The sequence below is a fragment of the Acinetobacter sp. ANC 4216 genome, assembly GCF_004331195.1.
Classification (GTDB): Bacteria; Pseudomonadota; Gammaproteobacteria; order Pseudomonadales; family Moraxellaceae; genus Acinetobacter; species Acinetobacter kookii.
The window spans coordinates 1-57,671 of record NZ_SJOC01000013.1 but is presented as its reverse complement, the minus strand read 5'-3'; the positions used below and the strand labels follow the sequence as shown (position 1 = coordinate 57,671).

Genomic DNA, 57,671 nt, shown 5'->3' with positions numbered 1-57,671 from the left:
GGTAAGGAAGAATTCTTTACTTCACTGATTAAAGAATTAGAGTGTTCAAAAGCGCCAATATAATAGGCTAATTTTTGTTTTGGTTTTCCATTGTGTTTAAAACTAAATTTAACCTTATAATCACTTTTTCCATATAAAAGTAAATTTTTATGATTTTCAGTTAAAAATTTGAATGGTACATCAACGGGGATTCCTTTTTCTTTACAAAACTTTAATAATAAATTGTTATAATAGTTTGAAAGAGATCCAGTTTTCCAGCATAAAAAAGGTTTTTCAGATATAGTCAGTTCATCATCTATAAGTTTATTTTTCTCTATTTCTATTTCATAGCCCAAACCATTACATTGTTTGCAAATATTATAGGGAGAATTTATTTTTAAATAGTGATATTCGGGAATTAAATTTTTATCATTATTGCTTAATAAGTTTGGAAATCTAAGATAACTATAAATTGTTGACTTAGGGTTAACATTAAAATTATTTTGATTAATTGATATAGATGGTATTATTCCAGAATATGATTCTAATATATAATCTCCTTGTTCAGGAAATCCATTTTCAAGTGAATCAAATTCATCTTTACACAAGCTATAAAGAGTAGAAAAAGCTAAAGAGCTTTTACCTGCACCTGATCTTCCATAAATTGCAGTTATTTTGTTTTTTTCGATATTAATGTCAATATTTTTTAAATTATGTGTAGTAATACCTTGGATTTCAATATAGTTCATATTAGCTTTCTCCACACCATTCGCAATTTGGATCTTTTTCTATTTCTCTAATAGTAAAATTATTTTTCTCAATACTAAATTCAATACGCCGGTTTGATTGCTGTAAATATTCATATTTTTTAATTAATACTTTAAAAGCATCTAAAGCCGCTAGACTGGATGCAAGACCTGAAAGTGGTGGATAAGATCCTAATTTTCTTCCTTCGCGATGTAATTTTTTTACACCTTTTAAATCAATAAGATTTTTTTCATATAATGCTTTTTCAAAACATTTAAAACATGCTGTTAAATTTGGAATTATTGTTTGTCCAATTAGTGTGAGATGAAGATTGTAACCACCGCCTACTATATGTGGAATATTATTCTCCATTGCATATTTAGCAATTAATTTACTTGTATAATCGACACTTGGTTGATCAGCACAATTAATAATTAAATTTATATCATCATCTAAACTATTCAATTTGAAAAAATCATCATTCAATAAACAATGAATGGTTTTTATTTCAATATTGTTATTTATTTCTTTTAGATGTTCAGCTAAAACATCTGCTTTTTTTTCACCAATATTTTTTTCAAAATAATGCTGTCTATGTAAGTTACTTATATCAACCACATCGGAATCAACAAAAATAAATTTTCCTACCTGTACTTTTGCTAGATAGGTAGCAATATAACTTCCTACTGCTCCCACACCAATTATCATAACTTTAGATTTTTTTAAATTTTCTATAGCATTAATAACCTCACTGGTAGAATGAAAATAATCTTCTAGTATGTTTATTAATCTATAATTATCTTTAGTTAAACTAAGGGGGTAGGGTAGGTCTTGTTCAATTAGAATAAATTCTTTTTTTAGAAAATTACTTAGTGTTTGTAATTGATCTAGATCAATAAAATTCATTTTATTACAAATATCTTGAAGAGAATTACTACCATTAAAACTTTGTAATAATTCCAGAATTTTATTGCTGTCAATTTTTAAAACTAGGCTTTCTCTTATATTAGCTCTAAAAAACTCTACAGAGTTTGCTTTGGGGATCACACCTACACTTTGTCGAAATCTAAGATTATTTGTTGCAGACATTACATTCCTCCTGACGCGACAATACAAATTCGGTCATAACTCCATGGTTTGGTAAATATTCATATCTAATCGGCGTATGATCGAAAGAAGAATCTTCGCATAGGAATTGTAGTATTTTTATGCAACTAAGATTTGCCGAAAAACCACTCATCATAATAAGTCCTCCGGCTCCACCTACTGTATAGTTATTCTTAGAATCAAGTTGAGTGTCTTCCAAAATCACATCTGAAGCATTTATATAGCTATAAGTGGGTTTCCAGCCTTCCAATGCTTTAGTAAAAGTCTGTTGTGAACAATCTATACATGGGGTAAATGGTGGGTTGATTAGTTCGCCAGAACTCATAAGATGGGCATCAAAGCCCCCAGCAACATATAGAGGTATTTTAAAATGGTGTAAATACCTACCGACTTTTAATGATGTATGTCCGATATATGGTTCATCACAGCTATTAATAACTAGATCTACTTTATTATCAATCCATTTTGATAAATCGGTATTTGGTAGTAATTTTTCATTAAACGTTTTGATACTTATTCTATGATTAATCTTTGTTAAATATTCTGATAAAGCTTGAACTTTTGAGTGACCAATATTTTCTTTTGTCGCAAATAAGTGAAGATCAATATTACTCTTTGTGATTTTTTTAAAATCTACTAATGTTAAGCACTGTACTCCAGCTCTTACTAAAATTTCAGCAATTGTCGATCCAATTGCACCACAACCGAGCAATACGATATTTTTTGAAGCCAAAAGTTTTTGAGTTTCTGCTCCTCTGCGATCAAGAATCATATCATCAAAGTAATTAATTTGACGATCATAACGCTGATCAATATCAATATTTAAAGTTGTATCTACTAGTAAATGTTCATTTGATAAATAAGTTATTAGTTTTTCTGCATCCTCATTAGAAAACTCGCCAAGTTTATTAAGGATTTCAATTACAGATTTTTTACCATCCAATAGCGCTAAAAATTCGGCCACATTCTTTTTAGTAATTATTTCGATTCTTTGTCTAGTTGTCATCTTATGAAAGGTGACGATTACTTTTTCATCTTGCTCTAAATCCTTAATGTAAACATCGACAGTATCTTGGATTTTTAAAAACTTATTTAACATTGAAGCTACTCTTAAAATAAAAGTAGAACCTAAATATTTCTATTGAGGTTCTACTTTTTGATAACGTACGATTAGTACTGAAGAATACCTTCATTAACTTCTAAGTATTGTTCCCAAGCATTGAGCGATGAGTTAGAGTCATCAGTAATACGTGTACAAGTACGTGTGCAACAATCACTTACCCCACCAGAACATGTTTTTGTATATTCTCTGCTAGCATGAATATCAGGACGAACAACTTCAAAACTTAGATCTAATTTATTGGACATTTTTTTACCTATAAGATAATTTTTTAAGCGAAATAAATATATGAAAAATTTCTTAAAATTTCAATAGATACGACCATAATGATGAAAAAAGAACTCCCATTAAGATTAAATATTAATCAATCAAAGTTGAGGGCGAGAACTATTTTTATGACTAACGTCTAAAAGGCTTAGTTTGCTGTCGCATTTTGAAAATTTATTAGAGGTGGGTAAATTAGGGTGAAAATCTACAACATATAATTTCTAACAAACAGATTTCATTGAGAATTTTGGTTCAGTTAAACTGTCACCACTTCAAAGTTGCATTAATTACTTATTCTCAAAAAATCATTATTAACCTGAGAAAAATGTGAAAAATCCCGCTTTTAATATTAGTATAAGGTGAAGGGGAAACAACTTAAAAAGTAATATCAAACAAGAGAAATATGAATGTTAAACTTTAATAAACCATCATGGGTAGATGAACTCATGTATAACAATTTATTAGATGGTAAGAGTATTTTTGAAATTGAAAAATTCATACAGAAAAAAGAATTAAACTCTAATTTTGATAATTGGTACCATATTTGGTGTTCATATACAGGTATAGCATTACATGCTTTACCTCGATATCTTTATGATAAAGCTCAAACATTGGATCACTTCTTCAAATTACAAAATATGATGGGGTTGGAGAGTGAATTAGCAGAATTAACGCAAAAAAGTATTGAGCGCCTTCAAGATAAAAAAAATAAATTAATACGCACTCCAAATCCTGAAGAAAAATTTAGGAATGATAATTTTATTGAAATGTTGGAAAATTTGCAGATAGAGGTCGAGCAAACTTTAATTGGATTAGAACATTCAAATAATCCATTACAAAAACTGCATGGCCCCCTGGGACATTTTTTTCAATACATTTCTATGCAGCATAGTGAAATACTTAAAGCTGGTGTAGGTCTGAGAAAGGTAGATTCATATGTTGTAAAGCAAGTTACTCATCTACTCTCAGTGCATCATGATCGTGTAATGAAAGAACGTGGATTAGATTTAAACGTCCATAAACAGTTCTTGGAGGCACTTAATGACGCAATTAAAGAGGCTTTAAATTTTGAGTATAAACGCTTATCACTGATGTTAAGAGTTGCGGAACAAGCATCGCAAATTAATTCATTAACACTTGATTTAAAGTACAAGATAGATGCTTATCAGCAGGGTTTGAATAAAAGTAAAAAACAGAAGGTAGATGATAAAAAGATTAATAAATTAAATAAAGAAATTGAGAACTACCAGCATAAGTATCAAAAAGCCCTTAAAACGAATCAAGAAAGCAAAATGGAAGTAATCTTGTCAGTGATTGCACAAATTCAAAAGCAAATTGATGATGAGAAAAACAAAGGAAATGAATCATCAAATCCTCTTGTATTGCAAAAGTTGAAAGAAGATTGTGATAATTCAAAACAGATACTTGCTAAGTACGAACCAATCTCAAATTTAATCAATCGATTCGGCCTTCATAGTTCAAAATATGATATTTCTTTAGATCTCTGGTTGGGTATAGATATTTATACACTGGAAGCTATTAAGCATTTGATGGTGCAAGCGACGGTAATATTAAATGGTGGGGAAACCTCATCTGAAGATTTTAATAATTTAATCTACAACTCAAAGAGAGAGAATTTTTTACAACACATTCGTTACTGTCTTAAAAGTTTAGAACAAAGTCTCAGCTTGTATAAATTTAATCATGATAATTTTGCAACTCTGATGGTGTCATGCAATATCATCACGCCTAAGCCCAACCCAATCGATAACAAGGCAAGTGGTGTATGTGTCATGTTGAAAGATTTCACAAATTCATACCTCATCATGCATCAACAAAAACAACCCTTAGATGATATGGTAAATATCGTCAAACGCTTACAAGCTGTCTTAAATCGTTGCCAAGATTATCTCGATGTGGCGCAAAGGATACCAAAATTCACCCTACTACCTCTAACCGGTCAATATAGTGAATGTTTTGATGCCTCAAACGTTAAAGTAGACCCACTTGAGCCAATGTTGCAACAAGTTGATGAATCTATCGTAGAAGATCAATTGTATCCCTATTTAGTCGATACATTAGATCGGTTGGAGCGAGATGAGCTACTACCCGTAGATGAAGTAGCTCAACTTAAAGCTGATCTAGACCATAATCAACTTAAGCAGTTTGAACAGATCATTGATTTTGATATTGATGAGTTTAAAAACTCTGTCGAAAATAGTATTCGCACAGTACGGCGCTTTAAAACACAAGGTAATGATTTACCACCTGATTACTATATCAATTTAATTAGTAGTTTTGGCTTTGAAATTAAGAAAATTGAGGGAGATAAGACCCCCAATGTGCATAAACTTTATCGTTATTTAGATGAAGCTGATAAATTAGATCTCGTAACCCTGATACAACGGTTATTCAGTCTAAATAATAGTTATGCAGGTATTCACTATAAATTAGCATTAAGCATATCCTCGACACAGCAAAATTACTTTCAATTAAAACAGGACATGTTTGCCTGGAGCTTGAAGATTGCTCATCAATATTTCTACGGTCGATATACTGAGAATGCGAGTATAAGCAAAAGATATGCGGCTGAATTTTTGATTGATTTTGATACCTACCTAAATGATATTTTATCAAAGCTTGAGAACTACAACATATGCTTAGATCTAGTTAATACCTTCTACAAAGCACTCAGCTGGCATGTGATGAACTTTAGTAATTATGGGGGCATCACAATATTCAATGGTTTGAATTTTGAATATGTTTCCGAGCGTGGCATGTTGATTCATAGACGCGATGTTCGTTCGGTTGCGAGTCTTGGTTGGAGCAAGGATGTAGCACATGTCCATATGCTAGTAGGAGAATTTGAAACCTCATTTTTCCTCAATCACATAGATCTACGCCTAAAACCTTTAGTACCTAAATTATCCAGCACAGCTGAATATGTAAAACGTATTTCAGAATTATCAACCGATCTACTCGAAATGCGCCGATTATTAGTTAAAAACTTTAAAGCTGAAGAGTCAATTATAGAGTTAGATTTAGAGTTAACCGCGTCCGAACGGATGGTGTTAAAAAGCAAAAATGGAAAAATGTATGCTCTATGGCAATGGGAAACTTTGGGTGATGGTCTAGGTCGAATTTGCTTACATCATGATACCGATTATATCCATAAACAGGCAATTAAAGTATCTCGCATGGATGCGCAATATACCCGGGTATTACGTGTTAATCGTGATGGGTGCCTATCCCCGATCCATGCACCATGGTTAGATGCTAAAGAATTAGATTTGGTTGGCGTTAATTCGGCAATGGATTTTAATTTGTACATTCTTGAAAAATTCCATGAGTTGTTCTTTAACTGTTATACAGAGATAGCTCAAAAGGTAAAAAAACGCCTGAATCAAGCGACAGCAGATAATGAAAACAATGTTATCTATGATACCTACGATTTGGAGGTGATTCAGATTCAGGGTTCATTACAGCATTTAGCTTCTGAGGATTCTGAGACGGTTGGTTCAGTTGATGGGAAACCAGCAGAAGAAAAATACTATTTCAATAAAAGCTTAAAGTCCTCTACGTTCTTTAAAATATTGAAAGATAAATTTGATGTCGTTATTACTCAAGGTAAAGGTAGTGAGATTAATGTCAGCCGTTTAGCTCATGGTGGTAGAGTTCGAAGACTTAAACATCATGGCAAGATCGTTGAGTATAATGCAGGCCTAATTCGTAGCGTACTTAAACGACTGAATATCCCATTGCAAGAATGGGTGCAAGCTTGTAATTGAATTTTGATATCCTAGATTCAAAGAAAATTAGATATTTGACAAGGCTTTTTAGGAATAAAATGCAGATGACTACAAAATGTAGTCATCTGCATGCATCACTTATATAGCTATAATGAGCGCCGAATTTTCAAAGTCGGAATAAACACATAATGGCTATGTTCCTCACCTCGATAATTGGCCGATTCATAAAATTTTTTATCTGCTTGATAATAGTCCACAATTTGCATGCCTACACAGGTCACTTCACGCACTTGCTGATCCATTTTATACAAACGCTGAGAGGTACTATTTGAAAATGCACCAATCACACCTTCAGTGCTTATGATTTCAAAGCGTTCAAAACTTTGATCACGTTTATATTTAGCTTGAATATTCACCTGATGACGCACATCAAAATATTGATTTTTGGCAATATCTAACAAGCGTTTACGTCCTGCTTCTTGCACAATACTTCGATGAGACAAATAAATATCTGCTAAGCCAAATTGTTCAAAATAGTTGATTTCATCAATTACAGGGGCTGATTCAAATTGCAATGGTGTGACATGCTTTAAATGCTGGCGCACGTTAACATCATAACGATATTGCCAACGCAGATCTTGCGGTTGAATAAGCGTTAAACTTTGTTTGGCACGAGTGAGAGCTACATACATTGCCCGAATCTGACTTTCGGAATCTTCTTGTCCCATGGCTTTCCATTGATCATAAATATAAACATGCTCATATTCACAACCTTTGGAAGAATGATAAGTACTTAAAATTACGCGATCCGTACGTTTTTGCTCAGGTGCAGAACGCAAAATCTCTAACATTTGCTGGCAACTTAAATCACGATAACCTGATACACGCTGTTTGAGCATAATCCAACTTAAATCTTGTTGATTCCATTGTCTGTCCTTGAGCCAATTGTCAAGATATTCAACAGCATCCCCCTCAATAATGTCTAATGCAGGGAGATTTTCAAGTTCAGCAAATAAATGTTTGGCCAAAAAGCTATCTGCTAAGTCTAGGCTATCGTTTTTATTTAATAATTGGAAACGAATACCGGCTTCAGTCAGTACATGTTGTACCACTAACAGCTCATTCCACTGACGGGCTAAAATGGCAAAATTCGACCATTGCGCTGGTTTATCCGCAGTGGCTTTTTGCTTTCGCACTTCAAACTGAAGCTTTAAATCTTCTGCCAACCATTGAATGGCATCTAAACCATGTTGTTGCTGATATTGTCCAAAGCGAATATTTCCCGTAGCACAATTATTGGCACGAATAGCATGTTCAGGACCTTTTAAACGCTGGTGTGCAGGCAAGCTGTTTTGAATATATTGATTGGCTAACTCTATGACATCTTCTGGACTACGATAGTTATCTAGGAGGTAAAACACATTGCTATCTGGAATTTCATAATCTTTTTTAAAGTCTTGAATATATTTAATATTAGCGCCTCTAAAACCATAGAGGTTTTGATCATCATCTCCCACAGCCACCAAAAAGCCTTGTTGGCTAATGTCTGTTTGATCATCTTCTGCAATTTGCATCCCTGCCAAATGCGAAATTAATTGATATTGCACATCATCAATATCTTGGAATTCATCCACCAAAATATATTGAAAATATTGAGGAGTATCATTTAAATACTCAACTGCCTGCTCTAACAGCCATTGGTATTTATAATTCGGATCACTGTTATGAGGTGCTTGATTTTCATGAATATTGGTCAAATGACGTGCTAAACCATGAAAGGTAAAAATATTGATATTAAAGGCATAATCCAAACCAATTAAGCGAGTTAAACGTTCACGAATTTCAAAGACTGCTTGACGGTTATAGGCCAAAATAAGGATTTTTTCAGGATCAATATTACGGAGCATTACCAAGTTGGCTACACGATGCACAATAATCGTGGTTTTACCCGAGCCCGGCCCGGCCAAGACCAACATGGCACGGCGTTCATCATCTGCAATAATGTGATGCTGAGTATCATTTAAAAATTCTGGAAAAATCAACGTCTCATAATTGACTAAATGCGCCTGTTTGGCTTGATCAGGATCATCTAAATAACGCTGACAGACATTTTTTAAATCTAAATTGAAATAATCATTGAGCATTGGTTTTCGTTGCGTCGGTGGCTGATGTAGCCATGCATTCATTAAATGCAAACGGCGGTTACGATCTTGATAATGTTCTTCTAAATAACGATAGGCAACATTCGAATATAAACGGCCTGTTGTTTTCTGACCTTCAGGTAAATCAATAAAGAAAATCTTTTGTGTTTCATCATCTAAACGACTAACGTTGAGCCAACCAAAACGTTGCATCATTTCAAGATGTTCTAAAAAGACATCCACTTCCAGATCATGCTGCTCCAAGAAGTCATCGACATTGAGTTGATGGCTTTTTTGAATATCTTCAGGTAAGTGTTCTTGCACCAAATTTAAACTGTGATTCACATCTGCCAAGATTTGCTTAGAAATGCTTAACCAATCCTGCCAAGTATGTTCTTTGTTCCTTGATTCAACTCTTAAACTGTGTTTGTTCTCTTTTAGGTAAACCAGCTTAAAGACTTTAAATAAATAGAAGACTTCACGGGCTTTCACTCGGTGTCCACGCTGGCTAAACCATGTATCTAACTGACGTAAATCAGTTCGTGTCACATCTTCAGGCGGATAGGCCTCCCAGCATTCTTGAATCGCTTCTAATGCTTGATATTTTTCCCTCACTTTACGCTGTGTATAAGCAAAACGATAGGTAAAACGAATCCGCACTTCACATGTCCAACGTGCACAACCTAATTTCACTAATTGACGCATACCATTAAGCAATTGCCGTACACTCATTCCTAGTGCAACTGAAACTTCAGGTAAATAAAGTTGTACTTGTTGTGTTTGATTCAAAAGTAATGGAGCTAAACGTTGATATAAATCTGCCGCCCGTGTGCTACTGGTTTTAGGAGCTCCTAACAATTGCACCCCTAACAAAGCAGGTAATTGATCTTTTTCAAGCAACAAACCATATCGCTCTAAGGCAAGTAAGAGCACACGAATTTGTGTCACTAATTCTTCATTATCAAAAGATAAATACGGCTTTAACTCTTCTGAACTAAACCAACGTTCTTCAGGTGGTCGCTTTAAAGTCGGTAAAATGACCTGTTGCCAACAATCTGCTAATACTTTATGTCCACCTAATTCACTAGCAATATTTTTCCGTACCAAACTATCTAGATCTTGTTTACTCCAAAATAAAACTGCATACCCATGTTCACCTTGTTTACGGGCAGCACGGCCAATTTCTTGCAAATATGATTCTAAATTATTGGGCGGACTATAATGAATGACTGTATGAATGTTTGCTCGATCAATTCCCATGCCAAAGGCATTCGTGCAAATCACCACATCTAATTGATGCTGTTTAAATTTTTCTAGAACCTCTTTTTTTTGAATACTAGTTAGTCGAGAGTGATAGGCAGCAGTTAAAAAGCCTTGATTTGCTAAGTCTTCAGCAAATATTTCGGTTTTATCTCGATTTCGTACATAAATCAGTACTACTGGATGTGTTGTCTCTAATTCCTCCATTTCCACTACATATCCTGCTTTACGCTGTGGAAAAATTTGTTTTAATATTTTGACAATTTCAACTAAACGGCTATCTTGTTCCAATTCACGAATTTCAATGTCTATTTCATCACGCCATACATTTTGGGTAGGCTCCATCATGACGGTTTCTAATGGTGCCTGTAACAAAGATTGTAAAGGTGTCACAACTTCACGTTCAATTTCTTGTAGTACCCGTTGGGATGCTGTGGCCGTTACTAACATGAGTTGTGGGCGTGTACCTTCTGTAACATTAGCATAGCATTTTGCAATAGATTGCCCAATGCGCATAAAATCAGGGCGAAAATCGGTGCCCCATTGGCTAAAGGTATGAGCTTCATCCACCACCCATAGTGCAGGCCGACGACGCTGTAATAAAGCCTGAATACTGTGGGTACGTAAGCGTTCTGGACTGATATAAAGCAAATCAATACTGCCCAACCATATTTCTTCTAAGATACGTTTTTGTTCCTCAGCATTTTGTCCCGAAATTAAACAAGCTGCTCTCGTGCCCCAAGGATCAATATTTTGTAGACCCAACACCTGATCTTCCATGAGGGCTTTTAATGGTGAAATCACCACAGTTAATTCACGTCGATATTTACTCAGTACAAAAGCAGGTAATTGAAAAGTCAAACTTTTGCCACCACCTGTTGGTAACAACCCCATAGGTACAGTTTCACCTTTCGCCAAGGTGTTAATAATTTTTTCTTGCCCTTGTCGTAGGGAATAACCAAAAATCTCTTGGCTTTCAGTGTTAAAATCAATGTGCTGGAACTGTTTGTTTTCCCAGAAAAAATTCTCAGCTTTAAGAAAGCTTTTACCATATTCTGAAATATCCATCAGCCATGCAGGACGACGGCAGCTTGCCTCATCTAAATGGAGTATCCAATGCGCAAATGCTATTGCACCAATCCAGCTTGCTTCTTCATTTGTTGTAATTTTTTCAATATAATCAATTAATTTATTTACATTGCCATGTTGAGCCAGTACTTCATAAGCCAAATAATGTTCGGAAGTGTTTGGATTTGGTAAAAAGTTCCATTGCGGTTTTTTTTGTTGAATCCATTTCACAATTTGCGGATGGGTCTGGGTCTTCCATGCCTCATGAAGATCTAAATACAGTTGATAGCTTTCTAATGCATCATAACAAGGTTCATTCGTAGTACTGTTTACCTTATAAATTTTAAGTAATGCATGTGATGGACGATGAGGAAAAAGTAAACTCGACAACACCAAAGTATCAATGGCCTTATGCTTTTTAATATATTCTAGAGTTGCATATGCCCCTGTATATATTGCCAACCATGGCAAATCAAATTGTAGAATATTATGACCACCAACATATTTTGCTTCGTGCAAAATATTAACAACAGTTTTTAAATCAGCTTCTTGAAATTGAGTTGAATAATATTCACCTTCTATAATCCCTACCAACCCGCCAATTAAGAAATTTTTACTTACAGGATCAATTTCTAAATCAAACCACACCGTTTGCTGATGAAAAATCTCCGATGCTTTATGTAAATTAATTTCTTTGATTGTATTTAACATTTAATAAAATCTGAGTTCCAATTTCTAACTGAGCATATTAAATGATTTTTAGGAGGTATTTGAATACAAGTCCATCATGTTTTAAGTATGATTTTTTTAAAATATGAAATAAATTAGAAAACAAGTAATACTGAGGCTATCTAATTAAGTTGATATCTCTTTTATATTGATCATATCTTACCATTTTCCAAAAAAAATTATCTAAATCCAGCATTAGAGGCAGTGCTTATAGAACGTACTCTTCCTGATAGGCCTAAAAGTCCGAAGCAAAAGTACAGTGAATAAAAAGGGCCTTAGAACGCTTTTTAAAGAATATTTTTACAATTATTGTTGTGTAATACCAGCTTCTGATAGCATCCAGCTTTCATATTCTGTATGCCATTTTCTAAGTAAATCGATTGGTCGCACAGTGTAATGCTTCTCTTCGGTACCGCTAGGTTTATGTCCTGCAATCTGGGCAACGATACCACTAGGTAAAGATACCCATTCTGAAAGAGTTTTGAATGAACGCCGTAATCCATGAATTGACAAGTCATCAATTCCTGCATTAGCTGCTGAGGTTTTAAGACTTTTCGTAGGTTCTACTATATAACCAGTGGATGACTTTTCAGAATAAAAAACATATTCATTAAGCTTAGGTAAATTCAGAAGAAGATTTTTGATAAATGGTGTAAGAGGGATAATACGACCTTCATCATCAATTTTATCGACGATCTTCATTGTATTCCATTTTAAGTCTATGTCTTTCCATTTCAAAGTAGCAATCTCATTACGTCTAGCCCCTGTTATTAATGTAGTAAGGAGATATGCAGACATATATTGGTTTGGTAAAGAAAGCACTGATTTGAAGAAAGCTGGTAGTTGTTCTTTCTGTAAACAGTCTTTTTTTGCTTTAGTAGATGCGACAGATTGCTTGACTGCTTTTGAATGAATAGATCTATCTGGTAATAACCCCGTATATAAGCTTTGTTCTTCAGCCCAATTCAGGCAAGCTCGTACCAGACGATATGAAAGTGCAGCTGATGTAGGTCTGGTTTCATTTTCTTTATCTAACCACTCTTTAAGGATAATACTGCTCAATTCACTTAAAGGAAGATCTAAAAGGGCATATATGGGTTGTGGTTTTGATAAAGAACTTTTTTTGCCAAGCTTGATTTCATTTTTCCCAGAGGCTAAGCGAATATGATCCTTATAAGTCCTTTCTCGCCAACGAAATTTATTAGCTGCTAGATAATCTTCCCAAACGTCTTTAAAGAGGAGTTTATTGCGTTTACTTTGTTTGATTTCCTGTTCATTTTTCGCAATGAGTCTTTTTTTTTCAAGTCTCGGATCAATTCCATTGGAACACATGATATCGAGCGCTTTAGCTTTTTGACGTGCTTGATCAATCGTACAGGTTGGAAATGAACCAATACTTATTTTGATGACTTTACCACCTAAACGAGACTGAAATAGGAATGATTTTTTAGAGGAGGTATAAGTTTTCAAGCCTAATCCTTTCACTAATTCATCCCAATAAATTACATAATCCTTTTCAGAAGGGCAGGTGCATTGTGCAAGTCGAGTTGTTGTAAATTTAAATGTTGTAGTTGTCATAAAAAAAAGGTAGCAAATAGGTAGCAGATAGAATCAATTTTAAGGTTTTCTTATCAACTCAAAATAGATTGGTTGTTTTTATAATTCTATGTATATCATTAAATTAAAGCAATATAGGAACTCTAATAAACGCTAATAAATATAGTGAAGTAAGAACTCATAATCCGTTGGTCGACAGTTCAAGTCTGTCTGGGCCCACCATATAAAACAACCCCTTACGTGTACTAATCGTAAGGGGTTTTTGTTTTTAGATAAGCTTTGGGGCACAAATATTCAAAAGCTGAAATTTTCCCAAACCATTCAAATTTAAGATACAACTCGGGCATGCGGTCTGCCTCATTCAATAAATTTATTAAGTACTGCCACACATGCATGGATTTCCTGACTTGAAAAATATTTTGCTGACAATGTATCGCTGATAATTTGACGCAGGACAGGCATCTTGGTTTCTATCAGACTTAGACGATGGTACCCCGACTATTTTTTCATATTGTCCGACCTAAACGCTTTATTGTCTTTAGCAATTCATTTCACCCAAAGGAACTTGTCCTTGAGTTGTTCCAGGGCTTAGCATTTTTCCTGGGTGGAACAGGTGCATGTACTTGTCGATTTGAAACTGTCTGACGGCATTATTATGTATCAAAATCCCATCGATATAGACTGAATCAATATATTCATCTTCAGGGGGGGATGATCGAGTAGGTTAGCAGCAAGCCAAATCGTTATATTTCCTTGATTAATCCAGGCTTGATTGTAAAAAGGCCAATTTCCTGTTTGATAGATTTTAGGGCTGGTTTACTCATGGCCAGATTATAGGCCTGAATAAATCTGTGGTCATGGGTTTATGCAACAAAGCCACTATTGAATAACGTTAGCGAATGTTTGAATATGAAGTTATCTTGGTTAAATAAGTGATGGATCGCCATGATAGATGAAGAAAAGCCCTTGGATTTCGAAGACGATGATGAGCCTCTAGATCTTGAAGATGAAGAGTTTATCAATGATAAGAAAGAGGATGAAATGTACAACACGATTACTAAAGATGGTTCAAGTGTTGATCCGGCAGATGATGGAACACGCCATATTCGTCCTGAAGATGGAGATCCCATCGAAATTGAAGAGTAAAGAATAAGCCCAATTCAGTATTGGGCTTTTTTATTGCCTATCAAAATAGAAGCAAAATAAGCTGCCTCTTGAAAATAATAAAAAGTAGAAATAAATCCTCGGCTTTCTCGGAAAACTATTTTTTTAATAGGGTTATGTCTAACCGTGTAGAGCTTCTCTTTTTGTACAATCGGTCATGATACCGACTCTGGATGTATCTTAAGTGAATGACGTTGAACATAAATAGCCACATACTTTTAAAAACAGCCTTACTTTTTTAAGTCATTAAGGTGAAGTTTATTGTGTAATTTTATTGAAAAATTATGAGTTAAGTTATTTGAATTTTCATAAAAATATGGTAATAAATAAATTGTGATGTTTTTTTAATCACATTGATATTTCGGGATGAAATATATTTTTAAAAAATTTAAATTTTAAAAACAATCAGAAGGGAGTTGGGAAGATGCTTCAATTACTTATGAAATTATTTTGCTTACATGTGTATGAATACGAACACATGGAAGAGATCGGGGAACATCATAAGGAATGCAGAAAGTGTGGAGTGAATAAACCGCTTTAAATGAAACTATGGGACAGTAGTGGCTTCAGGCTCACTTTTTAGTTCTTAGAAAAAATTGAAAAAAAGATTAAACTACCAATTTAAAGCTATTTGAAATTGTAGTCATGAGCATTGATTTTACCGCAGATACTTACATTGTCACTGATCAATTGGCAGACACTTTGGTCTGGTTAAGTCATCATCAGGACTGTTTTGATTCGTTCAGTTATGACACTTTTACTCAGGAGTTGGTGGTTTACCATGCCAATGGAGCAGACGTTATCCGTCGGGGAAATTATTTAAATGCACGGTATGGCCTTTTGCTTACTTCTAGTTAAATAAAAAAGTAAATAAAAAAAAGCCCAAGTGGGCTTTTTTTTAATTTGCTCAGTTTAACTGACCATGGCATCGACGGAGAGTTCTTTGACTGTTGGCTTGGCTTTTTCTGCGATTAAACCTAACTTGCTAAATAACTGTCTGTCCTTGCCTTCACCGGCATTCGGGGTGGTCAAAAGTTTTTCACCAGAGAAAAGCGAGTTGGCACCCGCCATAAAAGCCAGCGCCTGATCAGAATCAGATAAGGATTCACGACCCGCAGACAGGCGGATATAGCTCTTCGGCATAATAATGCGGGCAACTGCAATGGTACGAATCCATTCAGTGACATCCAGTTTTTCCACATCAGCCAGTGGCGTACCTTCAATAGGCACCAACATATTGATGGGTACCGATTCAGGGTGGATCGCTAATGTGGCTAACTCATGTAACAAACCAATACGGTCCTGACTGCTTTCACCCAAGCCGACAATACCGCCACTACAGACTTTCATGCCGGCCTGACGGACAAAGTCCAGTGTATTTAAACGGTCATCAAAGGTACGGGTACTGATCACATTGGAATAATATTCGCGTGAGGTATCCAGATTGTGGTTGTAGTAATCGAGACCGGCATCTTTTAAACGTTCTGCTTGCGACTGATTAAGCATGCCTAAAGTCATGCAGGTTTCCAGACCTAGTGACTTGACTTCTCTTACCATTTCCAGCACATAGGGCATATCGCGTTCATGCGGATTGCGCCACGCGGCTCCCATGCAGAAACGTGATGAGCCAGAAGCAAGCGCTTCTTTGGCTTCCTGAATTACTTTGTCCACGGCAATACGTTTTTCGGCTTCCAGTTTTGAATCGTAATGTGCAGATTGTGAACAATACTTACAGTCTTCCGGACATTTACCTGTTTTGATTGAAAGCAGGGTGCTGACCTGAATGGTATTTGCAGCAAAATGTTCACGATGAATGCGCTGTGCTTCAAAAACCAGATCTAAAAAAGGCCGGTTATATAAATCCTGAATTTCTTCTCGTGTCCAGTCATTACGTACATTCATTAGTGAAATTCCATAATCATCTTCATTATTGCTTTTATCATACATAATTTATGGCAAATCCAAAGGCATAAACGACCAAAAATAAGAATATCTCACGATGGGTTTTTAGAATTTATGCTCATGGTGAGATTGTATATTTAGTAGCAAACTGAACCGATTTAATGTAAATATCACTGCAAAGTTTTTTTATTATTTTTACAAGTTTGTCCTGATCTGGAGTTTATGTTTTTTATTAGGGCAAAACTTTGTCAGTATCTTGAAATTAAAAAACTGGAATGACAGCTGTTAATTCTGGTTCATTATTGAACTGGATTTGGCCCGCTGTTCTTGAATTGCCCAATCAATATGGACTTGCACAATCTCATCATGCTGGTCGCGAGTTTGCTTTAAAGTTTCCATAATTTCACGGGAAAAAGGCGCATTGCCCAAACCAATCGCAATATTACGCATAAAGCTTTGGTAACCGGTACGTCGTAGTGGACTACCTTCGGTATGGGCTAAAAAAGTCTGTTCATCCCAATGCCATAAGTCCAGTAAACTCACCTGATCCAGACCATGTCGCGGATTAAAATCTTCAATTGTGGCTTTCTTGGCAAAACTGTTCCAGGGACAAATCAGCTGGCAATCATCACAGCCGAATACACGGTTGCCAATCCCGCGGCGCAATTCTTCAGGAATGATGCCTTGATATTCAATGGTCAGATAGGCAATACATTTACGTGCATCCAGCATGTAGGGCTCAACAATAGCCTGGGTTGGGCAAATATCAATACACGCTGTACACGAGCCGCAGTGCTTGCTGGTAGGACCATCAAAGGGCAAATCTAGCGAGGTAAATAGCTCGCCCAGGACAAAGAAAGAACCTGATTTTTTATGAATGAGCAGGGTATGTTTTCCGGTCCAGCCCATGCCGGCATTTTCAGCCAAGGATTTTTCAAAGATTGGCGCAGAATCCGCAAAGGGACGGGATTCAAAATCTCCCACCTTTTCCCGGATTTTCGTGGCGAGAGTCTTTAAGCGACCGCGCATGGTTTTATGGTAATCACGGCCACGGGCATAACGTGCAATGATGGCGGCATTCGGTTCATCTGGTACATAACGCGGTTTAGGTGTTTCGACCAGATAATTCATGCGTACACAGATGATGCTTTTGGTTCCCGGCACCAGCAAAGTCGGGTCAGCACGTTTTTCCAGATTTTCTTGCAGAAATTTCATGTCACCGTGGTAGCCACGTTTTAAATATTCCTGAAAACGTGGCAATTCTTCTTGAGCATCCGGTTTGGCAATGACACAATCACTAAAGCCTAATTGCAATGCCTGGGCTTTAATCCACGCCTTCAGCGCTTCAGGATCGGTTTGATCTAAAGGAATTTTTTGTGATGCTGTGGAAGAAGCCATAATGATATAAAAAAGGAAAAACAATGCCTCAGCAAGTTTACCATAGCCCTGTTTATCATAGCCAAAGTATTCAAGCTTGGGAGCAACGCTGGTTTGCCCGGCAAAACAGTTCTTATGGCCTCATGCAGCAAGTGGCCTGGAGCATTGCACGGCGCTTAGTTCCTGTTTTTCAGCAACAGAATATACAAAATATCGCAGTTTGCTGTGGACAGGGCAATAATGCCGGAGATGGATATCTCACGGCTAAATATCTAAAACAATACGGTTTTGATGTCGAGATTTACGCAGCTGAATTGGGTGCATCCAAAGATTTGCACACTGCCTGTCAGGAGGCAGTAGATGCTGAAATCTGCATCTATGCAGGGTTTGCATTTCAAAAAAAATATGACGCTTATATTGATGCACTGTTTGGCATTGGTTTAAACCGTGAGCTGGGTGCAGACTGGCAGCAGATCATTCAAGGAATTAATGCTCAGACAGGCCTGAAAATCGCCATTGATATTCCAAGCGGCTTACACGCCAATAGCGGTCAGCCTTTACCTTGTGCCATTAAGGCAGATTATACCTATACCGCGCTAGGCTTAAAGGCAGGACTTTTTACCGGTCAAGGCAAAGAGTTTGCCGGACAGGTGGAGGTGATTTCACTCATTCCTGCCGATGCCGAATTACAGCCCATCGCCCAGCTTTCGCCAAGGTCTATTTCTTTACCACAGCGTGAGGCTTTTGGTCATAAAGGCAGTTATGGCCATGTGCTGGTGGTGGGTGGTCATGAAAATATGGGCGGCGCAGTGATGATGGCGGCAGAATCGGCCTTTAGTGCGGGTGCAGGCAAAGTCACCATTGTCTGCCATGAAAAGCATCACACCGCAATTTTGGCCCGTGCACCGAATATCATGCTGCGTGATATCAATGCCTTGACCAAAGCCGAGATTCAGCAGCTTTTAGATCATGTTGATGCGGTGAGTTTCGGGATGGGACTTGGCCGTGACAGCTGGTCGGAACAGCAATATTTTAAATGGTTCCCTAAAATCAATGCCGCCGATCATTTACAGGTCGTGCTGGATGCAGATGCACTGTGGTTTCTAGCCGAGCATCCAGAAGCATTAAAATCGGATACTTATGCCACACCACATCCGGGTGAAGCAGCAAAATTGTTAGCTTGCTCGGTCAAAGAAGTTGAAAGCGACCGGATAGCCGCCATTCATCAACTTCAGGAAAAATATGCCGGACAATGGGTACTGAAAGGTTCAGGCAGTCTGATTCTGCAAGATCAGCTGTGGATTTGTACCGCCGGTAATGCGGGTATGGGAACTGGTGGTATGGGGGATGTATTGGCCGGTATGACTGCCAGTTTAAAAGCCCAGTTTGCCGGGAAAATCCAGCTGCATGAAATTGTAAGCTTGCATGCCTTGGCGGGAGACTGGCTGGCAGAGCAAGGCATGCGCGGTTTGCAGGCCCATCATATGAACGCAGCAATTTATCATGTGGTGAATCAGGGAAGTCACAAATGAATCAGGCGATCAAACTCCTTATTCAGGGCAAGGTTCAAGGTGTCGGTTATCGTCGCTGGTTTGAACAGCAGGCCCGGGAATTAGAACTGAAAGGTTATGTGAAAAATTTGCCCACGGGTGAAGTGGAGGCCATGCTTGTCGGTGATGAACTGACTATTCAGAAACTTGTGCAGCGAAGTTGGGCAGGGCCTTATCGGGCAGAAGTTTCCCATATTATTCAAACACCAGTTCAGCCAGATTCGAATCTGAAAGATTTTAAAATATTGTATTCAATGAAAACGCAATCAGAATAATGATCTAAGAGGGAAAGATGGATAAATATCTGGTGGTGGCTATAGTCGTGATCTTATGCATATTCATCGTTATTTATACGCAGCGCGCTGATATGAGTTCAGCGAGCAGGTCATTTAAAGACATTGTGCAAAAAGAATTCAATAAATATAAGGTCATTGAAAAGAATCAGACCATTATGATTTGTGAAATTAACCATCGTAACGAACTGGATGAGCTGGTGTTGATTCGAATTGATCCGAGCCAGAAAAAGAACGTCAGGAACTTTGGACGGAGAATCACTTTTACCTATAGCAAGGAACCCTCAGTTCGGGAAATGCGTCAGGATTTTGCGCCATATCTTTCATGAATTGACTTAGCGTCTGCGAACACTATATCGGCTACGACCACGGGCCATGCCCCCTAAGGCATTCAGTACCGCCATTTTACTCATGCTGCCTGACGCATGTGCATGGCAAATGGCTGCGGCCAGTGCATCGGCAGCATCCTGCTGTGGTTTAATGCTTAAATTTAAAATCCGCATCACCATCATCTGTACCTGTTCTTTATCCGCTGCCCCATAACCCACGACCGATTGCTTGATTTGGCGGGCCGTATATTCAGCAACCTGCAAATCCAGATTGACCAAAGCCGCAATGGCTGCACCACGGGCCTGACCGAGTTTTAAAGCCGAGTCCGGGTTTTGTGCCATAAACACCTGTTCGACTGCGGCTTCAGTAGGGCCATGAAATTTAACAATCCGTTCCACACCTGCAAAAATCCGTTTTAAACGCTCAGGCATTTCCGGAGTTTCGGTACGAATGGTTCCTGCATCTACAAAAGTCAGTTTCTGCCCATCTTTTTCGATGATGCCATAACCTGTTAAACGTGAACCGGGGTCAATACCGATAATTAATGACATGCAAAGCCTTTAAAAATAAAATAATGCCCATATTGTTACATAAGCGTAGCAAAAAAGCTTGATGGTGATTAAGCCGTAAATGACTACACCTTATTCATTTTGTTGAGATTAGATTAATTTTCATGAAATTATTTCTTATTGTACTGGTTGGCTTAATCCTGGAAGTCTTTGTCTGGATTGGCGTGGGCGACCTCGTCGGCAGCATGTGGTACGTGTTTTTCTGGTTTGTTGCCGCCTTTTTTATCGGTATGAACCTGATTCGTAAATATTCAGCGGGTTTAATGCCGCAAATGCAGCAGATGCAGATGGGGCAAATGAGTGGCGACCCTGCATTGACCAATAATCTGCCTAAAATTCTGGCCGGTTTTTTCCTGCTGATTCCAGGTTTAATAACCGATGTTTTGGCATTACTGATTTTGATTCCGGGCGTTCAGAATACATTTAAAAATGTCATGATGAAAACCATGGCCAAACGTCAGCAAGCCATGATGGATAAAATGATGGGTGGCATGATGGGTAATATGAATGGCATGGGTGGTGATGCTCAGGGTCAGAATCCATTTGCCGATTTAATGCGTCAAATGCAAGACATGCAACAGGGCGGTTCACAGCGTCGCGATTCCAGCATTATTGATGGTGAAGCGCGTGAAGTGACACCCGAAGCGAAAAAAATTGAAATGAAAGATGTGAAAAAATAATTTTTTAAATGATATTTTTAAGCCGAATCATGAGAATTCGGCTTTTTTATGTTCTGGATTTTTATCTAAATTATTTAAAGCTGCAATCATGCAAAAAATTGAACAGGCGATATAATACGGTTTTTAAAAAATCTCCTCTCTTTCTATGTCACTGCTTTTGACCATTTGTGCACTGCATTTTGTTGCACAGCTTAGCCCGGGACCGGATGTTCTATTGATTGCCAGAAGTTCGGCATCGACCTCAAGAGCGAATACATTAAAGATTATTCTGGGTATTTCTGTGGGTATTCTGGTTTGGGTGGTGCTGACCTTGCTGGGTTTCACTGTACTGGTTGAACAATTTCCCTGGATACAACAGATTTTGATGCTGGTTGGTGGGCTGTTTTTAGCGCGGATGGGCTGGGCCATGTTGAATGGCGGTTTAAAAACCCTTAAACAGCACACCGGCGTAGAGACGGATGGTCAACAGGTTGCGACAGCAGATACCCAAAATTATTTTTTATCGGGATTATGGACCAATCTCTCCAATCCCAAAACGCTGATTTATTTTAGTAGTGTCTTTTCTCTGGCCTTAAGTTCTTCCGCTTCAAGCCATTTAAAAACACAGCTGGCCATCATTATTCCCCTACAAACCTTTTTGGTCTTTGCTCTGCTCATGTTGATTTTATCCATGCCAAAAATTAAAAGGGCCTATCAGCGTTCGGGCAGTTATATTGATGTGATCTCGGGCGGATTATTCCTGATTTTTGCCATCTGGTTGTGGTATGACGCATTGACCATGCTTTAATGCTCTGTACTGATATCTTCAGTCGCAGGAATAGATGAGGGAGCAGGGGATATGACTTGCTCATGTTTTTGTGGCTGTACATAACGGTTAGGTTTTAAGGTTGTTTCTGTATTTTCTGAACCTTTATAACTACGACTACGGTTGGCACGTTCGCGTAAGCCGCCTTTTTTAATCAGTTGAACCATCCTATCCTCCAGGTCATTTACCGCTATTTTACTAAAAATATGAGCCAGCAGGTGGAGATAAAAATATCAAGATTAAAAGGTGATGTATGCGTATTATAAATCATCACTCTTTATTTTGAGGTTTTAAATTTTATATAAAAATTAATAATTTATTATGATTTTAATGATGTTTTTGCTTAGGGAGCTTTACAGGTGACTCAATAGGCTTGTATTACCCAAAAGACTGGCTTAATATTTTATTGAGACTCCAGTCCATCAGTGCCAAGAGTGGAAAAATAAAAACAAAAACAGTAGAAAGTGATAGGAGCATACCTATGTTATATCAATATCATTGTGCTTGTTGTAACAAGGTTGTTGAATCAACCGAAAAAGAATGCACAAATTGCGGTTCACACAATATTAAAAGTCCTTATGGTTTCTGGATTTTTTGTATTTTAACCTGCCTGGCAGCCGTAATTCTTTTTAAGATTGTCCATGTTTATTTACAGGATCATCAAGACGTTCCGGTGCAACCCTCGGTACTGGAAGTGATTAGTGCCAGACAATAATAGACTTCGGTTTGAAGGATTGAAAAAATCCTGATTGTTGATGATCAGGATTTTTGTGGGGATCAGTTTTTAGATATTTAAAAAGTCTGCCTGATTGATGGCAGATAGAGCCTGGTTCACTTCAAAAATTTTTCCACGTATATGATCGATGCCAAAACTTTGCAGACGTGCAGTGTGCATGTGTAAGTATTTTTCTGCATTGGCGTGGCTGTCAAATAAATAGATGCCGCCTGCTTCCTGATTGGCACTATTTTCTGTCCATATTTTCCATAGCAGGCCATCTTCCTGATTAATGCTTTCGGCAAGTTGCTGATAGGCTTGACTCATTTCCGCTCCAAATGGACCTTGAGAAGGGAAGTCAACTTGAAGAATAACGGCCATTTTTTTTATCCTGTGCCATAAAAAGATGATTGATCATAACATTTTAAGCTTTTGTATATTATTTTAAAGCAGAAATAAAAAAACCCACAAAAATGTGGGCTTTTTGATGGAAAAATTACAGTCCGGCAGAAGCTTTAAGCGCTTCGACTTTATCAGTTTTTTCCCAGGTAAATGCAGTGTCTGAACCTTGACGGCCAAAGTGACCATAAGCTGCAGTTTGCTTGTACATCGGTTGAATCAGGTTCAACATGCGGGTGATGCCATATGGGCGTAAGTCAAAGTGCTCACGAACCAATTGAATAATGAATTCTTCAGGCACTTTTGCAGTATTAAATGTATTGATTGAAATAGAAGTTGGCTCAGCAACACCAATTGCATAAGACACCTGAATTTCACATTTATCTGCAAGGCCCGCTGCCACAATATTTTTCGCTACATAACGGCCGGCATAAGCTGCTGAACGGTCAACTTTTGATGGATCTTTACCAGAGAACGCACCGCCGCCGTGACGAGCCATACCGCCGTAAGTATCGACAATGATTTTACGGCCAGTTAAACCACAGTCACCCACAGGACCGCCAATCACAAACATCCCGGTCGGGTTGATGTGGAATTTGGTGTCTGCATGGAACATTTCTGCAGGAATGATTTTTTTCACGATTTCTTCAATCACAGCTTCTTTAAGATTGGCTTGTGAAATTTCAGGATCATGTTGGGTAGAAAGTACCACGGCATCCAGACGAACCGGCAGGCCATTTTCATAGGCAAAAGTCACCTGACTTTTCGCATCCGGACGTAACCATGGTAGAGAACCATTGCGACGTAACTCAGCCTGTTTTTCCATCAAGCGGTGTGCATATGAAATTGGAGCTGGCATTAAAACGTCAGTTTCACGGCTGGCATAACCGAACATCAAGCCCTGGTCACCGGCACCCTGATCTTCAGGTTTTTGGCGGTCTACACCCTGAGCAATTTCAGGAGACTGCTTACCAATCATGTTGATTACCGCACAGGTTGAACCATCAAAACCGAGGTCAGAATGGTGGTAACCAATGCCATTTACGGTTTGACGTACAATCGCTTCGAAGTCAACATTTGCCGTTGTTGTGATTTCACCGGCAAGTACTACCGCACCCGTTTTTACAAGCGTTTCACAAGCAACCCGTGCATATGGGTCTTCTTTTAAGATTGCATCCAAAATAGCGTCACTGATTTGGTCAGCCATTTTATCCGGATGGCCTTCGCTTACAGATTCCGAGGTAAATACAGCGTACTCGCGCATAAGTCCTATCACAGTTAATAATTCAAAAGACGCAATATGTTACATCGAGTTGGTCTTTTGGGCCAGTTCTAGACGATAAAAATGGATGAATTTATTTCAATTCAATGACTTTTTAATTGATATGGGCATCTAAAAAACTGATAAGCCAGTAAAATTGAGTTTGAAAATTGGCATTTACCCTTCATGAATTTTGTTAAGCAAATATTTACCCAGGAATTCAAACGTGGGACTGTTTTGAATTGAAAAACTCTCATGGAGAATAATAAAAGGATTTTATGGTTTAAAAAGATGATAAATATTAGCTGCTTATATTTATTTCCTTGGCTGGGATTTAGACTTGATCCAGCTTGCTGGGAAGAGTTTGAATAAAAGCCATCCAGTAAAAAGAAACCATGAACAGGGGTTAAATTTTTCAGTTAGTTATATTTGAGCTGAATTTAATTCAGTTTTTTGGGTTTTTGCATATTTATTCATCATTCTCGCGAAACTAAAATTGAGCTGCTTTGATTCTGTATTGGAAATCTATCAAATCATTAGCAAATGAAAATGATTTTATGAATGATAGAGGTCTTGAATGATATATCCACTTGCTAAAAGGCAGCGGACTGTTCGTTCAAATGTCATATATAAGTTTTAAACTCAATAGGTCAAGGCATTTACCTATGTGCCAAGTCCCTGCAAATGATGTGAAATTGAGTTTTGCCTGCATTAAAATATGTCCCGAGGTGAATAAATGCCGAAATGTTGGCTATTAGGCTTTACCCCTTACTGTTTTTTTAAGACAATATAGCCAGCTTTGAATTTTCCTATTCATCATCTTCTTTAAACGATTTAGTTGGACTCTGACCTATGACAACCCCGCTTAACGAACGTCGTATTGCAAACGCAATTCGTGTATTGGCAATGGATGCTGTGCAAAAAGCAAATTCAGGACATCCAGGTGCTCCGATGGGGATGGCAGACATCGCTGATGTCGTTTGGCGCGAATTTTTAAATCACAACCCGCAAAACCCGCAATGGGCAAACCGTGACCGTTTTGTATTGTCTAATGGCCATGGTTCTATGTTGCAATATGCGCTATTGCATTTGACCGGTTATGATCTTTCTATCGAAGATTTAAAATCTTTCCGCCAGTTACATTCTAAAACTCCGGGTCACCCAGAATTAGGTTATGCACCAGGGATTGAAACCACGACTGGTCCATTGGGTCAGGGTATTGCCAATGCGGTTGGTTTTGCTTTAGCTGAAAAAACCTTGGCTGCTCAATTCAACAAAGACGACATTCAGGTTGTAGACCATTTCACTTACTGTTTCCTGGGTGATGGCTGCTTGATGGAAGGTGTTTCACATGAAGCATGTTCACTGGCAGGAACTTTGGGTCTAGGTAAGTTAATTGCCTACTATGACGACAACGGCATTTCTATTGACGGTGAAGTTGAAGGCTGGTTCTCTGACGATACAGAACAACGTTTCTTATCTTATGGCTGGCAAGTGATTAAAGTGGATGGTCACGATAGCGATGCGATTCGTCAGGCGACTGTAGAAGCAAAAGCGGAAACGGCTAAGCCAACCATCATTATTTGTAAAACGATTATTGGCCTGGGTTCACCAAACAAACAAGGTAAAGAAGATTGCCACGGTGCGCCACTGGGTAACGACGAAATCGCATTGACTCGTGAAGCGTTGGGCTGGAAAGAAGAAGCATTTGTGATTCCTGCTGACGTTTATGCAGCTTGGGATGCCAAAGACAAGGGTGCTCAATCTGAATCTGCATGGAATGAAACTTTTGCAGCATATGCCGCAAAATACCCAACTGAAGCAGCTGAACTTAAACGCCGTTTAAGCGGTGAATTACCGGCTGACTTCGTCGCTAAAGCAGATGCTTATATTGCTGAAGTGAATGCAAAAGCAGAAACCATTGCAACCCGTAAAGCCAGCCAGAATGCACTTCAGGCACTTGTACCATTATTGCCAGAGGTTCTGGGCGGTTCTGCTGACCTGGCAGGTTCTAACCTGACGCTTTGGAAAGGTGCGCAAGGCGTACAAGACAATCCGGCGGGTAACTATGTTCACTACGGCGTACGTGAATTTGGTATGACTGCAATTGCCAACGGTGTAGCACTGCATGGCGGTTTCATCCCTTACGTTGCAACATTCCTGATGTTCATGGAATATGCGCGTAATGCAGTACGTATGTCTGCATTAATGAAACAGCGTGTCATCCACGTTTATACCCATGACTCAATCGGTCTGGGTGAAGATGGTCCTACGCATCAACCGGTAGAACAGATCGCCTCTTTACGTGGCACGCCAAACTTAAATACCTGGCGTCCATGTGACACTGTAGAAGCTTCTATTTCATGGAAATCTGCATTGTTACGTAGTGAAGGTCCTACCGCGTTAATTTTCTCTCGTCAAAACTTGCCATTCCAGGCCCGTACTCAAGCGCAAATTGAGAACGTTGCTAAAGGTGGTTATGTTCTGGCTGAAGAAAAAGGTGAATTAAAAGCCATCATTATTGCCACAGGTTCTGAAGTTTCATTGGCAATGGAAGCTTATGCGCAGCTTGAAGGTGTGCGTGTAGTGTCTATGCCATGTGCTGAAGAGTTTGTGAAACAGGATGCTGCTTACCGTGAAGCGGTTCTTCCATCTCATATTCGTGCGCGTGTAGCCGTTGAAGCTGCGCATGTGGATTACTGGTGGAAATTCGTGGGTCTGGATGGTCGCGTGATCGGGATGACCACTTACGGTGAATCTGCGCCTGCAAAAGATTTGTTCCAATACTTCGGTATTACCACTGAAGCAGTGGTTGCAGCTGTGAAAGAAATTACCGCTTAATCGATTCGATTAGCCGGTTAAAAGACGCCCCAGTAGAAGGGGCGTTTTTTATTGCAAAATAACGATTTGTAACGAATGATTTAAAGCTACAGGTTTAAAATTAATTCATTCATACAGTATTCAGCCCGGGGTACATGATTGCCCCAAGTGAGGAAAATATGAGCCTTTATGATCAGATTAATGATGAAATTGTCCTGATGGATGCTGGTGAACAAAAATGGATTGGTGCAGACCTTGAACTTGATGCCATGGTTGCGGTTGAACTGATGCTGCAAGACTTGCAGGAAGACAAAGTGATTAAGATTCGTCGTAAGAATCATGAAAAGCATACCGGTTTGAAGCAAATCGACCGTATTCTGGTTGAAAAGTTATAAAGATGAAAGACCTTTAAAAAGCCCCAGTTGGGGCTTTGATTATTTTGGACATTTAAAAATCATCAGTTAGGCATAGCTCAATTTTGATGACTTCATCATGATTTTTATAAACTGTATATTTTTGTATGAAATTCTTAATAAAAACAGACAGAAGCGGCAAAACCAATAAAGCTGCGGATCAGGGTTTAAAATAATTTGTGATGATTATCAATATATTAAGATTAGGTGATTTTATCATTTCATTTATAGGGCTAGATAACCGGTAATTGTTCTATTCTTGCAACATATCGTTTTATGTATATCGGTGAATTAAGATAAGAAAGGTATAGACTAATAACCATTCCAAAGCGAGATAATGACACATGAATTTCAAAGCAATAACTTTAGGTTTGGCGGTAGCATCGGTAGCAACATTGTCTTTGGCAAAGCCTGTGGCTTACCAAATTGACCCAACCCATACAGCGACTGTATTTAGCTGGAACCATTTTGGTTTTTCTACCCCATCTGCAAACTTTAGCGACATTCAAGGTACCATTAACGTTGATAATGCAAAACCTGCAAATTCATCTGTGAATGTGACTATTCCTTTATCGAGTTTAAATACCAATGTCAAAGCATTGGATGAGCATTTAAAAACAGCAGATTTTTTTGATGCTGCCAAATACCCGAACATCACTTTTAAAAGTACCAAGGTTCAAGCTTTAGGTAAAAACAAATACAAAATCACGGGTAACCTGACCGTAAAAGATGTAACCAAACCGGTGGTTTTAGATGCAGTTTTAAATAAACAGGGCGTACACCCAATGACTAAAGCAGAGTCTATTGGTTTCAATGCAACGACTTCTTTTAACCGTTCTGCATTTGGCGTAGGCGCTTATGTTCCAAATGTGGGCGATAAAATCACGGTAAACATTACCACTGAAGCCTCTGTTCCTGCGAAAAAATAAGTTCGAAGTGGCTCATAAAAAAGCACCATTAAGATGGTGCTTTTTTATTGAAATTTTTCTTTAAATTGCTGAAATCTGTTGGAGATATGTCTGCAATACAGCATGGGCCTGCACTTCTAAGGCATGGGCATAGCGTTGATTGTCTGCCCGCAAAGCAGGAATGGAGATATTGGCTTTGCGTAATTCGCAGGTATGGCCAATGAGCCATTTTTCCAGACTGTCTGCTGCAACTTCAATATGGAATTGCAAGGCCAGAATGTTTTTACCCATCGCAAAGGCCTGATTGGGATAAATTGCTGAACTGGCCAATAATTCAGCCTGTTCAGGTAAATCGAAAGTATCTCCATGCCAGTGTAATACCGGGGTATCCATTAAGGGTGCAAGAAGGTTATGTTCAGTATTGGACAGGCTTAAGGGACTCCAGCCAATTTCCTTTTGATGGCCTGCATAGACTTTGGCTCCCAAGGCATGCGCAATCAGTTGGGCACCCAGACAAATGCCTAAAGTTGGCAAATTTTCTTTTAAGCGAACTTTAAGTAAGTCTATTTCTTGTTGTAAGAATGGATAGTCCTCTGTTTCATAAACCCCAATCGGTCCACCTAAAATAATAGTTAAGCCTTTATGCTGAAATGCTTTGCTTAGGTCATCTACGCCGGATTCAAAATAACGTACCCGAAAGCCCAGTTGATAAAATATATCTTCCAATGCACCCAGATCTTCAAAAGCAAGATGCTGAATGGCATAAATGGTGTCGGGAAAGTCTGGAGATGCTGTAGTCATATACTATTTTTCTAAGAGGGCAGGAATAAGTGCAATTTAGCCTGAATAGCCAGAAAAATGAAGATTTCTCTTGGATTGTTTGCAATTTAAAGCAAAAAAAGCGAACCGAAGTTCGCTTTTGATATCCTTTATACAAGGTTATGTTAGAAGAAGCCCATTGGCTTGGTGGCATAGCTGACCAACAAGTTTTTGGTTTGTTGATAATGATCCAGCATCATCTTGTGGTTTTCACGTCCGATCCCTGATTTTTTATAACCACCGAAAGCGGCATGCGCAGGGTAGATGTGATAACAGTTGGTCCATACACGACCAGCTTCAATTGCACGGCCCGCACGGTAAGAGGTATGCGCAGAACGTGACCAGACACCCGCACCCAAACCATAAATGGTGTCATTGGCAATTCGGATGGCATCATCAAAATCTTTAAAGGTGGTCACTGCCAGTACCGGTCCGAAAATTTCTTCCTGGAATGTACGCATGTCATTGGTACCTTTGAAAATGGTCGGCTCAATGTAGAAGCCTTGGCCCACTTCACGGCGTTCACCGCCACCAGTCAGCAATTCAGCACCTTCTTCACGGCCTGTGGCAATACAGCCCAAGATTTTATCCTGCTGCTCTTGCGATGCCTGAGCACCAATCATGGTGTCGGTATCCAGCGGATGACCGGTTTTAATGCGTTTTACCCGCTCTACGGCCATCTCCAGGAACTGGTCAGCAATACTTTCCTGAATTAACGCACGTGATGGACAGGTACAGATTTCCCCCTGATTCAGCGCAAACATGGTAAAGCCTTCCAGCGCTTTTTCCAGGTAGTCATCTTGCTGAGCCATGATATCTTCAAAGAAAATGTTTGGTGATTTACCGCCCAACTCTAGTGTGACCGGAATAATATTTTCGGTTGCATATTGCATGATCTGCTGACCCACAGCTGTTGAGCCGGTAAATGCAATTTTGGCAATACGCGGGTTGGTAGCCAGTGGGCGGCCCACTTCAATGCCATAACCGTTCACAACGTTTAATACGCCTTCCGGTAGCAGGTCCTGAATCAGTTCAACCAGGACCAAAATACTTGCCGGAGTTTGCTCGGCAGGTTTTAAAACAATACAGTTACCCGCAGCCAGAGCCGGTGCCAGTTTCCAGGTCGCCATTAAAATCGGGAAGTTCCACGGAATGATCTGTCCGACCACACCTAAAGGCTCATGAAAATGGTAGGCAATGGTATCTTCGTCGATTTCTGAAATGCCGCCTTCCTGTGCACGGATACAGCCGGCAAAATAGCGGAAATGGTCAATCGCCAAAGGAATGTCTGCTGCCAGGGTTTCACGAATCGGCTTACCATTATCCCAGGTTTCAGCAACCGCCAACAGTTCCAGATTGGCTTCTAAACGGTCGGCAATTTTTAACAGGATATTGGAACGGGTAGTCGGAGAGGACTTGTTCCATTGTGCTTTGGCTTTATGCGCTGCATCGAGTGCCAGTTCGATATCTTCAACGCTTGAGCGCGGAACTTTGGTGAAGGCTTTGCCATCTACAGGAGAAATATTGTCAAAGTATTCTCCTTTTACAGGAGCGACCCATTGTCCACCAATGAAGTTTTCATACTGGGCCTTAAACTGAACTTTTGAACCGGGTTGATTAGGATCGACGTAACGCATATGTATTTTCCTTTGCTTATTCTCGTGTGGAGAAGCTGTATCTACAGCTTTGGTATAAGGTACTTTTGTACATTATTTGATTAGCATACAGGGAATAAGGTTGGAGAAAGGTTGGAGACAAGAAGGTTTACAATCTTTCCAAACAGTCTTAAAAAATAAAGATTACAGTGGATGTAAGTCATGAATTGTTGTGAGAATAAGGAATGATGAATAAGCAAAGTTTGATGCAAAAAAGACAGAAAATTGAGCAGTTTAGACAAAGTAGCAGTCTTTCTCCCTTGCATGCGGAACAATTGGGCCAAAGCATTGTCAGTTCCTGGCAACGCTCGACTTCTGCTGAAATCCCAAAAGATCGTGCAGCTGCGCCCTTGGTTCATTTACAAAAAGAAACCTATCCTTCGGCCCTGGCACAAGCCCTGCAACATTGTATGCAGGATTTAAAACATATTGCTGAACAATCTTCCATGGTGCTGGCGGTTGGAGATATCGGCAGTACCATCATCTGGACAGCGTCGAGCCCACAAATGCAGCGTGCAGCCGAAAGCGTGCATTTTATCGAAGGCGGGCAGTGGCGCGAGGAACTGGTCGGAACCAATGCCTTGGCTTTATCACTTAAAACCCAGCAGTCGAGCTGTGTGTTTTCCAATGAGCATTACATGTCTTCCATTCATGATTGGGTCTGTTATGCAGCACCGATTGTTGATCCCTATTCCAAACAGGTTTTAGGGGTGATTGACCTGTCGACCACCTGGCAAAAGCATAATAGTCTGGGCCTGCTTGCAGCTGAACGATGTGCCTCGATTATTCAATCGGCATTACTTGAATATCAAAAACAGCGCCTGTTTATCCGGGCTTTTTCCGTGCCGCAAGTGTTGTTTAATGGCAAGGTCCTGGTGCTCACGCCAAGACAAATCGAAATTTTGACCATTCTGGCTTTGTGTCCGCAAGGTTTAAGCCTGGACAGTTTACATCAGGCCTTATACGGTGAACGCAAAGTCAGCATCGGCACCTTAAAGGCAGAAATGTCACAGTTGCGCGATATTCTAGGCGGTATGCTGGGTTCCAGGCCTTATCGTTTATTGGCACATGTCGAAGCTGACTTTTTACTGACCGAACAGTCTCTTGATGCCGGATATATCGATTCTGCCTTAAAACTCTGTACCGGTGTTTTTCTGGCAAAAACGGAAAGCCCATTTTTATGTGCCTGGCGTGATTGTCTGGAATCGCGTTTAAGTCATGCCATTTTTAAAGCCAATGAAACCGATGTTTTGCTTAAACACGTGGCACATTTTCCAGAAGCGATTGATGCGGTGGAGCGCTTGATTGAACTGATGCCAAAAACTCACCCCGTGCATCAAACCTTGCTGAAATATAAAGACAATTAATGCTGATATCGGATAATTGTCTTTATAAGCCTTTCTGCTTTAACCATTCAAACAGTTGTTGATAGACAGTTTCGCGCACCGATTTTTCTGACAGTACCAAGTCATGTAAGCCATCTTTTATTTCGCAGATGGTGACATCACCTTTTATTTTTTTGGCATATTTTTTTATGTGCTTGACATCCAGAATCACATCACTGGTTTGAACATATTTATGCCATTTTTTCGGATTTTTGGTCTGATGGGAATGCATCACCAAAGTCGGGACATTTAAGCTCACGCCTTGATGAATTTCTTTTTGTGCTTCAAAAATGGCCCGGACAAAACTGAGGCGAACCATAGGATAAGTGATTTGTTTCCATTCCAGATTAAAGTCCCATTCTCCCTTCAAGCTGTGGTGCAGACTGGTCACATACCATTTATTCAGTTCGCTGGGGAACTTTAAATCCGGGCAGATTTTGCCGACGCGACTTAAATTAGGCAGCCCCAATTTTTTCTTGATCGGGTTCATATTAAAGTCGTAAAAGGGACTATTGACCCAAAGTGCTTTAATTAATGGATGATCGGGATGATGGGCGGCATAAAGTGTGGTGGTCAAGCCGCCAGTCGAATGTCCACAGAGCAGCACCGCATCATGTCCTTCTGCACCTATAATGTCTAAGGCTTGGCTAATCTCGGCATCATATTCTGACATTTCGCGGACGTTATAATATTTTTGATGGGGCAGATGTGAGCGGCCATATTTGCGTAAATCTAGCGCATAAAAGTCAAAACCATGCTGGTTAAACCGTTCTGCCATTTCGGTTTGAAAAAAATAATCAATAAAACCATGAATATATAAAACAGCTTTAGGGGTGGTTTGCGCTGCTTTTTTTCGAATTAAAGTTGCAGTGACTTGACCTTCATAATCATCGGGAAAGTCCAGCGTGGCCTGTTCATAGCCTGGACCTAATACATCCAGCTGGTAAAGCGGTTCAAGGGTGCCATTTGTGATTGTGCCATTTGTCATTGTTATACTCATTTGGAAACATCGGTTTTTTCTTATCCTTCATGATGGGCAGTAATTTGTCAAATTGAATTATTTTAATAAAAAAAAGCAACCCCATTCCTGACCCCGTGTTATACAGGGTCCAAGGGAACAGTTGAGGAAACAGCCGGTTCAAGACGATTTCCTCAGCCGCTCCAGACTGGAGCGGGAATGTGGGTTGCCAAAAATGTAAGTCAAAAGATAGGAGAGAAGACTTACATGGAGGTCTATACGGCTGCTTTAAAATCGACTACCGATGCATTGGATTTCAAAGCTGCCTTAAAGATATCGACCACTTGTGCATGTGTGGCTTTACGCGGGTTAGTCAGCATGCAGGCATCTTTCTGTGCATTTTCAGACATGATGCCTAAATCAGCTTCTTTTACCCCCAGTTCGGCTAAACCTGATGGAATACCAATTGAGGCTGAAAGCTGGCGAATTGCCTGGATGGCTTCATATGCCGCTTCAGTTACGGTTAAGCCCTCTGTATTTACCCCCATGAGCTGGGCGATTTTGGCATAACGGTCAGGGCAGGCAATCAGGTTAAACTCGCAGACATGCGGCAGCAAGATGGCATTACATACACCGTGTGGCAGGTTATAGAAACCGCCGAGCTGATGCGCCATTGCATGCACATAACCGAGCGATGCATTGTTAAAAGCCATGCCTGCAAGATATTGTGCATAGCTCATGGCATCACGCGCTTCCAGGTTTTCACCATTGGCAACCGCAGGGCTGAGCCATTCGCTAATCATGCTAATCGCTTTTTCTGCGCAGGCATCGGTAATGGGAGTGGCAGCTGTAGACACATAAGCTTCAACGGCATGCGTCAAGGCATCCATACCGGTTGCTGCAGTTAAGGCCGCAGGTTTTGCCACCATCAGTTTAGGATCATCAATCGCAATCAATGGGGTGCAGCGCCAGTCCACAATCGCCATTTTTACATGGGTTTCGGTATTGGTAATAATACAGAAACGCGTCATTTCAGATGCCGTACCGGCTGTAGTGTTAATCGCAATCAGCGGCGTCATCGGAACTGTACTTTTATCGATTCCTTCGTAGTCGCGAATATGACCGCCACCCGCTGTCACCAGGCCAATGCCTTTGGCACAGTCATGCGATGAACCGCCACCCAAGGACACAATAAAATCACAGGCATGTTCGTTATAGGCCTGTACGCCGTTATGCACGTTGATATCGGTTGGATTAGGCTCTGCGCCCGGGAAAATGTGACTGTCTACACCAGCATCTTTTAAGTAGACGGCAATGGTATCTGCCACACCAAATTTGAACAGACCGGCATCAGTCACAATTAAGGCTTTTTTTGCGCCTAAACTTTGTGCCTTTGCGCCAATTTCTTTGGCACAGCCTGGACCGAAAAGTGAAACACAGGGAATATAAAAACCGTTGGTTTGATCTGCAATATTTTTAAAAGCCATGGTGCGATTCCTTCTACCATTCGTTGTATTATCGGTGACCCTCACCGTGATTTGAGTATTCAATGAAGCGTAAAAAAATCCCACCTACCAAAAACCTACCATTTAAATTTTAGATATTTTTGATGCAGGAATTGTAGAAAATTAAAATGCGGAAGGGGGTTGGAATTAGCTTGAATGAATGATAAAACTTTTAGAGTGAAAGATAATTTTAAAAATCATTTTTTAGGAACAAGAAAAAGTTAAGGACAAATCTGAAAGTGCGATACAGATATTTTTCTTTTATGAATAGATTATCTTTCATTGAAAAAAATATTTTATTTATATGAATATTATGATGAAGTGTAGGGGGATGTATGGAAGCCACACAAAATAAAGATGTCAAATTATTACATGCCATACATAAAATTTTACTGCAGGAATGGGATCCCTTGGGGATTTGCTGTAACCCTTCCATGCGGGATGAATATGAGGATTATTTACCCAAAATTTTTAATATGCTGAATGAAAATGCAAGCGAGTCTGAAATTTTTGACTATCTCTGGCGTATTGAACATAAGGTCATAGAGCAAAAAGGAAATAAGCAACATACTTTAAGAATAGCGAGTTTGCTTAAGAGACTGTCGGTTTAAAGCTCAAATGAATGAGACAATTGAGTAGCCCATAGCAAAAGGGCGATCAACTTCATCCACAACAGGCGTAAATACAACGAATAGCTTGTGATAAAAACCGGTGTCTGGAACTAATGCTGATCAGTTAAGGAGTTTAGAAATAAACTCTTTAATTTTTTAGTAAGTCATGGCGGAGTCTTACCATTTTCAATCAAACCCTTGCAGCTCATTTGTTACTTTGGTTTCGCCCAAAGTAACCAAAGGCATTTGTCCTCCGCAAAACTCGTCAACTACTATCAACTAGAAAATTTGTCGCAGAAACAATCATTTTTTATTATAGTCCGGCCTCAAACAGTTGCGGATGACTTTCCTACATATCAAATATAATAATGAATTTAAAAAAGAAAAATGCCAGTCAATTTCTTAACTGACTGGCATTAATGTCTGGCACCGGTTTTTATCTTTCAGTTTAGAATTTCTTTTCTACACTGAGTAGTACACTGGGAATGGCCTGATTCACCCGTGATTCATACAGGCTGCCATCAGATTGACTGTTTAAACGCTCTTTATAATCTGTACTCAAGATATTGCGTGCACTCAGGGTCGTTGCCCAGCCATCATCAAAGCGTTTGGTCACACTGATATCCATATTGACCCGTTCATTGCTGGTACGGTCATAGGGCTGGTTATCCAGGGCACGGGTAAATTCAGGAAAATAGTTCAGATTGATACTGCTGGAAACACGCCAAGGCTGATAGTTATAAGACAAACCGGCACTTGCTGTATAAGGGGCCACATCACTGGCTAAACGTTCCTGATGATTGGCATCTTCAATTTTTGCGCGTACCGTCGACAGTTGACCATTCAACATCAATGAATGCCCATTTTCCGTTTGTTTCAATGCATAGCGAGCAGCAACTTCAACCCCGTAGGTGGTGGCATTGTCCTGGTTAATCGGTCTTTCAACAAAACGGCCGTTTTCCTGACGAATCACTTTCTCAATATAGTCGTCAATTTCACGTTGATAGGCTGTGATGTTGATACCGCCTGCCGGGGTGTTATAACCCAGGGTCGATTCAAAGGCAGTAATTTTTTCCGGACGTAAATTTGGATTGCCGCCCCGGTCCGGGTTATTCAGGCTGCCGGCATCGCTGTCGGTAGAAATTGAAACCGTAGGCAGCAGCTGGTCGGTTTTTGGACTGCGGAATGCCTGGCTGATATTGGTTTGCAGTGACCAGTGATCATCAAAATCGAAGCGATGAGCCAAAACAGGGCTGAAGTGCTGGTCACTATAATCCACCAGTCCTGAACGGTTGATCCATTCCTGACGTGCCCCGAGGGTGAGGGTTTGCCGGTCAGTAAATTTCCAGCTGCCTTCGGTATAGAGAGCATAACGCTGTTCATCGAGTGTATCGGCAATATTGCTTTCAAGCTCACTGGAACGAAGATCGGTACCAAACTTCAGTTGCCTGTTTTCATCAAACTTACGCACCCCATCATAAGCCGCCCCATATTCATTCACGGTTTCATCCGTATAACTGCTGAATAGTGGCGATCGGGTCGATTCGGTTTCATTCTGCTGTTCTACAGAAAGACGAATCTTGTCCGAGTTGCCTTTGTCCTTGCGTTCATAACGGGTATTTAAACGGATGCTGTCATTCTTGTCGTTTTGAGTCTGATCACCGCGGCTACCGTCACTTTCATTGTTGCGATAGAACAGTTCGGCAACCAGTTTTTGCTTGTCATCCAGTTCATATTCAACACGCGGTGCCAGCATTTGCGACTTGCGTTCAGTAACGCGTTTTTGTTCACGTGTTTCGTTACTGGTTTGAGTCTGGGTGATCGAGGTGGTGTCATTCCACATCTGGTTGGCAGACATGCTGTATAGCCAGGCATTATCACGACCATCGGCCTGAACACTGATATTTTTACGTTGTTCTTCTTTTTGATCTGATTTCGCCAAACCATATCCGGCACGGATCGTTCCGCTGATGCGGGCATCATCCAAGGATTGTTTCAGAATAATATTGATGACGGCGGAAGATGCCACAGAGGCCTGAGCGACACTTGGCTGTTTGGTAATTTCAATCCGTTCAATCATGTCCGGGGTGATGCTGTCCACCACCGACATGCCTCCACGCGGACCGCCTTGAACAGGTTCGCCGTTGATTAAAAATACCGGGGCACCGCCACCCCGAAAACGCATAGCTGAAGCACCGCCACCTCCACGTGGACCTTGTCCTGGCGCGGGCATCTGAAAACCGGCTGCACGACGAAGCGCATCATTTACCGACTGATCGCCAAATTGCAGCATTTCTTCCCGAGTGACAATGGTTTTCGCCACCGCACTGATATCCGGGTCTTTGGCCTGGGCGGGTGCAGCTTCAAATTTTAAAGTCGCCAGGGTTTGTACCGGAGCGGTCTGGGGTGCACTGCTGTCTGTTAAAGTTGTATCTGCGGTGCTATCGGCAGCCCAAGTGGGGGACATAAAAGCAAACAAGGCGCAGCTTAATGCACTTAATTTCCAACGCGGTTGTATGCGTTTCATTATTCAATGTTCCAGATGTCGTTTTGTGCGTAAGATAACGTAAAAATGTGGAGAAAAATTGTGGAAAATCGAGCAAATAAAAATAAAAGATCAAACGTGGATTCAACTGAAATCTAACCAAAATGAATCATTTAGCCCCAGCTGCCTGTTCAGGTGAGTAAGCGGGGGCATTGGTCCAATAGAAATGGTTTTTTAAGGATCGAAAGATAAAATACAGTTCTGGCTGATCTGGTCAATACTCTGGTCACTCAGGCGAATCTGGTCCCATTTCAGCATTTGCTGAATCAGCCAGTGAAAATCTTCCAGTTTGGGTGCTGATGATTCATTCACAAAGTTACGGATAATTGTCTGAATGGAGTGGAATTTTTTTACATGGATGCTGTCAGAGCATTGAAATTGCACAATATTGAAATCCATCAGCATTTTCCAGACCTCGGTATAGTCGTCAAGCACCTGTAATTCCTGCTGTGCTTTTTCAATCGCCGCCACTAAAGCACGATGCGTATGCGGATGTTGTGCTGCCCAGTCGGCAGTGACTGCCAGCACCTTATCGGCCACCTTGGGAATAACCTCCTGACTGCTGGCCACAATCTGGCTGAGTCCCAACAGTTCTCCTTGTGTGTTCCACGGTTCTCCGACACAGAAACCGTCAATCACATGACTCCTCAAGGCTTCGACCATATAAGGAGGCGGAAGGGTCGTGAGCTTGATTTTTTCTGCAATTTCAAGATTGGCAAGGGCTAACCACTCTCTTAAGCAATAATGATGAATCGACTGCTTAAATACATGCGCCAGCTGAATCGGTTGCTGTGCTTGTATGGCTGAAACAACTTTCTCGGCCGATTGCCGGGCATGATCTTGTTCTGAAATCTGCAGATCAAAACACAATTTCTGACTCAGACTGATAAAGGCACGGTTATGGCTGAGGACCAATGCCGTTTGCAAGGGAATACCCAGCTGGTCTTCGCCCAGTGCTGCGGCAGGAAGCATGGCAGACAGGCAATGGGCTGCATCCAGAAAGCCAAAGGCCAGCCGGTCTCTTAAACTTGCCCATGAGGCTTCCTTGACGAGCGTGATCTCCAGGCCACGCTCTGCAAAGAAGCCACGCTGTTTGGCCCAAAGCACGGCGACACAGTCAAGCAAAGGAATGTAGCCAATCTGGATTTGGGTTTTTTCTAAATCTGTCATGGCTTATTCCTTGAATTGGTTTTGTAACAGTTGTTGGGCATCCAGTAAGCGCCGTGCCATTTCGCCAATGGTCATACGGTGGCTCATGGCATTTTTTCTGAGTAATTGAAATGCCTGTTCTTCCGTCAGGGAATGCAATTGCATCATCAGCACTTTGGCTTGATCGACCACTTTACGGTCGGCCAGCTTATTTTTGGTATCTTCCAGATCATCCAGTAATTTTTTATGCTTTTTATACTGTGCAATCGAAATTTCCAGAATGTTTTGCAGTTTTGCCGGATCAATGCCATCGACAATATACGCCGTGACTCCGGCATCAATGGCGCTTTTAATGGTGTCTTTATGACTGTTTTTAGTAAACAGCACGGTGGGTAAATCGAACTGGCTGACACAACTTTCAATAATGTCACGATGGGGATGATCCATGTCCAGCAAAATCACATCGGCATGTAACTGTTCTAAACGGAACAGGCTTAAATGGTCGATGGTCAGGCAAGCCACTACCTCGAAATGATGTTCGATCAGGGACGCTTTTATATAGTTGGCACGTTCTTGATCATCATCAATCAGTGCAATTTTCAGTTTTGGCATATTGAGCTAAATACCATCAAGCAGAGCCAGAAAAATTTCTATCTAAACGAAAGCAATTTAAATGCCAAAATTAATGAATTTATTTTTTTATATAAAAATCAGACATAAAAGTTGAATGTTATCTGGTGCTGCCCCGTCTTGATGCAAAAATGCGCCATGAGGAAGCACAAGTGCAGTTGCTAAGACGAGCCAGTTGGATATTCAAAAGGGAAGACGAAGAATTTCACCAGTTTGAATAATGATAAAAATTAAATAAAAAATGATTAAAAATAATAAGTTAGTCGTTTTATTTTATTGTTGGCACAGTCATTGCTTATCCTCTGGTGAGTCAAAGACGACTCTAAAAAATTTGTAAGACGGCCAACGACGTCCGTTCTGATCGAATCTGTTATGCAGCTATCCGTATGGCAGATAACCCAATACGTTCAGTTCAGGAAGGAGAAGGCCATGTCTTCAAATTTATATGAAAAAAAAGCAACAAAAATAAGTCTTTTTAGTTTTAACAGCGCGGCGATGAGAGCCTTCCACATGAGTTGGCTCGCCTTTTTTGTCTGCTTCTTTGCTTGGTTTGCCTGTGCACCGCTCATGCCGGTGATTGCAGGTGAATTTCATCTCACTAAAGACCAGATTGCCAATATCAATATTGCTGCCGTTGCCATTACCATTTTAGTCCGGCTGATTGTAGGACCTTTGTGTGATAAGTATGGTCCACGCAAAACCTATACCGCATTGCTGGTCATTGGCAGTATTCCGGTGTTTGGCGTGGCATCGGCCAACAGTTATGAATCGTTCCTGTTTTTCCGCTTGCTGATTGGCGCGATTGGTGCCAGCTTCGTCATCACCCAATATCACACCAGTATTATGTTCGCACCGAATGTGGTGGGTACGGCCAATGCGGCATCAGCAGGTTGGGGAAATGCGGGTGGTGGTGCCACACAGGCGTTGATGCCATTAATGCTTGCTGCTTTGGTGATGTTCGGTGTTGAGCAAGCCATGGGCTGGAGAATTGCACTGATTGTTCCAGGCTTGATGATGGTGATTGTCGGTGCGCTGTACTGGAAATTTACCCAAGACTGTCCGCAAGGCAACTTTAAGGAACTTCGTGCGCAAGGCATTCAAGTCGGAAGTGAGAAAAAAGGTGGCATGGCGATTCTGATGCATGCTGCACGTAACTACCGCGTCTGGATTTTGTTTGGTGCTTATGCAGCGTGCTTCGGTATTGAAATCTTCATTCATAACATTGTGGCGATGTACTACGTTGAACACTTCAGCTTTGGCTTAAAAGAAGCCGGCATGGCGGCGGGGATCTTTGGTTTACTGGCCCTGTTTGCCCGTGCTTTGGGTGGCATCGTCTCAGACAAGGTAGCAACCAAAAAAGGTCTGGATGGTCGTACCAAAGTGCTATTTGGCATGATCCTGATGGAAGGCCTGTTCCTGATCGTGTTCTCACAAATGAATACCGCAGTTCTTGCAATTCTTGTCATGACGGTATTTGCACTCTTCACCCATATGGCCTGTGGCGCCACCTATGCGCTGGTTCCTTTCATTGACCGTGATGCTCTAGGCGGTGTGGCCGGCATTATTGGTGCAGGCGGCAATGTTGGTGCCGTGGCAGCAGGTTTCTTGCTCAAAGGCATGCTGGATATTCAAACCACGTTAATGGTGCTGGGTGGCCTGGTTGTGATTGCAGCAAGTTTTGTTCTGATGATCCGTTTCTCGGTTGAACATAAAGAGAAGGAACAAAAATTGTTTGAACAGGCAGTGCTTGAACGCAACAACATGGCTTAAATAGATTAAAAGAATAGGAGAAACAATATGAAACTGGTAATGATTGGCCATGGCATGGTAGGACACAAATTTATTGAATCCGTGCTTGAACATGCAGGGGATGAGGTTGAAATCACCATCTTGGCAGAAGAACCGCGTTTAGCCTATGACCGTGTACATTTAACCGAATATTTCACTGGTAAATCAGCCAAGGACTTAACGCTTTGCCGTGCAGATTTTGCTGATGCCTATGGAATAGATCTGCGCTTAAATACCAAGGCAACTGCCATTGATCGTTTAAATAAAACAGTCACGACCAGCCATGGTGATGTGATTACTTATGACAAATTGGTGCTTGCAACCGGTTCATATGCTTTTGTTCCTCCTATTCCAGGTAATGACCGCGAGAACTGTTTTGTTTACCGTACCATTGAAGATCTGGATGCGATTCGTGCCGCGAGTTTAAATGCCAGGACCGGTGTGGTGATCGGTGGTGGTTTGCTGGGGCTGGAAGCGGCCAAAGCCCTTCGTGACCTGGACCTGGAAACCCATGTGGTGGAATTTGCCCCACGCTTGATGGCGGTGCAAATTGATGACCTGGGCGGTAAGGTTTTACGTTCCAAAATCGAAAACCTGGGCGTGAAAGTTCATACCCAAAAAGCCACTTCTGCAATTGAAGACGGCGTGAATGCCAAGCATGTGATGAAGTTTGGTGATGGTTCAGAGCTGGAAACCGATATTATTCTGTTCTCTGCGGGTATTCGCCCGCGTGATGAGCTGGCACGTCAAAGTGGCCTGGCAATTGGTGAGCGTGGCGGTATTGTGATTAATGATTACTGCCAGACTTCAGATGTGGACATTTACGCCATTGGTGAATGTGCCCTATGGCAAAACAAGATTTTTGGTCTGGTGGCACCAGGCTATGACATGGCGCGTATTGCAGCAAAACATGTCATGGATCAGGCCTGTAATTCATTTGCCGGTGCAGACATGAGCACCAAGCTGAAACTGATGGGTGTTGATGTAGCCTCTGTAGGCGATGCGCATGCCATGACGCCAAATGCGCTCAGCTATTTCTATGCCGATGAAGATGCCATGATCTATAAAAAGATTGTGGTAAATAGCGAAAAAACCAAGCTGCTCGGAGCTGTGCTGGTGGGTTGTGCCAAGGAATATAACGACCTGCTGCAAATGATGCTGAATGGACTGGAAATTCCGGAAAATCCTGAAAGCCTGATCATGCCAGGCTATGCGCAATCTACCGCCAAAGCGGGTGGTAGCGGTGTGGATCTGCTTCCAGATAGCGCCACCATCTGTTCATGTAATAACGTCTCAAAAGCCGATATCTGTTCTGCGATAGCCGAAGGTTCAACTTCGCTGGGTGCCCTGAAAAAATGTACCAAAGCCGCAACGGCGTGTGGCGGATGTGCACCTTTAGTCACTCAGGTATTGAAGTCGGAGTTGCAACGCCAAGGCGTAACGGTGAATAACCATCTTTGTGAACACTTTGCCTATTCACGCCAGGAGCTGTATCACCTGGTACGGGTCAATGAAATCAAGACCTTCGATGACCTGATTCAGCAACACGGTCATGGTCTCGGTTGCGATATCTGCAAGCCGACTGCGGCAAATATCCTGGCATCTTGCTGGAATGACTTTGTATTGAAGCCAAGCCATGCAGGACTGCAAGACAGTAATGACTACTATCTGGGCAATATTCAAAAAGACGGTTCTTATTCAGTCGTGCCACGTATGGCGGGTGGTGAAGTCACGCCTGAAGGTCTGATCGCAATTGGTCAGATTGCCAAAGAATATGGTTTATATACCAAACTCACGGGTGGGCAGCGTGTCGACATGTTTGGTGCACAAGTGCATCAACTGCCAGAAATCTGGGAAAAACTGATCAATGCTGGATTCGAGTCAGGCCATGCTTACGGTAAATCTTTACGTACCGTGAAATCTTGCGTGGGGAGTACCTGGTGCCGTTACGGGGTGGATGATTCGGTCGGCTTGGCCATCTTCCTGGAAAACCGCTACAAGGGCCTGCGCTCTCCACACAAGCTGAAAATGGCTGTGTCGGGCTGTACCCGTGAATGTGCCGAAGCGCAAAGTAAAGATGTCGGGGTGATTGCCACTGAAAAAGGCTGGAACCTGTATGTGTGCGGTAATGGCGGCATGAAACCACGCCATGCTGAACTGCTGGCATCGGATCTGGATACCCAGACTTTAATCAAATATATCGACCGTTTCTTCATGTTCTATATCCAGACGGCAGACCGTTTGCAGCGTACTTCGGTATGGCGTGACAACCTGGAAGGCGGCTTGGATTATCTGAAAGATGTGGTGGTGAATGACTCGCTGGGTCTGGCGGCAGAACTGGAACGCCGTATGAACCATGTGGTGGGCACCTATCAGGATGAATGGCGTACCGCGGTGCAAGATCCTGAAGTGCGTAAACGCTTTAAAACCTTTATCAATGCAAAAGTTGAGCAGCAAAACGATCCGCACATTCAATTTGCAGAGGTTCGCGGGCAAATTCGTCCAAAAACTGAAGCTGAGCGTGATGTGACACGTATTCCTGTTGTTGAAGCTTAAAAGAATAAAGGAGAAAGAAGATGACAATATTTAAAGAGATGAATAAAACCCATGAGCTGGAATGGCTGGAAATTTGTGCATTGGATGACATTACCCCAAATACCGGTGTGGGTGCATTAATTGACAATCAGCAAATTGCCATTTTCCGTGTCGGTAATGAAAAACGGGTCTATGCCTTAAGTAACCAAGATCCGTTTAGTCAGGCCTTTGTGATGTCGCGTGGCATCATTGGCGATCTGCAAGGCGAGCGTGTCGTGGCCTCTCCAATCTATAAACAGCATTTCAGTCTGGCAACGGGCCGCTGTCTGGAAGATAAAGACCAGAAACTGCTGGTATTCCCAAGCAAAATTGAAAACGGCAAGGTCTGGATCAGTCCAACACCGCAAAAAACCTATATCACCAATAACGGCAGCTCTCAGGAAAAGATGAAACTGGTCTTGATCGGCAATGGATTGGCGGGGATGCGTTGCCTGGAAGATTTGCTGGATATGGTACCGGATCGCTATGAAATTACCGTGATCGGTGAAGAGCCTTGGGGGAACTACAACCGCATCATGCTTTCACCGGTGTTGTCGGGCGATAAAACCATTGATGACATCATGCTGCACCCGCATGCCTGGTATAGCGATAAAAATATCCGCTTTATTGCCGGCGATGCCGCGGTGAAAATCGACCGTCCACGCAAGCAGGTTTATACCGAAAAAGGCGAAATTGTAGATTATGACCGCCTGATTCTGGCGACCGGTTCCAAACCTTTCGTTCCACCGATTCCGGGAAGTGACTTAAAAGGTGTGCTCAGTTTCCGTGACATTTACGATGTCAATACCATGCTGGATTACTGCAAGTCTAAACAGAATGCCGTGGTGATTGGCGGCGGTCTGCTGGGTTTGGAGGCTGCATATGGGCTGAAACAACGTGGCATGAATGTAACGGTGTTGCATCTGATGGACCGGATTATGGAACGTCAATTAGACAGTCGTGCCAGCAGCTTGTTAAGGCAGAGTATTGAAGCGAAGGGTATCAATATCATGACTCAGGCCAGTACCGAACAACTGATTGGCGAAGACGGTCATGTGAAGCAAATCCAGCTGAAAGATGGCACTGTTTTAGATGCTGACCTGGTGGTTTTTGCTGTGGGCATTCGTCCGAATATGGCACTGGCACAGAGTGCTGGCTTACGCTGTAACCGCGGCGTGCTGGTGAATGACACCATGCAGACCTTTGACCCGAGTATTTATGCGGTCGGTGAATGTATTGAACACCGTAGCCAAACCTTCGGTCTGGTTGAACCACTTTGGGGCCAGGCTTTCATTTGTGCCTCACATCTGGCAGAGCATGGTAGCCTGACCTTTAAGGCACCCACGGTTCCAACCCAGCTCAAGGTCAGTGGCTGTGATGTATTTTCAGCTGGCAACTTTGAACCGCAGGACGATTACGAAGACATTATCTTGAATGATGAAAAGCGTCAGATCTATAAACGCATTATTATTCAAAAAGATAAAGTCATTGGTGCAGTGCTGTTTGGCGATACGGAAGATGGTGCCTGGTATGCAGAACTGATTTCTGACCAAACGCCAATCAGTAATATTCGTAATAAATTGCTGTTTGGTAAAGATTTTGCATTAAAGAAAGCAGGTTAAAAAAAATCCATTTTGTAATGTACCAAACAGGATACGCGGAAACGTCATCCGCAACTGTTCGAGGCAGGACAAAATATGAAAACTTATATTTCTGCGAATTTTTTGATAAATGACGGATGTGAACGAGTTTTGCGGATGACAATGGTTTTGCCTACTTTTCCCAAAAGAAAAGTAGGTCGAACCGAAGGTTAATCCAGAAAATGAGTTCTATTGAAAAGACACCGTTGTAATGAATCTATTTGAAATGAATCAAATTGTATATTTCAAAACTAAGGAGCATCCATGAATAGTATCCCTGTGATGGAACTGCATAGCTCCACAGAAATAAATACGAAAATCACCAATACCACCTGTCCCTATTGTGGGGTGGGATGCGGTGTCACTGCGATTGTACAGGACACAGCGTTGGGTCGAAAAGTGTCGGTTGCAGGGGATGTCAACCATCCCTCCAACTACGGAAAACTGTGCATTAAAGGCAGCAATCTGGCCGATACCCTGGGACTTGAAACCCGCGTTCTTCATCCCATGCTGGGCCGTAAGCAACAGCGGGAAAAGACCGACTGGAATAGCGCGACTGATTTAATTGCCCATAAGTTTCAGCAATGTATTGACCAATACGGGCGTGACAGTATTGCCTTTTATGTGTCCGGGCAATTGCTGACGGAAGACTATTATGTGGTGAATAAATTCGTGAAGGGCTATTTGGGCACGGCCAATATTGATACCAATTCACGACTCTGTATGTCTTCGGCTGTAGCAGCCCATAAACGTGCTTTCGGTGAAGATATTGTTCCCGCGAGCTATGCAGATTTTGAACATAGCGACATGGTGGTCCTGGTCGGTTCCAATACGGCATGGTGTCATCCGGTTTTATATCAACGCATCATGAAAGCCAAAGCGCAGCGCGACCTGTTTGTGGTGGTGATTGACCCGCGTTTTACCAGTACCTGTGAAGCGGCAGACCTGCATTTGCCAATTTTACCGGGGCAAGATGTCGTATTATTCAATGGCCTTTTGCAATATCTGGCGCAAAATGGTCATGCAGATCAAGATTTTATTGCTGCATATACGCAAGGCCTGGAACAGGCTTTAACGCAAAGCAAAAGCGAGGCATCGATTGAAGATGTCGCAGTCCGTATCGGTATTTCACTGGAAAAACTGCAAACCTTTTATGAAAAATTTGCCCAAACCGAAAAAGTGATGACCCTGTTTTCCATGGGGGTAAATCAGTCTTCACAAGGGGTGAATAAAGCAAACAGCATAACCAACTGCCATTTATTCACTGGAAAAATTGGCAAACTGGGTGCTGCGCCATTTTCCATGACCGGTCAGCCGAATGCCATGGGCGGTCGTGAAGTCGGTGGATTGGCCAATATGCTGGCAGCCCATCTGGAACTGGAAAACGAAAGCCATCAGCAGCTGGTGCAAAACTTCTGGCAAAGTCCCTATATCGCCAAGCAGGCAGGTTTTAAGGCCGTCGATCTATTCCATGCAGTCGAAAGCGGCAAGATTAAAGCCATCTGGATTATGGCGACTAATCCTGTGGTGAGTTTGCCCGATGCCGATCAGGTCAAACGTGCCCTGGAAAAATGCGAGTTCGTGGTGGTGTCCGATATTTGTTTAGATACCGATACCACGCAATATGCCGATGTGCTGTTACCTGCACTGGGCTGGGGTGAAAAAGACGGCACCGTCACCAATTCTGAACGCCGTATTTCCAGACAGCGCGCTTTTCTGGATGAGCCAGAGCATGCCAAAGCCGATTGGTGGGCCATCAGCCAGGTCGCTAAAAAGTTAGGTTTTAGCGGTTTTGACTTTAACAGCAGTCATGACATTTTTGTGGAACATGCCCGGTTATCGGCTGAACAAAATTCAGATCTGGAGCATCGCGCTGAAACGCCTTATTTCCGCTATTTCAATCTAAAAGCATTGAGCGATTTAAAAGCCACTGAATATGATCAACTAGAACCGCTACAGTGGCCGGTCTGGACTAAAGATCAGCAAGAAGGTGCTGTGGCACGAATCTATGCCCGAGGGCAGTTTAGCCATGCAGATCGCAAAGCCAAATTTATTGCCATCACGGCGGTGAATCCGGTCAATCAAATCTGTAGCGAATTTCCGTTGGTGCTGAATACCGGCCGGATTCGTGACCAGTGGCATACCATGACCCGTACCGGACTCTCTGCCAATTTAGGAAGCCACCGCGCAGAACCGTATTGTGAAATCCATCCGCATGATGCCCTGAAATACGGGATCAAAGATGGCGAGCTGGTAGAGGTCAAATCGCGATGGGGTAACTGCGTTTTACGTGCCACGGTCAGTGATGATATCCGTCGTGGTCAGGTTTTTGCACCGATTCACTGGAATGACCAGGTGGCATCGGATGCACGTATTGGCAAAGTGGTCAATCCCGTAGTGGATGCCATTTCCGGCGAGCCTGAGTTCAAGCATACGCCGGTGATGATTCATCCCTTTTACAGCCAGTGGCAGGGCGTGTTTTATGTGCGTCAGGGCTTTGAAAAGATCGTGCAATCCTCCATTGAAAATACGGTGTGGTGGACGAAAATCACCACCGCCAAAGCGGTGCGCTATGAACTGGCCGACCGTAAAAAATTTACCCAGACCACTGAGCAGTTGAAAGAGCTGCTGCCGTTTCAGGATGAGAGTTTTGAATGGCTGAATCTTGAAGATCAAACTGCCCATATCAGTCACAGTGTGGTGCTGAAAGAGGGCCATTTAATTGCCAGTTTATATATTGCCCCCAAGGCCTTGCTGCCGGACCGCGACTGGGTCGCCAGCCTGTTTAAGCGTGAACGTCTGAGTGCCATGCACCGCAAGGCACTGCTTGCCGGACAACCGATGTCGATGGCCAATAATGAAGGTCCACTGGTGTGTAGTTGCTTTAAGGTGGGTAAAAACCGGATTATTGACACCATTAAAGAAAAAAATATCACCGATGAAAAACAGGTCACTGCATGCCTGAAAGCAGGAGGGAATTGCGGTTCATGTCTGCCTGAAATTCGTGGCCTGATCAAAACCTGTCAAATGGAGGCGGTGGAATGAGAAAGAAACTGGAACTTTCAGCTTATCCCGGCACTGATCTGGTGATTCTGGCCGGTGGTCAGGCCAGACGCATGAATGGCATCAATAAACTGTTGCAGCAATTTGATGACCAGATTCAACTGCTTAAAATACATCAGCAACTGAAATCCGATGTTGCACAGGTCTGGATCAACAGCCATCGTGATTATTCGATTTATCAGAAAATCATTCCCAGTATTCATTGCTATCAGGATGATGAAAGCGGCTTTTTAGGTCCGCTGATGGGCATGAAAAGTGCCTGGTCACATGTAGAGGCTGACTATGTGCTGTTTGTACCCTGTGATGTGACTTATATTCCTTCGAAAGTTCTACTCAAGTTGCATCAGGCCCTAGCCAAAAATAGTTTGTCAGAAGTCGCGTATGTGGAAATGAATGGGGTTGCCCTGTATCCATTCTGTCTGGTGAAACGGAGCAGTTTGCTGACCCTGACTGCCCAGCTTGAACAAAAACAGCGCAGTTTAAAGCACTGTTTTAGCCATTTGCACGCTCAAGTGGCGCGTTTTAAAAATCATGCCCTGTTTTTTCACAGTATTAACTCGCTCGATGAACTGCAACAGTATCAGCAACTCAAATTTCTGCACTAAACCTGAATATTTCGCCTTTGGCACAAAGTTGGAACACTTATTGCAAATCTAATTATCACAAGATTGGGCACCTTAAATCTTGCGCACAATAGGTGTGCAGTTACCACCAGATGTCTGAAGATGGATGTTCAACATGAATATGATGACAGAGCTTGAAACAGATGCGCGATTTGTCGATCAGTTTGGTCGCAGCAAGCGCAAATTGCGAATTTCAGTGACCGACCGCTGCAATTTCAAGTGTGTCTATTGCATGCCGGAACATCCTGAATGGATGAAAAAACATGATTTGCTGAGTTTTGAGCAGCTCTATCAATTTTGTGATTTTATGGTGCGTCGTGGCATTGAATCTATTCGCATTACCGGCGGAGAGCCTTTAATGCGTCAAGGGGTGGTGCACTTTATTGCTCAACTGCAAAACTTAAAAAAGCTTGGGCTAAAACGCATTTCCATGACCAGCAATGCCCATTATTTAAAACAGTATGCTGCCGCGTTAAAACAAGCCGGACTAGATGATCTGAATATCAGTCTGGACAGTCTGGATACGCATCAATTTAAACAGCTGACACAAAAAGAGTTATCTCCCGTACTTGAAGGAATTCATGCGGCCCAAGCGGTAGGTCTGCCAATCAAGATCAATTGTGTATTGATGAACGGGATCAATGACAATCAAATTCTGCCTTTGGCACGCTGGTCGGTTCAGCAAAAAATTATGCTGCGTTTTATCGAATTTATGCCCTTGGATGGTGACCGTAAATGGTCATCAGAACATGTGGTCAGCGAACAGCAGATTTTAGATAGCCTGAGTACGGAATTTACTGTAATTCAACAGCCAGGTGACTCGTCACGCTCCAGTTCAGAGCCGGCACGACAGTATTTTATGGATGGCCATCCGCTTGGAATCATATCCACCATTACCAATTCATTTTGTGGAACTTGCGATCGCGTCCGTTTAACCGCACAAGGTGAATTTTATAACTGTCTGTTTGCTCCTCAAGGCCTGAATCTAAAAACTGAAATTAAAGCCCTGAGTTGTTCTGAGCCTTTGAGTGAGCTGAGCTTGCATGCCGTGTTATCCAAATATATCTGGAACAAAGAATCAGGCTATCACGCCATAGCACAACGTTTGGAAAATCAGCGCATGAATAAAAGCAGCCGAAAAATCAGCATGCACATGCTTGGAGGTTAAGATGCCACAGATCAAAATTAAAATTGAGGCCTTTGGTGCGGTAGAACGCCAGTTACCGGAAAATCTGGAAATGATGTGTAGCCCATACAGCACGGTTGCTCAGGTATTGGCTCAAGTAGGGCAAGATTATCCGGCAGCGTTTGCCATGATTGAACGCTGTGCCTGTGCCATCGGTGAAGACATTATTTCACGCCAGACGCAATTAAGCATCGACAGCAGGCTAGTGCTGTTATCGCCAGTGGCAGGAGGCTGAAATGGAACAACTGAAAGTATTTTCCAGAATTCAGGATACTGCCTTAACCTTAGACAGTTTTGACCCGATTGAACACTTTCCCGAGTGTGGGGGAATTGGCGTGTTCATCGGAACCGTGCGTAATCATCATGAAGGTAAAGCGGTTAAAGCGCTAAAATATACCTCCTATGCACCCGTGGCGCAAAAAATGATCCGTCAGATCGAACAGGAGATTCAGGCCAAATATGCGGTGTCCTATGTTCGGGTGATTCACCGAATTGGGGCTTTGGCTATTGGTGAAAAAGCCATTATTGCCATGGCCTATGCGGCCCATCGACGAGAAGCCTTTGCTGCCTGTGAGGAAGCGGTGGAACGGGTCAAACATGAAGTTCCGGTATGGAAAGAGGAATTTTATCTGGATGGCAGCAGTCAATATGTAGAAGGCTGTTGTATCCGTAAAGATACAGCGGAGCAGGTGAATGTCCATCATCATGCAGATAAACAATATACAGATAAACAACCTGCACACGGTGATCATGCCCATTGTCATCATTAAAACCAGATTCATCTACTGAGTGAACCCGGGTAGATGCAGTCAACAGCAATATTTAAAGTAAAAATGAATTCAGGAAATATGCAATGAAAAATGTCGGGATGAAAGCAGAGAGTTACCGGACTGCAGTAGCCACAGGGATTCTGCATGCGCCGCCACATTGCATTGAATTATTACGTCAAGGCAATACTGAAAAAGGCGATGCCTTGAAGACAGCACGAATTGCGGGCATTTTAGCTGCGAAACGCACCGATGAGCTGATTCCACTGTGTCATCCGCTGCCGATTTACCGTGCCGATGTGGAATATGAACTGTTCGATGCCCATGTCGAGATTATTGCAACCGTAGAAACCATCGGTCCGACCGGGGTGGAAATGGAAGCCTTAACCGCAGTCAGTCTGGCCGGTTTAACCTTGTATGACATGTTGAAACCGCACTGTGAACCGGAAGATTTATGCCTGGATCAGGTCAAGTTACAAAAGAAAAAAGGCGGCAAATCCCATTTTACCCGTGTATTAAAAGAAGCGCTGCCTGCGTCTATCATTGTGCTGTCGGATACCGTGGCTGCAGGAAAGAAACCGGATACGGCCGGACAGAATGTGCGGGAAATTTTGCAGGAAGCCAATTTTAGCGATATTGCTTACCATGTCATTCCTGACAGTCCGGAACAATTACTGGCCTTGATTGAACAGCAAAAAAATGACTATCCGCTAATTTTAACCGTTGGGGGAACGGGTCTGGGACCAAAAGATTTAACCGTGGAAACCCTGCAGCCTTTATTAAAACGTGAAATTCCCGGACTGATGGAAGCGTCGCGCAGTTTTGGCCAAAAACGAACGCCTTATGCGGCTTTAAGTCGCGGTGTAGCCGGTTATATTGATAACAGTCTGGTGATGACTTTGCCGGGTAGCCGTCAGGGGGCGAAAGAATCTTTGATTGCAGTCTTGCCGGCATTGGTACATTTATTTGATGTGCAGAAAAATATTCCCCATCCAGGGGGGTACCAATGAATAGCATCATGTCTGGATGTGGAGCAGAGCATGGCCTGATTACGGTAGATCAGGCCCTGGATTTAATTTTGCAGCATACTCAGGGACTGGCCACGGAAAGTCTGGAGTTAAATGGAGCTTTGAACCGCTATTTGGCGCAAGAGGTTTATTCTGCCATTAATCTGCCCTTATTTTCGCAAAGCGCTGTAGATGGCTATGCAATTTGCGCCCAATCTGCCATTGAGCCGCATAGCGAATTTAAACTGATCGGTGAAATTCAAGCTGGACATTCGTCCGAATTACAGCTCAAGGCAGGGCAAGCCGTACGGATTTTTACCGGGGCCAAGATTCCGTTTGGCACCACTACGGTGGCACGTCAGGAAATGGTCAAGGTCATTGATTCAACCCGAATTGCAATCACTGAACACTTACATGCCAATGTCGATATTCGCAATGTGGGTGAAGAAATTTCGGTTGGACAATTATTGGCCCACAAAGGACAGTTCCTTTCAGTCGGCGCAATTGCATCCTTAAGTATGGCAGGCATCCAAAACGTTGAAGTTTTTCGCTATCCCCAAGTTGCAGTGGTCATTACGGGAGATGAAGTCGCGAGCAGCATCGAGGATTTTGCAGCAGGAAAAATTTTTGATGCCAATGCTCCCTTGATTCAGGCCTGGTTTCAAAATGCAGGACAGCAGGTTGAAGTGTTCCATGTGGCTGATACAGAAGATGCCGTGAAAGCCTTAATCCAGGAATTATCGGACAGCCATGATGTGATTTTAACCACCGGTGGCGTATCCGTTGGAGATTATGATTTTATTCGACCGGTAGCCCTCGATTTGGGGTTTGAACAGCTGTTCTGGAAAGTGAAACAAAAGCCGGGCAAGCCGATGTTCTTTGCAGAATTAACACGCCCTGATCGCACACGTTGTTATCTGCTTGGACTGCCGGGCAATCCGGCAGCAGTTTATGTAGGCATGCAAATTTATACTTCAACCCTGTTAAGGGCTTTGCAAGGACAGAAACAGCAACCGGACTGGTTTAGCGCCGTGTTGACCCATGAGCTAAAAATGGATAGCCGAGAACGTTTTTTAAGAATGTCGGCCAGTTTTGATCAGGGACTGCTCAAAGTCTGGAGCTTGTCCAAACAGCAGTCACATATGCTGAGCAATTTAATGCAGGCCAATTGTCTGGTCAGGATTCCTGCGGGAGCTGCTTTATCTAAAGGGCAAATCGTGCAAGGTCTGTTTATTCACTGAGAAGGAAAATGCCGATGAAAAAATCCCTGTTTTTAGCAGCGTGCTTGTCAGTTACATTTTCCTCTACCTATGCAGGCACGGTAAAAATCTACGCAGCAGCGAGTCTGAGTAATGCCCTTAACGACATTAAAAAATTGTATGCAAAGCAGCATCCGAAAACGGATGTTGTAGCGGTATTTGGTGCATCCTCAGCGCTGGCCAAACAGATTGAAGCTGGTGCCAGCAGCGACCTCTTTTTCTCTGCAGATCTGGACTGGATGAATTATCTGATTAAAAAGCAATTCATTCATCACAACAGGGCCAAGCCCGTATTGTTCAATCAGCTGGTGGTCATTAGCCCGAAAAATTTAAATATTGCATTTAAGCCACAGCCCAATTTTAATTTTGCCCAAGCCTTTAAAGGGCATTTATGCACAGGACAAATGGAGTCTGTACCTGCGGGTAAATATGCCAAACAGAGTTTGACCAAGCTGAATTGGCTGGCTCAGCTCAAAGGTCGCATTGTGGGGACGGATGATGTGCGTTCAGCCTTGGCTTTTGTCGAACGTGGTGAATGTGAGGTGGGCATTGTTTATAAAACGGATGCATTTATTAGCCAGAAAGTGAAAATAATCGGAGCCTTCCCGGCAGATTCGCATCATCCCATTATTTATCCGATTGCCTTGACCAAACAGGGCGAGAAAAATTCAGAGGCAACCCAGTTCGAAAAATTTGTGAAAAGCAGTCCACAGGCAAAAAGCATCTTTGAAAAATACGGATTTCGCATGAATTAATCCATAAATCAACCATAGGGAGATCGCCACGCAATGTTCAGTCCCGAAGAACTGAGTGCCTTATATCTTTCGGCAAAAGTCGCCTTCTGGGCAACGGTCATTTGTTTACCGTTTGCAGTGGCTTTGGCCTGGACATTGGCACGCCATGAATTCAGGCTGAAATTTTTGCTTGAAGCATGTTTGCAATTACCGATGGTGCTGCCGCCTGTGGTTTTGGGCTATTTACTGTTGCTGCTGTTTGGCAATAAAGGCTGGATTGGACAATATCTGAATGCGCTCGGGATTGAACTGGCCTTTAACTGGAAAGGGGCGGTACTGGCCTCAATGATTGTGGCATTTCCCTTGATGGTGCAGCCGATTCGCCTGTCTTTTCAATTGATTAACCGGCAATTGGAACAGGTGGCCGGCTCGTTGGGAGCAAGCCCGTTCAGGGTGTTTTGCAGTATTAGCCTGCCTTTGGCACTGCCGGGCATGCTGATCGGGAGCATTCTGTGTTTTAGCCGAAGTCTGGGAGAGTTTGGTGCCACCATTACCTTTGTCGGCAATATTCCAGATGAGACCCGCACCATTCCAATCGCGATTTATTCCTTGCTGCAACAACCCAATGGCGAAGAATTTGCCATGCGGCTGGTGGTCTTATCTTTATTTCTGGCATTTTCAGCCCTGATTGTGAACTATTTTATTTTGCAAAAATATCAACGGAAATTGGGAGCCTGATATGTTGAAATGTGATTTTCTCTATCAGCAGGGTGATTTCAGCCTGAACGTTGAACTGGAGATGCAGCAGCAACTGTTAGGCATTGTCGGAGCATCAGGGAGTGGCAAGAGTACCTTGCTAAAAAATATTGTGGGTTTGCTCAAGCCACAACAAGGCTGTATCCAGTTGAATGAACAACTGTTAATAGATACCCGGCAGAATATTCATATCCCGATGTATCAGCGCAAAATCGCTTTAATTTTCCAGCATGCCTTGCTGTTTCCACATATGAATGTGCAGCAGAATCTACACTATGCAGAGAAATTAGTAGATAAGTCAGAACGAAAGTTCCAGTTTGATGACATTGTCGAATTGCTGGATTTGACCACCTTGATACAACGTAAGGCCCATCAGCTTTCTGGTGGGGAAGCACAGCGGGTCTCGATTGGGCGGGCACTGTTATCTTCACCCCATTTATTGCTTCTGGATGAACCCTTAACAGGACTGGACCGGAGCTTAAAACAGCAAATTTTACCGTTTTTTAAACGGATAAAAGAGGAGCTGGATTTGCCAATGATTTATGTCACGCATCATCCCGAAGAACTGGAATACCTGGAAGCGGAAACTTTGCAGTTAAGTCAAGGCCAATTACAGCGCAATTCAATTGATTGCGGTTGAATCATAGCGTCAACAATAAAAAATAGCCTAAGCAATTTAAATCCTAAACTGCTTAAACCATTTCTATAAATATCAAAATAAATTATTCAGTTTTTTGATATTCATTGATGACTTCAAGTGCAGCACGAAAGGCTTCCTGGGTGGCAGGAGCGCCACAGTAGGACAAACTGTGTAATAACACTTCCTGAATTTCTTCTACTGTTGCACCGTTATTGAGTGCACCACGAACATGTCCCTTAAGTTCGGTGGGGCTTTTTTGTGCGGTTAAAAAAGCAATGGTGATCAGTGAACGATATTTACGCGGAAGAACGCCTTCGCGTTGCCAGGTTGAACCCCAGGCATGTTCATTAATCCAGTCCTGTAAAGGCTGGGTAAAGGGTACCGTATTGTCTTGCGCACGTTTTACGAAAGCTTCGCCCATGACTTCGGTGCGAACTTTTAAACCATTTTCAAAATCTTGTTGTGACATGTTTTGCTCTTTGAATGTCTATAAAAAATTGTGAACAAAGTTTATGTCTTAATCACGTTTATGCGTATAGGTTTATGGTCGTAGTTTGATGTTTTTTATAGGATCTGCGAGATGATTTCTTGGCTCATGTCTATGTTTTTAAATGCTAATCTAAGTGTTTAAAAAAGAGTACAGCAATAAGGTCAGCTGAGCAGAACACAAATCCTTAAAAGACAGTTTTTAAGTCCAATTGCGTGAAAGCCATTAACTCAGAAGTGATAGGTTAATGGCATAAGAACAAGGCAGAGTAAAAGGGTTATTGGGTATGTTTAACCACAAGTACAGGAACATGACTGGCGGTTAGAATATCTTGGGCAATACTGCCAATGAAGGTTTTTTTCAAACCAGTTCGGCCATGCGATCCAACCACAATCAAATCGGCCTTTAGTTCATCGGCAAGTTCAGCAATGGCCTCACTGGGAGATTGCTTGGCCAAAAGCTTGGTTTCTGCTGGAATGCCTGCTTCGGAAAATCTGGCACCTAGCTCGGCCAATATATTTTTAGCATGAGCTTGGGCTTCCATAAAATAATCAGTGACGCCGGGGACATTTTTATAAAAACTGACACTGGTTAAAGGATCAATAATCACCACGCTCACAATGGTCACTTTACTGCCAAAAGCTTTGGCTAACACCATGGCCTGATCAGCTGCGGCTACAGCAATGGGCGAGTCATCGACAGAAACTAGAATGTGCTGGTAATACTCCATGATGCTGTCCTCTTGTTTCAATATTTATTATTTGTTCAAAGCTTAACATAGCCGGAATGTGGAAAGGAAAAAGGATAAAAATGTATCTTTTATGATTGGCGGATTCAAGCGGCAAGTGCAACAGTATAAAAACCAGCCATAACTTCACTCGGTGTATGCCAACCTAGTGTTTTTCTAGGACGATGGTTGAGTGCAAATTCTATCTGCTCTATTTGTTCGTTTGACACGTCATCAAACGATGACGATTTTG

Annotated in this window: 48 protein-coding genes and 3 pseudogenes (1 of these 51 running past the window's edge); 28 read left to right on the top strand and 23 right to left on the bottom strand. The window is 41.7% G+C overall.

The window, feature by feature from the left end:
• The 4 genes from E0H88_RS11690 to E0H88_RS11675 form a co-directional block, all read right to left on the bottom strand.
• Positions 1-728: the beginning of an excinuclease ABC subunit UvrA gene (locus tag E0H88_RS11690; RefSeq protein ID WP_131274289.1), read on the bottom strand. The gene continues 1,408 nt to the left of window position 1, outside the view; 728 of the gene's 2,136 nt are visible here — the first part of the coding sequence; it begins with the start codon at positions 726-728; its stop codon lies off the left edge, out of view.
• A gap of 1 nt (position 729) precedes the next feature.
• Entirely contained in the window at positions 730-1,815 is a 1,086-nt protein-coding gene (locus E0H88_RS11685) for a HesA/MoeB/ThiF family protein (RefSeq protein WP_131274288.1), read from the bottom strand.
• Complete coding sequence (locus tag E0H88_RS11680; RefSeq protein ID WP_131274287.1) at positions 1,799-2,932, bottom strand: ThiF family adenylyltransferase; 1,134 nt, start codon at positions 2,930-2,932, stop codon at positions 1,799-1,801. The genes E0H88_RS11685 and E0H88_RS11680 overlap by 17 nt, the downstream gene beginning before the upstream one ends.
• Positions 2,933-3,003: 71 nt before the next feature.
• The gene (locus tag E0H88_RS11675; protein ID WP_131274286.1) at positions 3,004-3,201 is read right to left on the bottom strand and encodes a hypothetical protein; all 198 of its coding nucleotides are present in this window, start codon (positions 3,199-3,201) and stop codon (positions 3,004-3,006) included.
• Positions 3,202-3,627: 426 nt separating this feature from the next.
• Here E0H88_RS11675 and E0H88_RS11670 point away from each other — a divergent pair, with 426 nt between their 5' ends.
• Positions 3,628-7,008, top strand: coding sequence for an OmpH family outer membrane protein (locus tag E0H88_RS11670; RefSeq protein ID WP_131274285.1), 3,381 nt, complete (start codon positions 3,628-3,630; stop codon positions 7,006-7,008).
• 107 nt (positions 7,009-7,115) lie between these two features.
• On the opposite strand, the gene E0H88_RS11665 is transcribed toward E0H88_RS11670, so the two are convergent.
• Positions 7,116-12,149 (bottom strand): RecQ family ATP-dependent DNA helicase, encoded by a 5,034-nt coding sequence (locus tag E0H88_RS11665; protein WP_131274284.1) that lies wholly within the window; start codon positions 12,147-12,149, stop codon positions 7,116-7,118.
• A gap of 189 nt (positions 12,150-12,338) precedes the next feature.
• Between E0H88_RS11665 and E0H88_RS16290 the strand changes: the two are divergent.
• Positions 12,339-12,434: pseudogene (locus tag E0H88_RS16290) on the top strand (Fic family protein); the annotation flags it as partial.
• A gap of 39 nt (positions 12,435-12,473) precedes the next feature.
• Here E0H88_RS16290 and E0H88_RS11660 read toward each other — a convergent pair.
• Positions 12,474-13,745, bottom strand: coding sequence for a tyrosine-type recombinase/integrase (locus E0H88_RS11660; protein ID WP_131266636.1), 1,272 nt, complete (start codon positions 13,743-13,745; stop codon positions 12,474-12,476).
• 336 nt (positions 13,746-14,081) lie between these two features.
• Positions 14,082-14,430, bottom strand: a pseudogene (locus E0H88_RS16115) (transposase); the annotation flags it as partial.
• Between the two features lie 239 nt (positions 14,431-14,669).
• Between E0H88_RS16115 and E0H88_RS11655 the strand changes: the two are divergent.
• Complete coding sequence (locus E0H88_RS11655; protein ID WP_092819314.1) at positions 14,670-14,870, top strand: hypothetical protein; 201 nt, start codon at positions 14,670-14,672, stop codon at positions 14,868-14,870.
• A gap of 663 nt (positions 14,871-15,533) precedes the next feature.
• Positions 15,534-15,746 (top strand): hypothetical protein, encoded by a 213-nt coding sequence (locus E0H88_RS11650; protein WP_092819315.1) that lies wholly within the window; start codon positions 15,534-15,536, stop codon positions 15,744-15,746.
• Between the two features lie 54 nt (positions 15,747-15,800).
• Here E0H88_RS11650 and bioB read toward each other — a convergent pair whose 3' ends face one another.
• Both bioB and queG read right to left on the bottom strand, forming a co-directional pair.
• Positions 15,801-16,790: a biotin synthase BioB gene (gene bioB, locus E0H88_RS11645; RefSeq protein ID WP_131274283.1), complete on the bottom strand. Its 990-nt coding sequence runs from the start codon at positions 16,788-16,790 to the stop codon at positions 15,801-15,803.
• A gap of 285 nt (positions 16,791-17,075) precedes the next feature.
• Positions 17,076-18,188, bottom strand: coding sequence for a tRNA epoxyqueuosine(34) reductase QueG (gene queG, locus E0H88_RS11640; RefSeq protein ID WP_131274282.1), 1,113 nt, complete (start codon positions 18,186-18,188; stop codon positions 17,076-17,078).
• Between the two features lie 23 nt (positions 18,189-18,211).
• On the opposite strand from queG, the gene E0H88_RS11635 reads away from it, so the two are divergent.
• The 3 genes from E0H88_RS11635 to E0H88_RS11625 are packed head-to-tail and all read left to right on the top strand — an operon-like array spanning position 18,212 to position 20,339.
• Complete coding sequence (locus E0H88_RS11635) at positions 18,212-19,699, top strand: NAD(P)H-hydrate dehydratase (protein ID WP_131274281.1); 1,488 nt, start codon at positions 18,212-18,214, stop codon at positions 19,697-19,699.
• Positions 19,696-19,992: an acylphosphatase gene (locus tag E0H88_RS11630; protein WP_131274280.1), complete on the top strand. Its 297-nt coding sequence runs from the start codon at positions 19,696-19,698 to the stop codon at positions 19,990-19,992. Before E0H88_RS11635 ends, E0H88_RS11630 begins: the two co-directional genes overlap by 4 nt.
• A 17-nt stretch (positions 19,993-20,009) precedes the next feature.
• The gene (locus tag E0H88_RS11625; RefSeq protein WP_092819319.1) at positions 20,010-20,339 is read left to right on the top strand and encodes a hypothetical protein; all 330 of its coding nucleotides are present in this window, start codon (positions 20,010-20,012) and stop codon (positions 20,337-20,339) included.
• A gap of 6 nt (positions 20,340-20,345) precedes the next feature.
• Here E0H88_RS11625 and ruvC read toward each other — a convergent pair whose 3' ends face one another.
• On the bottom strand, positions 20,346-20,891 hold the full coding sequence (gene ruvC, locus E0H88_RS11620) for a crossover junction endodeoxyribonuclease RuvC (protein WP_092819320.1): 546 nt from the start codon (positions 20,889-20,891) through the stop codon (positions 20,346-20,348).
• A 122-nt stretch (positions 20,892-21,013) separates the two neighbouring features.
• Between ruvC and E0H88_RS11615 the strand changes: the two genes are divergently transcribed.
• Together E0H88_RS11615 and E0H88_RS11610 are read left to right on the top strand one after the other, a co-directional pair.
• Positions 21,014-21,589 carry an FxsA family protein gene (locus E0H88_RS11615; RefSeq protein WP_092819321.1) on the top strand — a complete coding sequence of 192 codons (576 nt, stop codon included), beginning with the start codon at positions 21,014-21,016 and terminating at the stop codon, positions 21,587-21,589.
• A 145-nt stretch (positions 21,590-21,734) separates the two neighbouring features.
• Positions 21,735-22,376, top strand: coding sequence for a LysE family transporter (locus E0H88_RS11610; protein WP_131274279.1), 642 nt, complete (start codon positions 21,735-21,737; stop codon positions 22,374-22,376).
• On the opposite strand, the gene E0H88_RS11605 is transcribed toward E0H88_RS11610, so the two are convergent.
• A complete protein-coding gene (locus tag E0H88_RS11605) occupies positions 22,373-22,561 on the bottom strand; it encodes a hypothetical protein (protein ID WP_131274278.1) in 189 nt (62 codons plus the stop codon). The two genes, E0H88_RS11610 and E0H88_RS11605, sit on opposite strands and share 4 nt — an antisense overlap.
• Before the next feature lie 314 nt (positions 22,562-22,875).
• On the opposite strand from E0H88_RS11605, the gene E0H88_RS11600 reads away from it, so the two are divergent.
• The gene (locus E0H88_RS11600; protein WP_092819324.1) at positions 22,876-23,109 is read left to right on the top strand and encodes a hypothetical protein; all 234 of its coding nucleotides are present in this window, start codon (positions 22,876-22,878) and stop codon (positions 23,107-23,109) included.
• Positions 23,110-23,178: 69 nt separating this feature from the next.
• Here E0H88_RS11600 and E0H88_RS11595 read toward each other — a convergent pair whose 3' ends face one another.
• Both E0H88_RS11595 and metK read right to left on the bottom strand, forming a co-directional pair.
• Entirely contained in the window at positions 23,179-23,490 is a 312-nt protein-coding gene (locus tag E0H88_RS11595) for a monooxygenase (RefSeq protein WP_131274277.1), read from the bottom strand.
• A gap of 115 nt (positions 23,491-23,605) precedes the next feature.
• A complete protein-coding gene (gene metK, locus E0H88_RS11590; protein WP_092819326.1) occupies positions 23,606-24,772 on the bottom strand; it encodes a methionine adenosyltransferase in 1,167 nt (388 codons plus the stop codon).
• 849 nt (positions 24,773-25,621) lie between these two features.
• Between metK and tkt the strand changes: the two genes are divergently transcribed.
• The 3 genes from tkt (at position 25,622) to E0H88_RS11575 (ending at position 28,931) form a co-directional block, all read left to right on the top strand.
• Entirely contained in the window at positions 25,622-27,610 is a 1,989-nt protein-coding gene (gene tkt, locus E0H88_RS11585; protein WP_131274276.1) for a transketolase, read from the top strand.
• 158 nt (positions 27,611-27,768) lie between these two features.
• Positions 27,769-27,984 (top strand): hypothetical protein, encoded by a 216-nt coding sequence (locus E0H88_RS11580; protein ID WP_086195075.1) that lies wholly within the window; start codon positions 27,769-27,771, stop codon positions 27,982-27,984.
• Positions 27,985-28,346: 362 nt separating this feature from the next.
• Positions 28,347-28,931, top strand: a complete 585-nt coding sequence (locus tag E0H88_RS11575) for a YceI family protein (RefSeq protein WP_086175873.1) — start codon at positions 28,347-28,349, stop codon at positions 28,929-28,931.
• Positions 28,932-28,991: 60 nt separating this feature from the next.
• On the opposite strand, the gene E0H88_RS11570 is transcribed toward E0H88_RS11575, so the two are convergent.
• Entirely contained in the window at positions 28,992-29,711 is a 720-nt protein-coding gene (locus E0H88_RS11570; protein WP_131274275.1) for a glutamine amidotransferase, read from the bottom strand.
• 143 nt (positions 29,712-29,854) lie between these two features.
• Entirely contained in the window at positions 29,855-31,366 is a 1,512-nt protein-coding gene (gene exaC / locus E0H88_RS11565) for an acetaldehyde dehydrogenase ExaC (RefSeq protein ID WP_092819330.1), read from the bottom strand.
• A gap of 203 nt (positions 31,367-31,569) precedes the next feature.
• Between exaC and E0H88_RS11560 the strand changes: the two genes are divergently transcribed.
• A complete protein-coding gene (locus E0H88_RS11560; RefSeq protein ID WP_131274274.1) occupies positions 31,570-32,751 on the top strand; it encodes a helix-turn-helix domain-containing protein in 1,182 nt (393 codons plus the stop codon).
• Positions 32,752-32,773: 22 nt separating this feature from the next.
• Here the strand turns inward: E0H88_RS11560 and E0H88_RS11555 are convergent, their stop codons facing one another.
• Complete coding sequence (locus E0H88_RS11555; protein WP_131274273.1) at positions 32,774-33,757, bottom strand: alpha/beta hydrolase; 984 nt, start codon at positions 33,755-33,757, stop codon at positions 32,774-32,776.
• Positions 33,758-34,002: 245 nt separating this feature from the next.
• Positions 34,003-35,214, bottom strand: coding sequence for an iron-dependent methanol dehydrogenase (gene mdh / locus E0H88_RS11550; protein WP_131274272.1), 1,212 nt, complete (start codon positions 35,212-35,214; stop codon positions 34,003-34,005).
• A 353-nt stretch (positions 35,215-35,567) separates the two neighbouring features.
• On the opposite strand from mdh, the gene E0H88_RS11545 reads away from it, so the two are divergent.
• Entirely contained in the window at positions 35,568-35,843 is a 276-nt protein-coding gene (locus tag E0H88_RS11545) for a hypothetical protein (RefSeq protein WP_131274271.1), read from the top strand.
• Positions 35,844-36,291: 448 nt separating this feature from the next.
• Here the strand turns inward: E0H88_RS11545 and E0H88_RS11540 are convergent, their stop codons facing one another.
• The 3 genes from E0H88_RS11540 to E0H88_RS11530 form a co-directional block, all read right to left on the bottom strand.
• Entirely contained in the window at positions 36,292-38,370 is a 2,079-nt protein-coding gene (locus tag E0H88_RS11540) for a TonB-dependent receptor plug domain-containing protein (RefSeq protein ID WP_131274270.1), read from the bottom strand.
• 192 nt (positions 38,371-38,562) lie between these two features.
• A complete protein-coding gene (locus tag E0H88_RS11535) occupies positions 38,563-39,558 on the bottom strand; it encodes an ABC transporter substrate-binding protein (RefSeq protein ID WP_131274269.1) in 996 nt (331 codons plus the stop codon).
• Positions 39,559-39,561: 3 nt separating this feature from the next.
• Positions 39,562-40,149, bottom strand: coding sequence for an ANTAR domain-containing response regulator (locus E0H88_RS11530; protein ID WP_131274268.1), 588 nt, complete (start codon positions 40,147-40,149; stop codon positions 39,562-39,564).
• A gap of 447 nt (positions 40,150-40,596) precedes the next feature.
• Here E0H88_RS11530 and E0H88_RS11525 point away from each other — a divergent pair, with 447 nt between their 5' ends.
• From E0H88_RS11525 to E0H88_RS11465, 13 genes are all read left to right on the top strand, one after another.
• Positions 40,597-41,937 carry an MFS transporter gene (locus E0H88_RS11525; protein ID WP_131274267.1) on the top strand — a complete coding sequence of 447 codons (1,341 nt, stop codon included), beginning with the start codon at positions 40,597-40,599 and terminating at the stop codon, positions 41,935-41,937.
• A gap of 27 nt (positions 41,938-41,964) precedes the next feature.
• The gene (gene nirB / locus E0H88_RS11520) at positions 41,965-44,511 is read left to right on the top strand and encodes a nitrite reductase large subunit NirB (RefSeq protein ID WP_131274266.1); all 2,547 of its coding nucleotides are present in this window, start codon (positions 41,965-41,967) and stop codon (positions 44,509-44,511) included.
• A 20-nt stretch (positions 44,512-44,531) separates the two neighbouring features.
• The gene (nirD, locus tag E0H88_RS11515; protein WP_131274265.1) at positions 44,532-46,151 is read left to right on the top strand and encodes a nitrite reductase small subunit NirD; all 1,620 of its coding nucleotides are present in this window, start codon (positions 44,532-44,534) and stop codon (positions 46,149-46,151) included.
• 282 nt (positions 46,152-46,433) lie between these two features.
• Positions 46,434-49,214 (top strand): nitrate reductase, encoded by a 2,781-nt coding sequence (locus tag E0H88_RS11510; protein WP_131274264.1) that lies wholly within the window; start codon positions 46,434-46,436, stop codon positions 49,212-49,214.
• Complete coding sequence (locus E0H88_RS11505) at positions 49,211-49,837, top strand: NTP transferase domain-containing protein (protein WP_131274263.1); 627 nt, start codon at positions 49,211-49,213, stop codon at positions 49,835-49,837. The genes E0H88_RS11510 and E0H88_RS11505 overlap by 4 nt, the downstream gene beginning before the upstream one ends.
• Before the next feature lie 133 nt (positions 49,838-49,970).
• Positions 49,971-51,023 carry a GTP 3',8-cyclase MoaA gene (gene moaA / locus E0H88_RS11500; RefSeq protein ID WP_131274262.1) on the top strand — a complete coding sequence of 351 codons (1,053 nt, stop codon included), beginning with the start codon at positions 49,971-49,973 and terminating at the stop codon, positions 51,021-51,023.
• Position 51,024: 1 nt separating this feature from the next.
• Complete coding sequence (locus tag E0H88_RS11495; protein WP_131274261.1) at positions 51,025-51,276, top strand: MoaD/ThiS family protein; 252 nt, start codon at positions 51,025-51,027, stop codon at positions 51,274-51,276.
• Between the two features lies 1 nt (position 51,277).
• Positions 51,278-51,811, top strand: coding sequence for a molybdenum cofactor biosynthesis protein MoaE (locus tag E0H88_RS11490; RefSeq protein ID WP_131274260.1), 534 nt, complete (start codon positions 51,278-51,280; stop codon positions 51,809-51,811).
• A gap of 83 nt (positions 51,812-51,894) precedes the next feature.
• Positions 51,895-52,818: a bifunctional molybdenum cofactor biosynthesis protein MoaC/MoaB gene (gene moaCB / locus E0H88_RS11485; protein WP_131274259.1), complete on the top strand. Its 924-nt coding sequence runs from the start codon at positions 51,895-51,897 to the stop codon at positions 52,816-52,818.
• A gap of 8 nt (positions 52,819-52,826) precedes the next feature.
• Positions 52,827-54,056 (top strand): molybdopterin molybdotransferase MoeA, encoded by a 1,230-nt coding sequence (locus E0H88_RS11480; RefSeq protein WP_131274334.1) that lies wholly within the window; start codon positions 52,827-52,829, stop codon positions 54,054-54,056.
• A 14-nt stretch (positions 54,057-54,070) separates the two neighbouring features.
• Positions 54,071-54,829 (top strand): molybdate ABC transporter substrate-binding protein, encoded by a 759-nt coding sequence (modA, locus tag E0H88_RS11475; RefSeq protein WP_131274258.1) that lies wholly within the window; start codon positions 54,071-54,073, stop codon positions 54,827-54,829.
• 33 nt (positions 54,830-54,862) lie between these two features.
• Positions 54,863-55,546 carry a molybdate ABC transporter permease subunit gene (gene modB, locus E0H88_RS11470; RefSeq protein WP_131274257.1) on the top strand — a complete coding sequence of 228 codons (684 nt, stop codon included), beginning with the start codon at positions 54,863-54,865 and terminating at the stop codon, positions 55,544-55,546.
• 1 nt (position 55,547) lies between these two features.
• Positions 55,548-56,204 carry an ATP-binding cassette domain-containing protein gene (locus E0H88_RS11465; RefSeq protein WP_131274256.1) on the top strand — a complete coding sequence of 219 codons (657 nt, stop codon included), beginning with the start codon at positions 55,548-55,550 and terminating at the stop codon, positions 56,202-56,204.
• 82 nt (positions 56,205-56,286) lie between these two features.
• On the opposite strand, the gene E0H88_RS11460 is transcribed toward E0H88_RS11465, so the two are convergent.
• From E0H88_RS11460 to E0H88_RS11450, 3 genes and pseudogenes are all read right to left on the bottom strand, one after another.
• On the bottom strand, positions 56,287-56,673 hold the full coding sequence (locus E0H88_RS11460; protein ID WP_131274255.1) for a carboxymuconolactone decarboxylase family protein: 387 nt from the start codon (positions 56,671-56,673) through the stop codon (positions 56,287-56,289).
• 295 nt (positions 56,674-56,968) lie between these two features.
• On the bottom strand, positions 56,969-57,421 hold the full coding sequence (locus E0H88_RS11455; RefSeq protein WP_131274254.1) for a universal stress protein: 453 nt from the start codon (positions 57,419-57,421) through the stop codon (positions 56,969-56,971).
• 104 nt (positions 57,422-57,525) lie between these two features.
• Positions 57,526-57,671, bottom strand: a pseudogene (locus tag E0H88_RS11450) (IS30 family transposase); the annotation flags it as partial.

Bases quoted from the DNA above. Each gene is read 5' to 3' on its own strand.
- E0H88_RS11685 (WP_131274288.1), bottom strand. From the start codon at position 1,815: ATGTCTGCAACAAATAATCTTAGATTTCGACAAAGTGTAGGTGTGATC.
- E0H88_RS11680 (WP_131274287.1), bottom strand. From the start codon at position 2,932: ATGTTAAATAAGTTTTTAAAAATCCAAGATACTGTCGATGTTTACATT.
- E0H88_RS11675 (WP_131274286.1), bottom strand. From the start codon at position 3,201: ATGTCCAATAAATTAGATCTAAGTTTTGAAGTTGTTCGTCCTGATATT.
- E0H88_RS11670 (WP_131274285.1), top strand. From the start codon at position 3,628: ATGTTAAACTTTAATAAACCATCATGGGTAGATGAACTCATGTATAAC.
- E0H88_RS11665 (WP_131274284.1), bottom strand. From the start codon at position 12,149: ATGTTAAATACAATCAAAGAAATTAATTTACATAAAGCATCGGAGATT.
- E0H88_RS11660 (WP_131266636.1), bottom strand. From the start codon at position 13,745: ATGACAACTACAACATTTAAATTTACAACAACTCGACTTGCACAATGC.
- E0H88_RS11655 (WP_092819314.1), top strand. From the start codon at position 14,670: ATGATAGATGAAGAAAAGCCCTTGGATTTCGAAGACGATGATGAGCCT.
- E0H88_RS11650 (WP_092819315.1), top strand. From the start codon at position 15,534: ATGAGCATTGATTTTACCGCAGATACTTACATTGTCACTGATCAATTG.
- bioB (WP_131274283.1), bottom strand. From the start codon at position 16,790: ATGAATGTACGTAATGACTGGACACGAGAAGAAATTCAGGATTTATAT.
- queG (WP_131274282.1), bottom strand. From the start codon at position 18,188: ATGGCTTCTTCCACAGCATCACAAAAAATTCCTTTAGATCAAACCGAT.
- E0H88_RS11635 (WP_131274281.1), top strand. From the start codon at position 18,212: ATGCCTCAGCAAGTTTACCATAGCCCTGTTTATCATAGCCAAAGTATT.
- E0H88_RS11630 (WP_131274280.1), top strand. From the start codon at position 19,696: ATGAATCAGGCGATCAAACTCCTTATTCAGGGCAAGGTTCAAGGTGTC.
- E0H88_RS11625 (WP_092819319.1), top strand. From the start codon at position 20,010: ATGGATAAATATCTGGTGGTGGCTATAGTCGTGATCTTATGCATATTC.
- ruvC (WP_092819320.1), bottom strand. From the start codon at position 20,891: ATGTCATTAATTATCGGTATTGACCCCGGTTCACGTTTAACAGGTTAT.
- E0H88_RS11615 (WP_092819321.1), top strand. From the start codon at position 21,014: ATGAAATTATTTCTTATTGTACTGGTTGGCTTAATCCTGGAAGTCTTT.
- E0H88_RS11610 (WP_131274279.1), top strand. From the start codon at position 21,735: ATGTCACTGCTTTTGACCATTTGTGCACTGCATTTTGTTGCACAGCTT.
- E0H88_RS11605 (WP_131274278.1), bottom strand. From the start codon at position 22,561: ATGGTTCAACTGATTAAAAAAGGCGGCTTACGCGAACGTGCCAACCGT.
- E0H88_RS11600 (WP_092819324.1), top strand. From the start codon at position 22,876: ATGTTATATCAATATCATTGTGCTTGTTGTAACAAGGTTGTTGAATCA.
- E0H88_RS11595 (WP_131274277.1), bottom strand. From the start codon at position 23,490: ATGGCCGTTATTCTTCAAGTTGACTTCCCTTCTCAAGGTCCATTTGGA.
- metK (WP_092819326.1), bottom strand. From the start codon at position 24,772: ATGCGCGAGTACGCTGTATTTACCTCGGAATCTGTAAGCGAAGGCCAT.
- tkt (WP_131274276.1), top strand. From the start codon at position 25,622: ATGACAACCCCGCTTAACGAACGTCGTATTGCAAACGCAATTCGTGTA.
- E0H88_RS11580 (WP_086195075.1), top strand. From the start codon at position 27,769: ATGAGCCTTTATGATCAGATTAATGATGAAATTGTCCTGATGGATGCT.
- E0H88_RS11575 (WP_086175873.1), top strand. From the start codon at position 28,347: ATGAATTTCAAAGCAATAACTTTAGGTTTGGCGGTAGCATCGGTAGCA.
- E0H88_RS11570 (WP_131274275.1), bottom strand. From the start codon at position 29,711: ATGACTACAGCATCTCCAGACTTTCCCGACACCATTTATGCCATTCAG.
- exaC (WP_092819330.1), bottom strand. From the start codon at position 31,366: ATGCGTTACGTCGATCCTAATCAACCCGGTTCAAAAGTTCAGTTTAAG.
- E0H88_RS11560 (WP_131274274.1), top strand. From the start codon at position 31,570: ATGATGAATAAGCAAAGTTTGATGCAAAAAAGACAGAAAATTGAGCAG.
- E0H88_RS11555 (WP_131274273.1), bottom strand. From the start codon at position 33,757: ATGACAAATGGCACAATCACAAATGGCACCCTTGAACCGCTTTACCAG.
- mdh (WP_131274272.1), bottom strand. From the start codon at position 35,214: ATGGCTTTTAAAAATATTGCAGATCAAACCAACGGTTTTTATATTCCC.
- E0H88_RS11545 (WP_131274271.1), top strand. From the start codon at position 35,568: ATGGAAGCCACACAAAATAAAGATGTCAAATTATTACATGCCATACAT.
- E0H88_RS11540 (WP_131274270.1), bottom strand. From the start codon at position 38,370: ATGAAACGCATACAACCGCGTTGGAAATTAAGTGCATTAAGCTGCGCC.
- E0H88_RS11535 (WP_131274269.1), bottom strand. From the start codon at position 39,558: ATGACAGATTTAGAAAAAACCCAAATCCAGATTGGCTACATTCCTTTG.
- E0H88_RS11530 (WP_131274268.1), bottom strand. From the start codon at position 40,149: ATGCCAAAACTGAAAATTGCACTGATTGATGATGATCAAGAACGTGCC.
- E0H88_RS11525 (WP_131274267.1), top strand. From the start codon at position 40,597: ATGTCTTCAAATTTATATGAAAAAAAAGCAACAAAAATAAGTCTTTTT.
- nirB (WP_131274266.1), top strand. From the start codon at position 41,965: ATGAAACTGGTAATGATTGGCCATGGCATGGTAGGACACAAATTTATT.
- nirD (WP_131274265.1), top strand. From the start codon at position 44,532: ATGACAATATTTAAAGAGATGAATAAAACCCATGAGCTGGAATGGCTG.
- E0H88_RS11510 (WP_131274264.1), top strand. From the start codon at position 46,434: ATGAATAGTATCCCTGTGATGGAACTGCATAGCTCCACAGAAATAAAT.
- E0H88_RS11505 (WP_131274263.1), top strand. From the start codon at position 49,211: ATGAGAAAGAAACTGGAACTTTCAGCTTATCCCGGCACTGATCTGGTG.
- moaA (WP_131274262.1), top strand. From the start codon at position 49,971: ATGAATATGATGACAGAGCTTGAAACAGATGCGCGATTTGTCGATCAG.
- E0H88_RS11495 (WP_131274261.1), top strand. From the start codon at position 51,025: ATGCCACAGATCAAAATTAAAATTGAGGCCTTTGGTGCGGTAGAACGC.
- E0H88_RS11490 (WP_131274260.1), top strand. From the start codon at position 51,278: ATGGAACAACTGAAAGTATTTTCCAGAATTCAGGATACTGCCTTAACC.
- moaCB (WP_131274259.1), top strand. From the start codon at position 51,895: ATGAAAAATGTCGGGATGAAAGCAGAGAGTTACCGGACTGCAGTAGCC.
- E0H88_RS11480 (WP_131274334.1), top strand. From the start codon at position 52,827: ATGTCTGGATGTGGAGCAGAGCATGGCCTGATTACGGTAGATCAGGCC.
- modA (WP_131274258.1), top strand. From the start codon at position 54,071: ATGAAAAAATCCCTGTTTTTAGCAGCGTGCTTGTCAGTTACATTTTCC.
- modB (WP_131274257.1), top strand. From the start codon at position 54,863: ATGTTCAGTCCCGAAGAACTGAGTGCCTTATATCTTTCGGCAAAAGTC.
- E0H88_RS11465 (WP_131274256.1), top strand. From the start codon at position 55,548: ATGTTGAAATGTGATTTTCTCTATCAGCAGGGTGATTTCAGCCTGAAC.
- E0H88_RS11460 (WP_131274255.1), bottom strand. From the start codon at position 56,673: ATGTCACAACAAGATTTTGAAAATGGTTTAAAAGTTCGCACCGAAGTC.
- E0H88_RS11455 (WP_131274254.1), bottom strand. From the start codon at position 57,421: ATGGAGTATTACCAGCACATTCTAGTTTCTGTCGATGACTCGCCCATT.